At 73.4% G+C, this 56,446-nt stretch carries 45 protein-coding genes and 1 tRNA gene (1 of these 46 cut by a window edge); 19 read left to right on the forward strand and 27 right to left on the reverse strand.

All coding sequences use genetic code 11. From position 1 onward, the window contains the following. The first annotated feature begins 90 nt into the window (after window positions 1-90). From ACZ3YO_RS02480 to ACZ3YO_RS02495, 4 genes are all read left to right on the forward strand, one after another. The gene (locus ACZ3YO_RS02480; RefSeq protein ID WP_465563762.1) at window positions 91-2,886 is read left to right on the forward strand and encodes a penicillin acylase family protein; all 2,796 of its coding nucleotides are present in this window, start codon (window positions 91-93) and stop codon (window positions 2,884-2,886) included. 84 nt (window positions 2,887-2,970) lie between these two features. Further along, entirely contained in the window at window positions 2,971-3,522 is a 552-nt protein-coding gene (locus tag ACZ3YO_RS02485) for a VanZ family protein (RefSeq protein WP_465563765.1), read from the forward strand. A 186-nt stretch (window positions 3,523-3,708) separates the two neighbouring features. Continuing rightward, window positions 3,709-4,866 (forward strand): hypothetical protein, encoded by a 1,158-nt coding sequence (locus ACZ3YO_RS02490; RefSeq protein WP_465563768.1) that lies wholly within the window; start codon window positions 3,709-3,711, stop codon window positions 4,864-4,866. Between the two features lie 244 nt (window positions 4,867-5,110). Then, window positions 5,111-5,758 (forward strand): SCO2400 family protein, encoded by a 648-nt coding sequence (locus ACZ3YO_RS02495; RefSeq protein ID WP_465563771.1) that lies wholly within the window; start codon window positions 5,111-5,113, stop codon window positions 5,756-5,758. Window positions 5,759-5,804: 46 nt separating this feature from the next. Here the strand turns inward: ACZ3YO_RS02495 and ACZ3YO_RS02500 are convergent, their stop codons facing one another. Both ACZ3YO_RS02500 and ACZ3YO_RS02505 read right to left on the reverse strand, forming a co-directional pair. Beyond that, a complete protein-coding gene (locus ACZ3YO_RS02500) occupies window positions 5,805-6,542 on the reverse strand; it encodes an MBL fold metallo-hydrolase (protein ID WP_465563774.1) in 738 nt (245 codons plus the stop codon). Window positions 6,543-6,581: 39 nt separating this feature from the next. Beyond that, entirely contained in the window at window positions 6,582-7,472 is an 891-nt protein-coding gene (locus tag ACZ3YO_RS02505) for a phosphatidylinositol-specific phospholipase C (RefSeq protein ID WP_465563777.1), read from the reverse strand. A 191-nt stretch (window positions 7,473-7,663) separates the two neighbouring features. Between ACZ3YO_RS02505 and ACZ3YO_RS02510 the strand changes: the two genes are divergently transcribed. Next, on the forward strand, window positions 7,664-8,308 hold the full coding sequence (locus tag ACZ3YO_RS02510) for a hypothetical protein (RefSeq protein ID WP_465563780.1): 645 nt from the start codon (window positions 7,664-7,666) through the stop codon (window positions 8,306-8,308). A gap of 72 nt (window positions 8,309-8,380) precedes the next feature. Here the strand turns inward: ACZ3YO_RS02510 and ACZ3YO_RS02515 are convergent, their stop codons facing one another. Both ACZ3YO_RS02515 and ACZ3YO_RS02520 read right to left on the reverse strand, forming a co-directional pair. Then, window positions 8,381-9,862, reverse strand: a complete 1,482-nt coding sequence (locus ACZ3YO_RS02515; protein ID WP_465563782.1) for an SDR family oxidoreductase — start codon at window positions 9,860-9,862, stop codon at window positions 8,381-8,383. A gap of 115 nt (window positions 9,863-9,977) precedes the next feature. Beyond that, window positions 9,978-10,053, reverse strand: a tRNA-Glu gene (locus ACZ3YO_RS02520). A gap of 115 nt (window positions 10,054-10,168) precedes the next feature. Here ACZ3YO_RS02520 and ACZ3YO_RS02525 point away from each other — a divergent pair. Further along, window positions 10,169-10,819, forward strand: coding sequence for a LysE family translocator (locus ACZ3YO_RS02525; protein ID WP_465563783.1), 651 nt, complete (start codon window positions 10,169-10,171; stop codon window positions 10,817-10,819). Between the two features lie 32 nt (window positions 10,820-10,851). Here the strand turns inward: ACZ3YO_RS02525 and ACZ3YO_RS02530 are convergent, their stop codons facing one another. Then, window positions 10,852-12,381: a carbohydrate binding domain-containing protein gene (locus tag ACZ3YO_RS02530; RefSeq protein WP_465563785.1), complete on the reverse strand. Its 1,530-nt coding sequence runs from the start codon at window positions 12,379-12,381 to the stop codon at window positions 10,852-10,854. A 375-nt stretch (window positions 12,382-12,756) separates the two neighbouring features. Between ACZ3YO_RS02530 and ACZ3YO_RS02535 the strand changes: the two genes are divergently transcribed. After that, window positions 12,757-13,365, forward strand: coding sequence for a GDSL-type esterase/lipase family protein (locus ACZ3YO_RS02535; RefSeq protein WP_465563788.1), 609 nt, complete (start codon window positions 12,757-12,759; stop codon window positions 13,363-13,365). Window positions 13,366-13,431: 66 nt separating this feature from the next. Beyond that, the gene (locus tag ACZ3YO_RS02540; RefSeq protein ID WP_465563791.1) at window positions 13,432-14,388 is read left to right on the forward strand and encodes an aldo/keto reductase; all 957 of its coding nucleotides are present in this window, start codon (window positions 13,432-13,434) and stop codon (window positions 14,386-14,388) included. Window positions 14,389-14,431: 43 nt separating this feature from the next. Here ACZ3YO_RS02540 and ACZ3YO_RS02545 read toward each other — a convergent pair whose 3' ends face one another. From ACZ3YO_RS02545 to ACZ3YO_RS02560, 4 genes are all read right to left on the reverse strand, one after another. After that, entirely contained in the window at window positions 14,432-15,001 is a 570-nt protein-coding gene (locus ACZ3YO_RS02545; protein WP_465563794.1) for a GNAT family N-acetyltransferase, read from the reverse strand. 87 nt (window positions 15,002-15,088) lie between these two features. Beyond that, complete coding sequence (locus tag ACZ3YO_RS02550) at window positions 15,089-15,763, reverse strand: nitroreductase family protein (protein WP_465563796.1); 675 nt, start codon at window positions 15,761-15,763, stop codon at window positions 15,089-15,091. 76 nt (window positions 15,764-15,839) lie between these two features. Next, window positions 15,840-17,477 (reverse strand): ABC-F family ATP-binding cassette domain-containing protein, encoded by a 1,638-nt coding sequence (locus tag ACZ3YO_RS02555; RefSeq protein ID WP_396319157.1) that lies wholly within the window; start codon window positions 17,475-17,477, stop codon window positions 15,840-15,842. 132 nt (window positions 17,478-17,609) lie between these two features. After that, window positions 17,610-18,821, reverse strand: coding sequence for a hypothetical protein (locus ACZ3YO_RS02560; RefSeq protein ID WP_396319156.1), 1,212 nt, complete (start codon window positions 18,819-18,821; stop codon window positions 17,610-17,612). Window positions 18,822-19,256: 435 nt separating this feature from the next. Here ACZ3YO_RS02560 and ACZ3YO_RS02565 point away from each other — a divergent pair, with 435 nt between their 5' ends. Further along, window positions 19,257-20,864 carry an ABC-F family ATP-binding cassette domain-containing protein gene (locus tag ACZ3YO_RS02565; protein ID WP_465563799.1) on the forward strand — a complete coding sequence of 536 codons (1,608 nt, stop codon included), beginning with the start codon at window positions 19,257-19,259 and terminating at the stop codon, window positions 20,862-20,864. Window positions 20,865-20,995: 131 nt separating this feature from the next. On the opposite strand, the gene ACZ3YO_RS02570 is transcribed toward ACZ3YO_RS02565, so the two are convergent. The 7 genes from ACZ3YO_RS02570 to ACZ3YO_RS02600 form a co-directional block, all read right to left on the reverse strand. Further along, window positions 20,996-21,679, reverse strand: coding sequence for a Pr6Pr family membrane protein (locus tag ACZ3YO_RS02570; protein ID WP_465563801.1), 684 nt, complete (start codon window positions 21,677-21,679; stop codon window positions 20,996-20,998). Between the two features lie 125 nt (window positions 21,680-21,804). Beyond that, the gene (locus tag ACZ3YO_RS02575; protein WP_465563803.1) at window positions 21,805-22,503 is read right to left on the reverse strand and encodes a response regulator transcription factor; all 699 of its coding nucleotides are present in this window, start codon (window positions 22,501-22,503) and stop codon (window positions 21,805-21,807) included. Further along, entirely contained in the window at window positions 22,500-23,789 is a 1,290-nt protein-coding gene (locus ACZ3YO_RS02580; RefSeq protein ID WP_465563804.1) for a sensor histidine kinase, read from the reverse strand. Before ACZ3YO_RS02580 ends, ACZ3YO_RS02575 begins: the two co-directional genes overlap by 4 nt. Beyond that, entirely contained in the window at window positions 23,786-24,913 is a 1,128-nt protein-coding gene (locus ACZ3YO_RS02585; protein ID WP_465563806.1) for a hypothetical protein, read from the reverse strand. The genes ACZ3YO_RS02580 and ACZ3YO_RS02585 overlap by 4 nt, the downstream gene beginning before the upstream one ends. 152 nt (window positions 24,914-25,065) lie before the next feature. After that, window positions 25,066-26,097, reverse strand: a complete 1,032-nt coding sequence (locus tag ACZ3YO_RS02590; RefSeq protein WP_465563807.1) for a hypothetical protein — start codon at window positions 26,095-26,097, stop codon at window positions 25,066-25,068. Window positions 26,098-26,101: 4 nt separating this feature from the next. Further along, window positions 26,102-28,267, reverse strand: coding sequence for a hypothetical protein (locus tag ACZ3YO_RS02595; protein WP_465563809.1), 2,166 nt, complete (start codon window positions 28,265-28,267; stop codon window positions 26,102-26,104). 32 nt (window positions 28,268-28,299) lie between these two features. Next, on the reverse strand, window positions 28,300-28,770 hold the full coding sequence (locus ACZ3YO_RS02600; protein WP_465563811.1) for a hypothetical protein: 471 nt from the start codon (window positions 28,768-28,770) through the stop codon (window positions 28,300-28,302). Between the two features lie 260 nt (window positions 28,771-29,030). On the opposite strand from ACZ3YO_RS02600, the gene ACZ3YO_RS02605 reads away from it, so the two are divergent. From ACZ3YO_RS02605 to ACZ3YO_RS02620, 4 genes are all read left to right on the forward strand, one after another. Next, window positions 29,031-30,182 (forward strand): CaiB/BaiF CoA transferase family protein, encoded by a 1,152-nt coding sequence (locus ACZ3YO_RS02605; RefSeq protein WP_465563812.1) that lies wholly within the window; start codon window positions 29,031-29,033, stop codon window positions 30,180-30,182. Between the two features lie 10 nt (window positions 30,183-30,192). Then, window positions 30,193-31,335 carry an acyl-CoA dehydrogenase family protein gene (locus tag ACZ3YO_RS02610; RefSeq protein ID WP_465563814.1) on the forward strand — a complete coding sequence of 381 codons (1,143 nt, stop codon included), beginning with the start codon at window positions 30,193-30,195 and terminating at the stop codon, window positions 31,333-31,335. Window positions 31,336-31,558: 223 nt separating this feature from the next. Next, window positions 31,559-32,773 carry an acetyl-CoA C-acetyltransferase gene (locus tag ACZ3YO_RS02615; RefSeq protein ID WP_465548270.1) on the forward strand — a complete coding sequence of 405 codons (1,215 nt, stop codon included), beginning with the start codon at window positions 31,559-31,561 and terminating at the stop codon, window positions 32,771-32,773. Between the two features lie 35 nt (window positions 32,774-32,808). After that, on the forward strand, window positions 32,809-34,980 hold the full coding sequence (locus ACZ3YO_RS02620; protein WP_465563816.1) for a 3-hydroxyacyl-CoA dehydrogenase NAD-binding domain-containing protein: 2,172 nt from the start codon (window positions 32,809-32,811) through the stop codon (window positions 34,978-34,980). Between the two features lie 145 nt (window positions 34,981-35,125). Here ACZ3YO_RS02620 and ACZ3YO_RS02625 read toward each other — a convergent pair whose 3' ends face one another. Then, on the reverse strand, window positions 35,126-35,872 hold the full coding sequence (locus tag ACZ3YO_RS02625; RefSeq protein WP_465548268.1) for a MerR family transcriptional regulator: 747 nt from the start codon (window positions 35,870-35,872) through the stop codon (window positions 35,126-35,128). Between the two features lie 141 nt (window positions 35,873-36,013). Here ACZ3YO_RS02625 and ACZ3YO_RS02630 point away from each other — a divergent pair, with 141 nt between their 5' ends. Then, a complete protein-coding gene (locus ACZ3YO_RS02630) occupies window positions 36,014-38,206 on the forward strand; it encodes a hypothetical protein (protein ID WP_465563819.1) in 2,193 nt (730 codons plus the stop codon). Here ACZ3YO_RS02630 and ACZ3YO_RS02635 read toward each other — a convergent pair. From ACZ3YO_RS02635 to ACZ3YO_RS02650, 4 genes are all read right to left on the reverse strand, one after another. Beyond that, entirely contained in the window at window positions 38,171-40,057 is a 1,887-nt protein-coding gene (locus ACZ3YO_RS02635; protein ID WP_465563822.1) for a hypothetical protein, read from the reverse strand. The genes ACZ3YO_RS02630 and ACZ3YO_RS02635 overlap by 36 nt on opposite strands. A 223-nt stretch (window positions 40,058-40,280) precedes the next feature. Beyond that, a complete protein-coding gene (locus ACZ3YO_RS02640; RefSeq protein WP_465563825.1) occupies window positions 40,281-41,393 on the reverse strand; it encodes an isopenicillin N synthase family dioxygenase in 1,113 nt (370 codons plus the stop codon). 390 nt (window positions 41,394-41,783) lie between these two features. Continuing rightward, a complete protein-coding gene (locus tag ACZ3YO_RS02645; RefSeq protein WP_465563827.1) occupies window positions 41,784-42,443 on the reverse strand; it encodes a response regulator transcription factor in 660 nt (219 codons plus the stop codon). Next, complete coding sequence (locus ACZ3YO_RS02650; RefSeq protein WP_465563830.1) at window positions 42,395-43,864, reverse strand: sensor histidine kinase; 1,470 nt, start codon at window positions 43,862-43,864, stop codon at window positions 42,395-42,397. The genes ACZ3YO_RS02645 and ACZ3YO_RS02650 overlap by 49 nt, the downstream gene beginning before the upstream one ends. A gap of 408 nt (window positions 43,865-44,272) precedes the next feature. Here ACZ3YO_RS02650 and ACZ3YO_RS02655 point away from each other — a divergent pair, with 408 nt between their 5' ends. Continuing rightward, window positions 44,273-44,977 (forward strand): ABC transporter ATP-binding protein, encoded by a 705-nt coding sequence (locus tag ACZ3YO_RS02655; protein WP_465563833.1) that lies wholly within the window; start codon window positions 44,273-44,275, stop codon window positions 44,975-44,977. Continuing rightward, window positions 44,974-47,331 carry an ABC transporter permease gene (locus tag ACZ3YO_RS02660; protein ID WP_465563835.1) on the forward strand — a complete coding sequence of 786 codons (2,358 nt, stop codon included), beginning with the start codon at window positions 44,974-44,976 and terminating at the stop codon, window positions 47,329-47,331. Before ACZ3YO_RS02655 ends, ACZ3YO_RS02660 begins: the two co-directional genes overlap by 4 nt. A gap of 255 nt (window positions 47,332-47,586) precedes the next feature. Here ACZ3YO_RS02660 and ACZ3YO_RS02665 read toward each other — a convergent pair whose 3' ends face one another. Next, entirely contained in the window at window positions 47,587-48,348 is a 762-nt protein-coding gene (locus ACZ3YO_RS02665) for a MerR family transcriptional regulator (protein ID WP_465563838.1), read from the reverse strand. Window positions 48,349-49,060: 712 nt separating this feature from the next. Between ACZ3YO_RS02665 and ACZ3YO_RS02670 the strand changes: the two genes are divergently transcribed. Then, on the forward strand, window positions 49,061-50,398 hold the full coding sequence (locus ACZ3YO_RS02670; protein ID WP_465563841.1) for an MFS transporter: 1,338 nt from the start codon (window positions 49,061-49,063) through the stop codon (window positions 50,396-50,398). A gap of 34 nt (window positions 50,399-50,432) precedes the next feature. Here ACZ3YO_RS02670 and ACZ3YO_RS02675 read toward each other — a convergent pair whose 3' ends face one another. After that, on the reverse strand, window positions 50,433-51,386 hold the full coding sequence (locus ACZ3YO_RS02675; RefSeq protein ID WP_465563844.1) for an oxygenase MpaB family protein: 954 nt from the start codon (window positions 51,384-51,386) through the stop codon (window positions 50,433-50,435). A gap of 367 nt (window positions 51,387-51,753) precedes the next feature. Here ACZ3YO_RS02675 and ACZ3YO_RS02680 point away from each other — a divergent pair, with 367 nt between their 5' ends. Then, window positions 51,754-52,155: a YciI family protein gene (locus ACZ3YO_RS02680; RefSeq protein ID WP_465548257.1), complete on the forward strand. Its 402-nt coding sequence runs from the start codon at window positions 51,754-51,756 to the stop codon at window positions 52,153-52,155. After that, entirely contained in the window at window positions 52,152-53,498 is a 1,347-nt protein-coding gene (locus ACZ3YO_RS02685; RefSeq protein ID WP_465563846.1) for an RNA polymerase sigma factor, read from the forward strand. Before ACZ3YO_RS02680 ends, ACZ3YO_RS02685 begins: the two co-directional genes overlap by 4 nt. Window positions 53,499-53,524: 26 nt before the next feature. On the opposite strand, the gene ACZ3YO_RS02690 is transcribed toward ACZ3YO_RS02685, so the two are convergent. From ACZ3YO_RS02690 to ACZ3YO_RS02705, 4 genes are all read right to left on the reverse strand, one after another. Continuing rightward, window positions 53,525-53,881, reverse strand: a complete 357-nt coding sequence (locus tag ACZ3YO_RS02690) for a hypothetical protein (protein WP_465563849.1) — start codon at window positions 53,879-53,881, stop codon at window positions 53,525-53,527. A gap of 135 nt (window positions 53,882-54,016) precedes the next feature. Further along, entirely contained in the window at window positions 54,017-54,469 is a 453-nt protein-coding gene (locus ACZ3YO_RS02695; protein ID WP_465564175.1) for a DUF2199 domain-containing protein, read from the reverse strand. Window positions 54,470-54,620: 151 nt separating this feature from the next. Next, window positions 54,621-55,286, reverse strand: a complete 666-nt coding sequence (locus ACZ3YO_RS02700; RefSeq protein ID WP_465563852.1) for a response regulator — start codon at window positions 55,284-55,286, stop codon at window positions 54,621-54,623. Next, window positions 55,283-56,446, reverse strand: partial view of a sensor histidine kinase gene (locus ACZ3YO_RS02705; RefSeq protein ID WP_465563854.1) — the 3' portion only. Its footprint extends 186 nt past the window's final position; only the last 1,164 of its 1,350 coding nucleotides appear in the window; its start codon lies beyond the right edge, outside the window — the gene reads right to left on this strand; its stop codon occupies window positions 55,283-55,285. Before ACZ3YO_RS02705 ends, ACZ3YO_RS02700 begins: the two co-directional genes overlap by 4 nt.

Consider the following 56,446-nt stretch of genomic DNA (forward strand, 5'->3'; position numbering starts at 1 on the left):
GGCGGACCGGATATGGCATGCACGCCACTAGGCAACCGGCCGGTAACCGCCCTACCGTCGAAATCCCGCAGCTCTGACGGAGGAGCAGGTATGCACCGACGCCCCCACGCGCTCAGGCTCCTGGCCGCCGGCCTCTCGGCGGCCCTCCTCATCACCCCCGCCCTCACGGCCACCCCCGCCCCGGCCGCGCCCGTCGTGGCGGCCGCACCCGGCGACTACTGCGGCGGCCGCTGTCTCGACATCCTGCCGCCCGGCGAGAACGGCAACGCCACCCTCGCCGAGATCGTCCTCAACCGAATGTTCGGCAGCCGCCCCGCCCACACCGACGACCAGTTGGGCCCGTACGCCGACCTCGCGGCCGGCTACCAGGGCCTCACCGAGACGCAGTTGCGCTCCTTCTTCAACGACGCCTCCTTCGGCGTCCCCGCCGACCAGGTCGCGAGCACCAGCAAGCCGCGCTCCGACGTCACCATCGTCCGGGACAAGGCCGCCGGCATCCCGCACATCACCGGCACCACCCGCCAGGGAACCGAGTTCGGCGCGGGGTACGCCGCCGCACAGGACCGGCTCTGGGTGATGGACCTCTTCCGGCACGTCGGGCGGGGCGGGCTCTCCGGCTTCGCCGGCGGCGCCGCCGCCAACCGCCAACTGGAACAGAGCTTCTGGCAGGCCGCGCCCTACACCGAGGACGAACTCCAGCGCCAGATCGAAGCCCTGGCAGGCCGGGGCGGGCGGGCACAGCAGGCCCTCGACGACGCCAAGGCCTACCTCGACGGGATCAACCAGTACATCGGCGAGGCCTACGGCGGCCGGTACTTCCCCGGCGAGTACGACCTGACCGGCCACATCGACCCGATCACCAACCAGGGCTCGATCGAGTCCTTCAAACTGACCGACCTGGTCGCCCTGGCCTCCGTCGTCGGCGCGCTGTTCGGCTCCGGCGGCGGTGGTGAACTCGCCTCCGCCCAGGTGAAGTCGGCCGCCGAGGCCCGCTACGGCAAGGACGCCGGCGACGCGGTCTGGCGGTCCCTGCGCGAGGCCGACGACGCGGAGGCCGTCCAGACCCTGCACGAGGGGCAGAGCTTCCCGTACGCCCGGGTGCCGGACAGTCCACAGGGCGCCGCACTGCCGGATCCGGGCTCGGTGGTGCCCGAGCGGATGGTCTACGACGCCACCGGGTCGGCCGGACAGCGCACCACCGCTGCGCCGGGCGTGCTCCCGGGCGGCCTGCTCAGCGCCAGGCACGGCATGTCCAACGCGCTGCTGGTCTCGGGCGGCCGCACCGACGACGGGCACCCCGTCGCCGTCTTCGGCCCGCAGACCGGCTACTTCGCCCCGCAGCTGCTGATGCTGGAGGAGCTCCAGGGCCCCGGGATCAGCGCCCGCGGCGCCGCCTTCGCCGGCCTCAGCTTCTACGTCCAGCTCGGCCGGGGCCAGGACTACGCCTGGAGCGCCACCTCGGCGGGCCAGGACATCACCGACACCTACGCCGTCCCGCTCTGCACCACGGACGGCTCCCCGGCCACCACGGCCGCCGACTCCTACCTCTGGCACGGCCAGTGCGTGCCGTTCGACCGGCTGGAGCGGAAGAACGCGTGGAGCCCGACGACCGGCGACTCCACCCCGGCCGGCTCGTACACGCTGGTGATGTACCGCTCGAACTACGGCCTGGTCACCGCGCGCGGTACCGTCGGCGGAGCCCCGGTCGCCTTCACCTCGCTGCGCTCCACCTACCGGCACGAGGCCGACTCCATCATCGGCTTCCAGGAGCTGAACGACCCCGGCGCCGTGCACGACGCGGCGAGCTTCCAGAAGGCCGCGCAGGACATCAACTACACCTTCAACTGGTTCTACGCCGACTCCCGGGACATCGCGTACTACAACTCCGGCAGCAACCCCGTCCGCGCGCCCGGCGTCGACGCGGGCCTGCCCGTCCGCGCCGAACCGGCCTACGAGTGGGCCGACTTCCAGCCGGCCGGCAACACCGCCCGGTACACCCCGCCGGCCGAGCACCCGCAGGCGGTCAACCAGGACTACTACATCTCCTGGAACAACAAGCAGGCCACCTCGTACACCGCGGCCGGCTTCGGCAACGGCTCGGTGCACCGCGGCAACCTGCTCGACGACCGGGTGAAGGCCCTGCTGAAGAACGGCGGCAAGGCGAGCCGGGTCTCGCTCACCCAGGCCATGGAGAGCGCCGCCCTGGCCGACCTGCGGGCCGAGGACGTGCTGCCCGAGCTACTGCGGGTGATCCGCAGCGCCCCGGTGACCGACCCGGCCACGGCCACGGCGGTGCAGCAGCTGGAGGCCTGGCTCGCGCACGGCGCGCAGCGCCGGGAGACCTCGGCCGGCAGCCACGCCTACACCGACGCCACGGCGATCCGGACCATGGACGCCTGGTGGCCGCTGGTGGCGGAGGGCACGATGCGGCCCGGCCTGGGCGACCAGCTCTTCGCCGCGCTCACCGGCGCGCTGCAGGTCAACGAGTCGCCGTCCGGCGGGCAGACCGGCCCCGGCGGATCGGGATCCAGCGCCAACGAGTCCATCCCGCACCGGGGTTCGGCCTTCCAGTACGGCTGGTGGAGCTACCTGGACAAGGACCTGCGGACGGTGCTCGGGGAGCCGGTGGCGAGCCCGCTGGCCCGGCCGTTCTGCGGCGGGGGAGACCTGTCGGCCTGCCGCACCGTCCTGCTGGACACCCTGAAGCGGGCGGCCGCGCAGACCCCGGCCCAGGTCTACCCGGGCGACGGGGACTGCCCGGCCGGCGACCAGTGGTGTGCCGACAGCATCATCCAGCGACCGCTGGGCGGGGTGACCGACCCCAAGGCCACCTGGCAGAACCGCCCGACGTACCAGCAGGTGGTGCAGTTCTCCGCGCACCGCTGAGCGCGTGCCACGGCCGCCCGGTTCCCCGTCCTCTTTCATGGCGGACGGAGAACCGGGCGGGCGTTCGACGGCGTCCGTTCTGGCGTGATCAAAGCTGTCCTCGGCACGATGCCGATGTTCTGGCCCGGGCTGCTCTGCTCGCTGGTGCCGGCCGCGCTGCTCAACCGGCCGGTGGGGCGGCTGCTGCGGGCGCACTGGGCGGTGGCGTTCGTGCTGCTGCTCGCACTGGGCGGGCTGGTGACGCTCTCGCTGCTCCCCGACACACAGGGCCCGTTCTGGGAGTACTCCCGCTTCGCCGTCCGGCACTGCACCCTCGACGGCGTACGGCTGCGCCCGCCCGGCGAGTGGCTCTCGTCCCGCCAGGCCGACCTGGACATCATGGTGTTCCTGCCGATCGGATTCGCGGCCGCCCTCGCCGGGACGAAGCCCCGGGTGGTGGCCGTCCTGGTGGGCGCGGCGGCGCTGCCGTTCGCGGTCGAGTCCGTCCAGTACGCGGTGCCCGCGCTCGGGCGGGCCTGCGACCTGCAGGACGTCTGCGACAACCTGCTCGGCCTCGCCCTCGGCGCGGCGTTCGGCCTGCTCGCCGGTCCGTTGGCCCGCGCGGGCGCCCGTTCGCTGCGGGAGGGCCGGGCCTGACGCACCGACCCGCTGCACCGACCCGCTGACTCGACGCACTGACTCGACGCACTGACTCGACGCACCGACCCGCTGCACTGCTTCGGGTGGCACCACGACGGGAAACGCAGATCTGCCAGGGGAGAGGGGGTGGGGACGTTGGGCACGTTCGGTCAGGCCTTCCGCGTTCCCGAACTACGGAAGAGGATGCTGTTCACGCTCGGCGCGGTGGTCGTCTACCGGATGGCCCAGAGCCTGCCGCTGCCGGGCGCCTCCCCGGGGAGAACCGTCGGGAACGCGCACTTCCGCGGGCTGCTCGATCTGGTCGGCGGCGGCGGTCTGTCGCCGGTCTCGGTGCTCCCGCTGGGCGTACTGCCGATCTTCGTGGCACGGATCGTCGCCCCGGCCCTGACACTGCTGGTGCCCCGCCTCGCCGCGCTTCGTCCGGAGGACGCGGGCGGGCGCCGGGGCCTGATCCGGCTCTCGCACCGGGTGGCCGTCGTGCTGGGCGCCGTCCAGGGCGTGGCGGTGGCCCTGTGGGCGGGCGGCGAGCGGGCGGCGCCCGTGGTGGTCGCGATGGCGGCCTGCGTGACGGCGGGGACGGCACTGCTCGTCCGGTTCACCGGGGCGATGACCCGGTGGGGCGTGGGGGAGGGCGTCTCGGTCCTCCTGTTCGCCCAGGTGGTGGCCGTCTTCCCGGGCCAGCTGTGGGCGGTGCGGGAGCGCGAGGGGGTGGCGGCCTTCGCGGTGGTGGCGGGCATGGTGCTGCTGTCGCTCGTGGTGGTGCTTGCGGTGGTCGTCACGGCGCGGAAGGCGGAGCGGCACATCCCCGTGCAGTACGCGAAACGCATGATCGGCCGACGGTCGCACGGCGCGAGCCGCGCGTACATCCCGGTCCTGCTCAGCCATGCGGGGTTCAAGCCCGTGGCGACGGCGGGCCTGCTGTTGGCGCTGCCGTTCCTGCCGCAGCTGCGGCAGAGCGGTCCGGGGTACCTGGCGGCGCTGTTCACGGTGGCGGTCGCCGGTGCGGCGGTGGTCGCGAGGAATGCGCTGAACACCCCGGAGATCACCGACAGGCTGGTACGCGAGGGCGGCTTCGTCCCCGGTGTCCGCCCGGGCGCCCAGACGGCGGACTACCTGGGGTACGTGCGCTCGCGGGTCGGGATCTGGGAGGTGCTGACGGCGGGTGTGGTGGCACTGGTTCCGGCGGTCGCGCTCGCGGGGGTCGGGGCGGCGGACGCGTACGCGTTCAGCGGCGTGAGCGTGCTGGTCATCGCCGGAGTTGCGCTGGGGACCGTGGGCTCGGTGGGCGGGCAGCTGTACGAGGAGCTGTCGTTGCGCCGCTTCGAGCCGTACCTGAGGTAGGCGGCGCGCCCGTGGGCCCGCCGCGGGCCGGACGTGTCCGTGGAGCCACACAAGGACGTGCCGGCTGCGGCGTGGTCCACCGCGGGCACGGCGAGGGCGACGCAACCTTCGCAAAAGCATCACAGCCGCGTCTGGAACCCTCACAGTCGGGCTGCCTAGGCTCCGCATGCGCACGACGACGTGCGTGGAGCCGGCCGACGATGGCCGGTGTGTGCCGGCCGCCCCGGCAGCACGGGAAGATCACATGGACTACTGCGCACCCTGCCGCCGCCACCTGAACGGCGCCCTGGCCTGCCCCGGTTGCGGGGCCCCCGCGGAGAACCGGGAGACGCCACCGGAGGCCGCCGTACCCGGCCCCCTCCCCGCCGGGGCGTCGCCCCCGCAGGGCGGCCGTGCCACCGGGCCGGCCGCCTCCCGGCGCGGTGCCCGCCGGTCCGGGAGGCGGCCCGGCGTCCTGGTGCTCTCGGTCGTCGGCCTGGCCGTCGCGGGCCTCGGCGCGGCGGCGCTGGCCGCCAGCGGCACGGAGGGTGCCCCGCCCTCGCCCGGCGCGGGCGGGCCGGACACGGCGCAGTCGCAGAGCGCCTCCGCCCCGGCCACCGCCACCCCCACCGCCGCGCCGAGCGTGACCAAGGCTCCGGCCGCGCCGATCGCCCAGCGCACCGGCCCGAGCCCCACCGCATCTGCCTCCGCCTCCGCCAGGAGCAGCGCTTCGGCGGCGCCGACGGCCACCCGTGCCCCCGACCCGGTCCAGCCGGCCCCGCCGGTCCCACCGGCGCCGAGCACCGCCCCGTCCACCACCCCGCAGCCCTCGGCGACCGCCCCGCGCCCCTCGGCCACCACCACCCCGAAGCCGACGCCCAGCTGCACGCCGTTCCTGTTCTGGTGCACGTAGCGAGCCGACCGGCCGGCTGGCCGTCCGCGTCGCCGTCCGCGTCCGCCTAGAGCCTGACCACCAGCCCCTCGTCGGCCGCGAGGACCTCACCGGCGAAGGTGCTCCGGGCCTCGGCGACCGAGCGGTCGCGGTCGCTGCCCGGCCAGAAGTGCGTGAGCAGCAGGCGTTCGGCCCGCGCGCGGGCCGCCCAGGCGCCGGCCGTCGCGGCGCTCATCAGGTGGGGGTCGTCGCCCTCGGGTGCGGTGCCCTGCAGCGTGGCCCCGGCGATGAACAGGTCGGCGCCGGCCGCCAGCCGGGCGAGGGCCTCGCCCGCACCGGCGTCGCCGCTGTAGGCGAGGGTCAGGCCGGGGGCGGCCAGGCGGACGCCGGCGTGCGGGACATGGTGCGGCAGCAGGGCGGCGTCGAGGCCGAACGGGCCCACCCGGTGGCTCCCCGGGAGGTCGTGCACGTCGAAGACCTCGCGGAGGTCCTCGGTCGGCTCCATCGCCTGGACCCGCCGGACGACCCCCGGCGGGCAGTACAGCGGCAGGCGGGGCCAGCGCGGCTGGGCGAAGTAACGGGCGCGGCAGAGGGCGCTGAGGTCGGCGCAGTGGTCGGGGTGTTCGTGGGTGACGACCACCGCGCCGACGTCCCCGGCGGGGGCGTGCTCCAGCAGTCGGGGGAGCGTCGCGTAGCCGAGGTCCAGCACGAGGCGGAACCCGTCGTACTCCAGCAGGAAGCCGCTGGCACCTCGCCCGGCCTCCGGCCAGGCCCCGCACGTTCCCAGCACCGTCAGTCTGCGCATCAGGCGATGCTCTCATGCGGCCGGGCGGGGCCTGCCGGGTCAGGCGCCGAAGTTCAACGCGTACAGCGAGCGCACCAGTTCGGCGGTGACGAAGTCCATCGGGACGGTGCCCAGCACCGGCCGGGCGGAACGGTCGAGGCCGCCGAGGTAGCCGCGCAGTCTGGGGTTGATCGCGTCGGCGGCCTGGCGCGGCCAGAGGCCCCAGCCGGAGCTGGAGGTGAAGGTGAGGAAGAGCCGATGCGGGTCGGTGGCGGCCCGGGCGGCGTCGAGGTGGGTGGAGACCTCGGGCCACTTGCGGGAGTTGAGGTCGAAGATGGTGCCGATGTCGTAGTCGTCCTCGATGTCGGTGCGCGGGCCGCCCCATCGCAGGCCGGGCAGGCCGGAGTTGTCGGCGATCAGGACGACCCGGCCGCGGACCTCGCCCAGGCGCGGGATCCGGTCCTCGGCCCAGAACAGGCCCGGCCACCGCCGCTGGTAGTCGGCGAAGAGGGCGCCGAACTCGGCGTCGGAGACGGTGGAGTACTCCTGCTTGACCCGCATCACCAGGGTCTCGCCGGGGTGCGCGGCGAGGAAGGCCTGGCACTGGTTGAGTATGTCGCCGAAGAAGCTCTGCTGGAAGACCGGGCCGTGGTGGATCGCGAACACGCCGTCGATGAACCGGCAGCGGATGTCGAGGAAGCGGATGCCTGCCGCGAACTGGTCCGGTGCCGAAAGTGTTTGAGTCTGCGTCAGGGCGCCGCCGTAGAGCGAGCAGGTGTCATGGGTGCCGGGGAGGGTGAGCCGCGCGAGGGAGGCCTGCGGGTCGACGGCGCCCAGCCAGTCCGCCCCGCCCGGGACGGTGGCCGCGGAGGCCCGCGGCATGCCCGCCCCCAGCCCGGCGGAGGCGAGGGCGCCCAGCAGGGCGGTGCGGCCGAAGGTGCGCCTGCTCATCGGTGTACGGGTGCTCAAGGACATGGCGTGGTACCCCCGTTGGGTGTGTGGGGACGGGACGGGAGAGTGAGTGGCATGCTCATTGTCGGGATGCCGGCCCGCTTTGCCCAGGGGTGCGGACGGTGGAACCGGCACCCCGCGGGCACTCGTCCGGATGAATGCCGAGGCCGGGGCCGACCGAGGAGAGTGCGATGGACCGCAGAACGGTGGGCAGGATCCGGGTCGGAGCGGGTGTGCTCGGACTGACGGGGACCGCGGTCTGCCTGGCTGTCGGCGTCTGGCCGACCGCCGACGGCGCCAGCCCGCTCTCCCGGGACGGGTGGATCCTCTGCGGGATCTTCTTCACCGTCTCGGTGCTCGGTCATCCGAAGACGCGGTGGAGCGGCCCCGGCTGGCTCTACGGGACGGCCTACCTCGCACTGCTCGGCGTCGTGATCTGCGTCGGCAGCGTCCACGCGGGTCTGCGCCGGAGCGGCATCCAGGACCGCACCACCCGGCCGGTGACGGCCACCCTGAGCACGTGCGACCGGATCCACCGGAGCGGGGACGGCCCTGACACCGGCTCCTTCAGCTGCCTCTACAGCTGGACCCTCGACGGCCGGCCGTACCAGGAGACCCGGAGCACCATCGAGCCGCACCGGGACGGCGACCACGTCCGCCTCTGGGTCGACCCGGAGAACGGTCAGACGGACGAGCACGACGCGAAGCGGCCGGTCATGATGTTCGTCCTGGCCGCCGTCGCAGGCCTCGCCGTCCTCGGCTACCTCTACCTGGTCGCCCGCACCCTGCTCAGGTTGCGCCGCCGCCGGAGGCGACCGGTCCGGCGCCGCGGTTGAGCGTCCCGCCCCCGGCGGTGCACGCTGCGCACCGCGGCAACGGCCCGAGGATCCCGGCGACGTGGGCGGAGGTCACCACGCGGCCTCGCGGTAGTCCTTGAGGAAGACGCCCGACACCGGTGCGCCGGCCTCGCCGCGGACGATCGGGTCATAGACGCGGGCGGCGCCGTCGACGATGTCGAGCGGGGTGCGGAAGCCTTCGGCGGCGATCCGGGCCTTCTTGGGGGCCGGGTTCTCGTCGGTGATCCAGCCGGTGTCGACGGCGCACATGTGGACGCCCTGGGCGGCGAGTTCCTCGGCGCTGGTGCGGGTGAGCATGTTGAGGGCGGCCTTGGCCATGTTGGTGTGCGGGTGCCCGGCGGTCTTGTTGCGGACGGCGAACCGGCCCTCCACCGCGCTGACGTTGACGATGTAGCGGCGCGGGTACGGGGAGGCGAGCAGCAACGGGAGCAGGCGGTCGCAGAGCAGCGCGGGGGCGAGGGCGTTGACCAGCTGGGTCTCCAGCACCTCCCCCGGGTCGAGGCTGCCGAGCCGGGCGGACCAGGAGTTGGCGGGCGCGAGGTCGGGCAGCAGGCCGGCCTCGTCGGCCAGCTCGGGCAGCACGTCGGCCGTCAACGCCGAGGGGCCGACGTCGAGTTCGGCTGCGGGCCAGGCCGGGGAGAGCGCCGGCATCGGCCGGAAGCCGGGCGCGTGCGTCACCGCGGTGACGGAGCCGGCGGGCAGCGCGGCCCGCTCACCGGCGGCCAGCAGCGCGTAGGACTCGGGCGGGCGGCGCAGGGTCTGGGCGGCGTTGTTCACCAGGATGTCCAACGGGCGGCCGTCGGCGAGCAGTTGTCCGGCGAGGCCGAGTACCTGGCGGGGGTCGCGCAGGTCGATGCCGACGACGGTGAGGCGGCTCCACCAGTCGGCGGAGCCCGGCGCGGCGCGGAACCGGCGGACGGTGTCGTGCGGGAAGCGGCTGGTGACGATCAGCTCGGCGCCGTCGCGCAGCATCATCAGGGCGAGCTCGAAACCGATCTTCACCCGGCCGCCGGTGAGCAGCGCGCGGCGGCCGCGCAGGTCGGTGGCGAGGGCGCGGCGGGCGGTGTTGTCGGCGGCGCAGGCGGGGCAGAGCAGGTGGTAGAAGGCGTCCACCCGGCGGTAGCGCTGCTTGCAGACGTAGCACCGTCGGCCGAGCCGGAGTTCGCCGAGCGGGGCCGTGGCCGCGGCCCCGGCCAGCGGCGCGTCCTCGCGCCGGTCGCGGGCCCCGGTGGCGGTGGCGGCGAGCAGGTCGGCGTCGGCCCGGCGGGCCTCGTCCTTGACGCTCTGGCGGCGGCGCTTGCGGCTCTCGCGGACGAAGGATTCGAGCTGCCGCTCGGCGTGCAGCCGGATCCGGTTGCCGGCGGGGAGGGCACGCAGGCGTCCGAGGGTGCGGCTGAAGGCGGCCAGTTCTTCCGTGGTGACCTCGTCGGCCGTCGTGTACTCGTCGGTGGCCCGGCGCCCGTCGGCTGCGGTGGCCTCGTCGGCCGTGGCGCACTCGTCGACTGTGGTGTGCCCGTCGCTTCGGACCGCCATGTCCGTCCCCCTCGTGCGCTGTGCTGCAGAGCCCCGGTGGTCCCGACCGGGTTCCAACCGGCGTGCCCGGCAGGGCGGAGTGGTGCGCCTGACTCAGTACTCCGGGGCCGAGGCCTGCCCGGGAGGCCGGATTCGAACCGACGTCTCCGCCATGAGAAAGCGGCGCGCCTGCCTCTGCGCTACGCCCGGGCAGTGGGAGGGACTGTACCGGCTGCGCCAGAGAAGTGAGATCACATTATTCGTAGGATGAGGGCCTCGGCCGGGGCAGGACGCGCCGCGAGTACGACAGGGAACGGGGAGATCACGATGGTGAGTCTCAGCGCGATAGCCGGCATTGCGGTGGTGTCCACTGGGATGGTGCTGACCCCCGGGCCCAACATGATCTATCTGGTGTCCCGTTCGGTTGCTCAGGGTCGTCGGGCCGGGCTGATCTCGTTGGCGGGTGTGTTCGTCGGCTTCCTGACTTATCTGGTCGCGGCGACCGCTGGTATCGCGACGGTGTTCGCGTTGGTGCCGGAGATCTATCTGGCGGTCAAGTTCGCCGGTGCGGGTTACCTGCTGTGGCTGGCCTGGAAGGCGGTCCGTCCGGGTGGCAGTTCGGCGTTCGCGCCGAAGGAGCTGGCGGCGGACGGGCCGGGGCGGCTGTTCGGCATGGGTCTGCTGACCTGTCTGCTGAATCCCAAGATCGCGATTCTGTACGTCTCGTTGCTGCCGCAGTTCGTCCAGCCGGAGCGCGGCCATGTCGCCGTCCAGAGCCTCTTGTTGGGTCTGACGCAGATCGCGGTCGGGGTGGCCGGGAATGCGGTGTTCGTGCTGACGGCCGGTTCGGTGTCCTCGTTCTTCGCCCGGCGCCCGCTCTGGCAGCGGGTGCACCGCTACCTGATGGGTACCGCGCTGGCGGGCTTCGCGGTGCGGATCGCGGCCGACCGCTCGCGGGTGGTGCTGGCGGCTCCCTGACGCCTCCGGGCGGGGAGCCGCCGGCACCCGGCTCAGCCGCCGTACTGGGCGAAGATCTTCGCGAACTCGTACGGCTGCTGCGGGATGTTGGTGCACTTGAACAGTGCGCCGGTGCAGGCGTTGGCGTCCCGGGTGGCGTCCCAGAAGGCCAGCTCGCCGAGGTGGTGCTGCCTGGCGAAGGCCACCAGCTGCTGGGCGTCCGCCTGGTTGTAGATCTGGTGGTCGTCGTTCTCGCCGATCATCGGCGTGACCCCGACCATGGCCCACAGCTGCGCGTCGCTCCTCGCGGGGTAGAGCGCCTTCAGCTGGCCGTACAGCGCCTGCGCGGCCTGGACGGCGGCGTCGCCGTAGTCGGAGCCGGCGCGGTAGTAGTCCATCGCCATGATGTTCACCAGGTCGACGGCCACGCCCGCGTCCCGGGCGGACTTCACGATCGCGACGCCCTCGGTGGTCAGGCCCTCGGGCAGCACCGGCAGGGTGAAGGACACCTTCAGGCCGGGGTTGGCCTTCTGCAGCTTGGCGAGCGCGGCCGAGCGGCGGTCGTTGGCGGCGGTGTCGGCGATCGCGGCGCCCTCGATGTCGAAGTCGACGTAGCGCAGGTTGTACGCCTTCACCACGGCGTCGTACTCGGCGAACAGCGAGTCCACCGTGGTGCAGGCGGCGGCGAGTTCGGTGCCGCTGGCGCCGCCGAAGGAGACCTTGACGTCGCCGCCGGCCGCCCGCAGCGCGTCCACCTGGTCCTTGGCCCAGCCGGTGCGCGGGTCGTAGGCGTTGAACCAGCTGGCCTTGCAGCCGACGCCGGTGACGAAGCCCATGGTGAAGGACTTCAGGTTGCCGGCCTTGGCCATCGCGGGCAGGGACGGGGTGGGCCAGGCACCCATGTCGATGTAGGGGGCCACCGGGACGGCGACGATCGGCGGCGGCGTGGTGGGTGTCGCCGTGCCGGTGGGCGTGGGCGTCACCGTCGGCGTGGCCGAGGTCGGCGGCGGGGTGGACGGGTTGCCGCCGGGGCCGGTGAGCGCGACGTCGTCGGCCAGGTAGGCGCCCTGCCCGTACCAGCCGTGCAGGTAGACGGTGACGCTGGTGGTGGCCGGGCCGGTGGTGAAGGTGGTGGAGAGCTGCTGCCAGGCGGCGCCGCCGGGCGTCCAGACGGCCGGGTCGGTGACCCCGCTGCCGGTGGCGCCGAGGTAGACGTACTGACCCCGGACCCAGGCGCTCAGGGTGTACTTGGTGTTGGGCTGCACGGTGACGGTCTGGCCGCACTGGGCGGTGTCGCTGCCGCTCGCGGCCCCCTTGAGGGCGTAGGAGCCGGTGTGTGCACCGGAGTTGGCGATGCTTCCGGTGCCGCCGGAACAGCTCCAGGGGGCGGTCGCGCCGCTCTCGAAGCCGGCGTTGGCGAGCAGGTTGCCGTCGGCCGCGCCGGCGTTTCCGGCCAGGGTGGCGAGCCCGCCGGCGGCCAGTGCGGTGGCGGCTGCGAGGCCGAGCAGTGCGGCCCGGCCGGCGGGCCGGCGGTGCCGGGCCGTGGTGCCGGGTGCGGAGATGTCGTGGGGCGCGCGTGGCATGGGGGTGCCTCTCGGGACGGCGCCCGGCCGCCGCCCGCCGCGGTGGGGAGCGCGGGCGGGCGACCGTGGGCGGTGGGGTGGTGTCCGGTGCGGGGGAGGTGCGCGGTGCTGGGCACCAACGTGGACTAGACCAGCTGTGCACGTCAAGAACTTCCGGGGCATCAAAGGTCCGCCGGGGAAAGGCTTACGCGCGGTTTAAGGGAGGCCGGGGGCGGCCCCGTGCCGGGCGGGGCAGAGGAAGATCATCCCGCTCCGGCGCCTGGTACACCTGGACGGACAACGGCGACCTCTGATGGCCGCAAGGGAGTTCCGGCGCCGGTGTCCGTCTGTCGGAAAGCCGCCCGCACGCCGAGCACAGCTCCCTAGGGTGGCGCGATGATCAGGAATCTGCGCATCTGCTTCCTCGGGGACTCCTTCACCCAGGGCGTCGGCGACCCGGAGTACCGCGGCTGGGTCGGCCGGGTGCTCCAGGCGACCGGAGGGGACGTGACGGCGTTCAACCTGGGCGTCCGCAGGAACACCTCGGCGGACGTGCTGGCGCGGATCTGGCCGGAGGTGGCCGCGCGGACGGTGCCCGGGGCGGACAGCCGGCTCGTCCTCTCGGTCGGCAGCAACGACACCGTGCGGGAGGCGGGTCGCCCACGGGTGGCGCCGGAGCGCTGCGTGGCCCACCTCGCCGCCCTGCTGGACGGTGCCCGTGAGCGCGGCCTCGGCGTCCTGGTGGTCGGCCCGCCGCCGGTGGCCGACGCGGGCGCGGAACACCTGGACCGGCTGCTGGCGCTCGTCGGCGCGCTGGCCGCGCTCTGCGCCGCGCGCGGTGTGCCCTTCGTCGACGTGACGGCCGCGCTCGCCGCCGATCCGGTCTGGACGGCCGAGGCCCTCGCCGGCGACGGCGCCCATCCGGGGGCGGGCGGCTACCGGCGGCTCGCCGGCCTCGTGCTGGCGGGCGGTTGGCGGGAGTGGGTGCTCGGAGGAGGGGCTTGACCTCGAGTGCACTCGAAGGGAGAGGCTGAAGCCGTTGATCCGCAACACACGAAGGAGCACCGGAAGATGCGCACCTCCACGCTTGGTCAGCAGGGTCCCGAGGTCGGCGTGGTCGGCCTCGGCTGCATGGGGATGACCTGGGCCTACGACCTGCAGAACCGTGACGACGAGACGTCGGTCCGGGTGATCCGGGAGGCGCTCGACCTCGGCGTCACCCTGATCGACACCGCCGACTACTACGGCCCGTACACCAATGAGGAGGTGGTCGGCGCCGCCCTGGCCGGCTCGTACCGGGAGCGTGCGGTGCTGGCCACCAAGGTCGGCCTGGTGTCGGGCACCGGTGGCAGGATGGCGGGGAACAACGGGCGTCCGGAGCACGTGCGGCGCTCGATCGACGAGAGCCTGCGCCGCCTCGGCACCGACCACGTCGACCTCTACCAGCTGCACCGGGTGGACCCGGAGGTGCCGATCGAGGAGACCTGGGGCGCGCTCGCCGAGACCGTCGCGGCCGGCAAGGCGCGCCGGATCGGGCTCTCCGAGGTGAGCGTCGAGCAGATCAAGCGGGCGCAGGCGGTGCACCCGGTGGCGTCGGTCCAGTCCGAGCTGTCGCTCTGGACCCGGGACGCGCTGGCCGAGGTGGTGCCGTACACCGAGGCGGAGGGCATCGCCTTCCTGCCGTTCTCGCCGCTCGGCCGGGGCTTCCTGACCGGCAACATCTCCTCCGCCGACCAGTTGCAGGCCGGCGACTTCCGCCGCTCGCTGCCGCGGTTCCAGCAGGACGCGCTGGCGGCCAACCTCGCGCTGGTGGAGAAGGTGAAGGAGGTCGCCGCGCGGGTCGGTGTGACGCCGGCGCAGGTGGCGCTGGCCTGGGTGCTGGCGCAGGGCCGGTACGTCCTGCCGATCCCGGGCACCAAGACGCCCAAGTACCTGGTGGACAACGCGGGCGCGGCCGACGTGGTGCTCCCGGCGGCGGACCTCGCCGAGCTGGACGCGCTGCCGACGCCGACCGGCAGCCGCTACTGAGCGACCCCGGTGGCCGGGGGCCGGCCGGCCCCCGGCTCCCCGCTCAGCGCTCCTTGACCCAGATCAGCTGCCGCCCCGTCTCGCCGGGTGCCCGCACCGCCGTGTCGGCGATCCGGTCGAGCCGGTAGCCGAGCTTGCGCGGCACGGCGGCGCTGGCGGTGTTGGCCTGGTCGCAGCGGATCTCCACCCGCCCGATGCCGGGCAGGGCGAGCGCGGCCCCGGTGAGCGCCGCGGCGGCCGTCGTAGCGATGCCCCGGCCGACGTGCTCCGTGCCCACCCAGTAGCCGATCTCCAGCGCGCCCGGGCCGATCCGGCCGTGCAGGCCGAACGAGCCGATCACGCTGCCCGGCCGGGCGTCCAGGCCGATCAGGTAGATGAAGTCGGTGCCGGCGTCCCAGGCGGCGGCACCGGCTCTGGTCACCTCGGCGGTCTGCGCGCGGCTGGGCGCCTCCGCGGCCCACTCCAACCAGGGCCGCAGGTGGTCCAGGTTGGCCCGGACGGCGGCGTTGAGCGCAGCCGTGTGGCCGGTCGAGCGGCGGTGCAGCGAGACCCCGCCCGCCAGCCGCAGCAGCTCCGGCGGCCGGCCGGGGGAGACCTCAGGGGACCGTGACATGACAGGGCTCATGACCGCGATTATGGCCGTGGTCCAGACCTGCCACCACCAGGAGGGCGCGGGTGCGGGGCGCCGCCCGGGGGCGTGTCAGAGGCGCACCAGGACGTCGTCGAGCTCCTTGCGCCGCAGGTCGGGGACGCGCGCGCCGTCCGCCGGGTAGCCCACCGGGATGACGTAGGCGGCCCGTTCCTCGGCCGGCCGTTCGCACACCTCGTTGAGGAACCTCATCGGGCTCGGGGTGTGGGTGAGCGTGGCCAGCCCGGCCTGGTGCAGGGTGGCGAGCAGCAGGCCGACCGCGATGCCGACCGACTCCTTGGTGTAGTACGGGCGCGGCGACCGCGGGCCCTTGTGCACCTCGAACACCACGATCACGGCGGGCGCGTCCTCCAGGAACGGCTTCTGCCAGTCGGTGCCGATCGGCGCCAACGCGGCCAGCCACTCCTCGGAGGCCCGGTGCGCGTAGAACTCGCGCTCCTCCGCCTCGGCGGCCGCGCGCAGCCGCCGCTTGCGCTCCGGGTCGGTGATCACCACGAACCGCCACGGCTGGACGTGCGCGCCGCTGGGCGCGGTGTTCGCGGTGCGGACCGCCCACTCGACCACGCCGTCCGGGATCGGGCGGGTCGAGTAGTCGCGGACGGTCCGGCGCAGCGCCATCACGTCGTGGAAGGACCTGCTGCGTGCCTCGGCCTCGTGGGCGGGCACCGTCATCGGGCGGAGCGGGACGCTCGGGTAGGAGGGGCCGTCCGCCGTGCTGTCAACCATCTGGCTCTCAACCATGGCCGACAGCACAGCACATGACGGACCAGCCGGGAAGAGGTCGAGACCAATCGGCGGGCGGTCAGCTCTCGTGGACGCGCCCGCCCCCGACCTCGATCCGCCGGTTCACCGAGACCGTGTCCAGCATCCGCCGGTCGTGCGTGACCAGCAGCAGCGTGCCGGTGTACGAGGCCAGCGCGGCCTCCAACTGCTCGATGGCCGGCAGGTCCAGGTGGTTGGTGGGCTCGTCCAGGACCAGCAGGTTCACCCCGCGCGCCTGGAGCAGCGCCAGCGCCGCCCGGGTGCGCTCGCCGGGGGAGAGGGTGTCCGCCGCGCGCAGCACGTGCACCGCCTTCAGGCCGAACTTGGCCAGCAGCGTGCGCACCTCCTCCGGAGTCAACTCCGGTACGGCGGCGGCGAACGCCTCCGCCAGCGGCTCCCCGCCGAGGAACAGCCCGCGCGCCTGGTCCACCTCGCCGACCACCACGCCGGAGCCCAGCACGGCGCTGCCGCCGTCGAGTTCGAGCCGGCCGAGCAGCGCGGCCAGCAGGGTGGACTTGCCCGCGCCGTTGGCGCCGGTGATGGCGACCCGGTCGGCCCAGTCGATCTGGAGGTCCACCGGGCCGAGGGTGAAGTCGCCGCGGCGGGCGGTCGCCCCGCGCAGGGTGGCGACAACCGAGCCGGAGCGCGGCGCGGTGGCGATCTCCATCCGCAGCTCCCACTCCTTGCGCGGCTCATCGACCACGTCCAGCCGCTCGATCATCCGCTGGGTCTGCCGGGCCTTGGAGGCCTGCTTCTCGGTGGACTCGGACCGCATCGCCCGGCCGATCTTGTCGTTGTCGGAGGACTTGCGGCGTGCGTTGCGCACCCCGTGCTCCATCCAGCCGCGCTGCATCCGGGCCCGGGCCTCCAGGCCGGCCTTGGTGTCGGCGTACTCCTCGTACTCCTCGCGGGCGTGCCGGCGGGCCGTCGCGCGCTCCTCCAGGTACGCCTCGTAGCCGCCGCCGTACAGGTTGACCTGCTGCTGGGCGAGGTCCAGCTCCAGCACCTTGGTGACGGTGCGGGCCAGGAACTCGCGGTCGTGGCTGATCAGCACGGTGCCGGCGCGCAGGCCCTTGACGAAGGACTCCAGCCGCTCCAGGCCGTCCAGGTCGAGGTCGTTGGTGGGCTCGTCGAGCAGGAAGACGTCGTAGCGGGAGAGCAGCAGCGAGGCGAGGCCGGCCCGCGCGGCCTGGCCGCCGGAGAGCGCGGTCATCGGCAGGTCCAGCGAGACCTTCAGCCCGAGCGAGTCGGCGACCTCCTCGGCGCGCTCCTCCAGGTCGGCGCCGCCGAGGTCCAGCCAGCGGTCCAGGCTGGTCGCGTAGTCGTCGTCGGCACCCGGGCGGCTCTCGACCAGGCCCTCGGTGGCCGCGTCCAGCGCGGCCTGCGCCGCCGCCACACCCGTGCGCCGGGCCAGGAAGTCGCGGACCGACTCGCCCTCCCGCCGCTCCGGCTCCTGCGGCAGGTGGCCGACGTTGGCGGACGCCGGGCTGAGCCGCAGCGACCCGCCCTCGGGGGTGTCCAGCCCGGCCAGCAGCCGCAGCAGCGTCGACTTGCCGGCGCCGTTCACCCCGACCAGCCCGATCACGTCCCCGGGGGCGACGACCAGGTCCAGGCCGGAGAAGAGGGTGCGGTCGCCGTGACCGGCGCTGAGGTCCTTGACTACGAGTGTGGCGCTCATGATGCCCCCGATTCTAGAAGAGCCGGGGACCGGCCAGGAGCCGGCCCGCGGCGCCCGGGAGGGGACCGGGGAACGCGCCGGGGCCCGCGGCGGGAAGGCCGCGGGCCCCGGGTGCTCAGGACGTGCCCGAGGTCACTTCTTCTTGGAGATGTACTCCAGCGCGTGCTGGGCGACGTCGTCCAGGTACGGGCCGGCCTCCCAGGTGTTGTCGTTGCCGCCGATGGAGGTGTCCGACACCAGGACCTGCTTGCCGTCCTTGGTGGTGAACCAGCCGCCGCCGCTGTCGCCGCCGGTGCCGTTGCAGCCGATGGTCAGCATCGCCGGACGGCTCGCGTCGATGGTGTGGCGCACCGGCTTGCCGCTGTCGCAGTGCTCCAGCTCCATGCCGTCGAAGGGCTTGCCGGCGGGGTAGCCGTAGCTGCTGACCGCGGTGATCTGGTCGCGCGGGGCGTTGAACCAGACCGGCACCGAACCGCCGACGACCTCCTCCAGCGACTTGCCGCTGCCGTCCGGGTTGGCCACCTTGATGATGCCGAAGTCGTACTGGCTCCACGGGCCGCCGTACTCCGGGTCGGCCTCGCTCGACCAGGTCGGGGAGACGATGCCGGCGACCGCGCCCCACTCGCCGTACGGCTCGGCCTGCGTGAGCGAGGCCTGCTTGCCGCCGCTCACCACGCCGGTGCTGTTGAACGCCGGGGCGAAGGTGATGTTGGTGTGCGACTTGCCGCCCTTGCCGCCGTGCAGGCAGTGGCTGGCGGTCCAGACCAGGTTGCTCTTGCCGGGGTTGGCCGGGTCGGAGACGACCGTGCCGGAGCAGACGTAGTCCTGGTTGCCGTCCTGGAAGAACAGCTTGCCGTTGACGTGGAAGTTCTTGGCGAACGGGTGCGGGACGGGCTTCTCCTCGACCAGCTTCGGCAGCGGGTCGTTGCCGCCGTCCGACGGTGCCTGGGAGGTCGGCTGGGCCGGTGCCTGGGAGGTCGGCTGGGCGGTGGGCTGTGCCGTCGGCTGGGTGGTCGGCTGCGCCGTGGGCTGGCCGGGCTTGTACGGCTTGGCCTGGAGGATCTTCTGGAGGTCCCAGAAGCCCTTCACCGCCGGAGTGATCACGTTCTGCTGGGCGAACTTCTCCCAGTCCTCGTACTTCCACTTCTTCAGCTCGTCGAGGCTGGGCAGCTTGATCGGTGCCGCGCCCGGCTTGTCGGTGCTGGTGGCCGCGGTGGTGGGCGCCGCGGTCTCGGCCCCGGTCGTGTCGCTGTTGTCCGGCCCGCACGCCGTCGCGACCACCATCGTCAGCGCGACCACGGAGGCGCCCAGCGCAGCACGAGTCGTCCGGGATATGTGTGACATGAGTTCAGTTCCCCCTGTGGATGAACGCCATACGGCCCAGGACGGCACGGTCCGCAGGTATGGCCGGTGAGGAGTCTGCCATGTGGATAAAGGCGTTCTTACATCCGCCCCTGACCGGGACAGAGCTGTCACGGGATCGGCACGTCATCGGCACGGGAAAAACCTGTTGCGGCCCCCGGTGGGCCTCCGTAGCGTGATCCGTGCCACCCGTCAGAACAGGAGAAGGCCGTTGCTCTACTGAGGTCCCGAGACACCGCCCCCGCCGCGTTGCAGCCCTGCTGCCCGCGGAGCGTGAGTGTGCGAGTGCGCGACCTCAGTGGTGAGCCGGTCCGTGGCCCTTGACGGCCCTTGGTCCCTTCCCGCTCCCTGCGTGCACTCCCGCGGTGTCTCCCGTGTCGCTCCCCAAGACCGCAGGCAACCACCGGGAGGCCACTCATGGCACAACCCAGCACCTCCGTCCTCTGCACCGACCTCGCCTTCGAATGGCCCGACGGCAAGACCGTCCTGGACGGCTTCCACCTCGCCGTCGGCCCCGGCCGGACGGGCCTCATCGGGCTCAACGGCTCCGGCAAGTCCACCCTGCTGCGCCTCGTCGCCGGCGAGCTCACCCCGACCGCGGGCACCGTCAAGGTCGGTGGCGAGCTCGGGTACCTGCCGCAGGGCCTCACCCTCGACACCGGCCTGCGGGTCGACGAGGCGCTCGGTGTCCGGGCCGCCCGCGAGGCCCTGCACGCCATCGAGTCCGGCGACACCGACCAGCGGCACTTCGACGCCGTCGGCGACGACTGGGACGTCGAGGAGCGCGCCCGCGCCACCCTCGACCGGCTCGGCCTGCACCGGTTGGGCCTCGACCGGACCACCGGCGAGCTCTCCGGCGGCGAGGCCGTCCTGCTCCGGCTCGCGGCCCTGCTGCTGAGCCGCCCCGACGTCCTGCTGCTGGACGAACCCACCAACAACCTCGACCGGGCCGCCCGCGAGCGGCTCTACGAGACGGTGGCCGGCTGGAGCGGCGTGATGCTGATCGTCAGCCACGACCGCGAGCTGCTCCAGCACGTCGACCAGATCGCCGACCTCCGGGACGGTCAGGTCACCTGGTACGGGGGGAACTTCGCCGAGTACGAGCGTACCCTCGCCGCCCAGCAGGAGACGGCCGAGCGGCTGTTGCGCAACGCCGAGGCCGACGTCCAGCGCCAGAAACGCGACCTGTCCGAGGCCCGCGTCCGGCTGGAGCGCAGCGCCAGCTACGGCAAGAAGCGTTCGGTCACCCGCAACGACCCGCACATCTTCCGCGGCATGCTGAAGCGCCAGGGCCAGGAGACGGCCGGCCGGCTCCAGGGCATGCACACCGAGCGGCTGGAGGAGGCGAAGCAGCGGCTCACCGCCGCCGAGGAGGCGGTGCGCGACGACGCCGAGATCCGGATCGACCTGCCCCGCACCGCCGTCCCGGCCGGCCGCACCGTCCTCACCCTGCAGAAGGTCCGGCTGCCCTACGGAGCCACCGCCGACCTCGACCTGCGCGGCCCCGAGCGGATCGCCCTGGTCGGCCGCAACGGTTCCGGCAAGTCCACCCTGCTGCGCACCATCGCCGGCGAACTCTCCCCGCTGGAGGGCGAGATCACCACCCCGGTACCGGTGCGCCACCTGCCCCAGCGGCTCGACCTGCTGGACGACGGGCTCACCGTCGTGGGGAACGTCAAGCGGTTCGCGCCGAACGCGGGGGACAACGCGATCCGGGCCAGGCTGGCCCGCTTCCTGTTCCGCGGGGGCCGGGCCGACCAGCCGGCCGCCACCCTCTCCGGCGGCGAGCGGTTCCGCGCCACGCTGGCCGCCCTGCTGCTGGCCGACCCGCCGCCGCAGCTTCTCCTGCTCGACGAGCCGACCAACAACCTCGACCTGGCGAGCGTCCGCCAGCTCACCGAGGCGCTCGCCGCCTACCAGGGCGCGCTGATCGTGGTCAGCCACGACCTGCCGTTCCTGCGCGGCCTCGGGCTCACCCGCTGGCTGGAGCTGGACGGCGAACTGCGGGCGGTGGAGCCGATGTAGTCCGTCACCGGGGCGCGCCACCGAGGTGCTGACGGGCCGACATGCTCGCGGCGGCCGACCGGATCCGCTCCTGGCGGATCCGAGCCGGCCGCCGCGTGGGTCGGGTCGGTGCGGGTCGGTGCGGGTCGGGATCAGACCTCGGAGACCTCGGAGGCCGGCTCCGACGCGGATGCGGCACCCGGCCGGAGCTTGCCCGCGACCAGGGTGCCCAGCCGGTCCAGCCCGATCACGGTCGCCGCGAGGACGATGAACTCCACCGTCAGCAGGGCTATCTGGCCCCACACGTAGCCGTAGCCCTCGGTCGTCGGGTCGAAGAAGAAGTACGGGTACGGCATCGGGTAGTTGGAGAACAGCGCGTTGCGGACCAGGACGATCGCCGCGTAGCCGAGCGGGAAGGCCAGCCAGAGCGGGACGTCCCGCCAGGCGGCGGCGTTGCGCGGCTTCAGCGTCAGCCAGTCGATGATCACCATCACCGGCGTGACGTAGTGCAGGAAGAACGACGACCAGTGCTGCAGCTTGTCCGGGCCGTCGAAGAGCCCGGGCAGCGGGTTGGCGCCGTGCTCCAGCAGGATGTGCGAGACCAGCCCGGTGATCAGGATGTACAGCGTGGCGGCGCCGCGCAGCCGGGGCGCGGGCGCGTCCACCGTGCCGCGCTTGACCATCCAGTAGACGGCGCCGATGAAGTAGCCGAGCACGATCACGTTGCTCTGGATGGTGAAGTACACCAGCGGCGCGGTCTGGAGGGTCAGGCCGAGGCCCGCCGAGAGCACGATGCCCATGCGCCACCAGAGCGCGGGACGGGTCCGGACTGACATACGGCCACCAGTTCGTTTCAGGCGATACGGGAGGTATCGGGCGGTAGAGGGAGGGAAGGCCGCACTCTACTCGCTGGTAGGGCCGGGACGGAAGAAACTCGGAGCAGGTGCTCCCTGCCCGGGAGCTACCCCGGCAGGACGAAGCCCGACTCGTACGCGGCGATGACCGCCTGGGTGCGGTCCCGGGCGCCCAGCTTGGCCAGCACGCTGCCGACGTGCGTCTTCACCGTCTCCTGGCTGACCACCAGCCGCCCGGCGATCTCGCCGTTGTTCAGCCCGGCGGCCATCAGCCGCAGCACCTGGCCCTCCCGCTCGGTGAGCCGCCCGATCGGCCCCTGTACGGGCGCGGCCGCGCGCTGCCCGGCCCGGGCGTGGCGCAGGGCCAGCTCGCGCACCGCGGCCGGGAAGAGCAGCGAGTCCCCGCGCGCGACCAGCCGCACCGCCTGGACCATCTCCTCCGCGCTGGCCCGCTTCAGCAGGAAGCCGGCGGCGCCGGCCCGCAGCGCGTCGTACACGTGGTCGTCGTGCTCGAAGGTGGTGACCACCATGATCTTCGGCGGGTCGGCCATGCCGCCGACCAGCTGCTCGGTGGCCCGGATGCCGTCGATGCCGGGCATCCGGACGTCCATCAGCACCACGTCCGGCCGCAGCTCGCGCACCAGCGACACCGCCTCGGCGCCGTCGGAGGCCTCGCCGACCACGGTCAGGTCCGGTTCGGCGTCGATCACCACCCGCAGGCCCATCCGCACCAGCCGTTCGTCGTCGGCGATCACCACCCGGACCGCGGCACCCAGCCCATCCGTCACGTTCGTCGTCCCGCTCATCGTGTCCCTCCCACCGGCAGCCAGACGGCCAGCCGCCACGTCGTTCCGTCGTCCGCCGGACCGGCCTCGCAGCCGCCGTGCAGCACCGCCGCCCGCTCGCCGATGCCGCGCAGCCCGCGGCCGCCGCCGGGGCGGCTGGGGCGGGCGGGGCCCAGCGGGTTGGTCATTTCGATCTCCAGCCGGCCCGCGGCCAGCCCCAGCCGCAGCCCGGCGGGCGCGGCCGGGCCGGCGTGCCGCAGGACGTTGGTGAGGCCCTCCTGGACGATCCGGTACGCCTCGCGGGAGGACGCGGCCGGCAGCCGGTCCAGGCCGGGCGGCAGCTCGGCGTCGACGTTCAGCCCGGTGCGGGCGAGCTGTCGCAGCAGGTCGTCCAGCTCGGCCAGGGTCGGCCCGGCGGGCTCGGCGTCGGCCCGGTCCTCCTCCCGCAGCAGGCCGATCACGGCGTCCAGCTCGGCGACTGCGGCCCGCGCCGTCTCGCCGATCGCCTGGAGCGCCTCCTCGGCGAAGTCCGGGTCGCTCCGCAGCACCCGGGCAGCCGCCGAGGCCTGGATGCCGACCGCGCTGAGCGCATGGCCGACCGAGTCGTGCAGCTCGCGCGCCAGCCGGTTGCGCTGGGCGAGCACGGTGGCCCGCCGTTCGGCGGCGGCCACCCGCTCGTCCGGGGTCGGGCCGAGCAGGACGGGTGCCCAGCGGGCCAGCAGCGTGCCCAGGCCGGCGCTGGTCGAGAGGATCAGCAGCGTCAGCGCGAGGCCCATGAGCGGTCCGGGCAGCCAGGACGGGACCCCGCGGTCCTGCCAGAACTGCAGTAGCTCGGCCACCGGCGGCCCGCCCAGTGGCGAGATCATCAGGAAGACCGCGAACGGCACCCCGGCCAGCGTCATCCCGCTGACCACCCCGCCGAAGAGCAGGTGCAGGACGTACCAGGCGACGGTCTGCCGCCGGGCCGCCCAGGACTGGGCCGGGCCGGTGGCGACCTCGTCCGGCCGGCTCGGTGCGCAGAGTGCCCGCGCGGCGGCCCCTTCCAGCGCGCGGACCGTCGGCACCAGCGCGGTGACGGCGGCCATCGGCAGCGACAACCCGAGCGCGGTGAAGTAGAGAAGCAGCTGGACCATCGGGTCGCGCTGCGGGTCGAGTGCTCCGATCAGCACGGTCGAGAGCATCCAGTAGGGCATCAGCAGCGCGCCGCCGAGCACCAGGTGCACCCAGCGCAGCCGGGCCCGCCGACCGAGCAGCGCGCCCCCGGCCCGCCGCAGCCCCCACCGGTCCGTGCCCGCCCCCGTGTTCATCCGGCCGACTCTACGTCAGTGACCGTCGGCCCGGCGGCGGTCGTCCTGTCGGTGACCGCGTGCGCGCCAGTGGTCGTACCGGCGGTGGTCGGCGCGGCGGTGATCGTCCCGGCGGTGGTGGTTCCGGCGATGGTCGTCCCGTCGGTGATCGCGTGCGCGGCCGTCCGCTCGACGAGGGCGATCGTGCCGACCACCAGGATCAGCAGGCCCGTCACCAACTGCCCGGCCTCCACCAGCGGCATCAGCCCCGGCACGGCCTTGCGCAGGTCGGTCACCTCGTCGGTCGTCCCGAGTGCGACCAGCTGGTAGCCGCCCCAGCCGAACAGCGAGCCGCCCGCGGTCCACACCACCGCGACCGGCAGCCGCAGCCGCCGTTCCGGCCGGGCGCGGAACACCAGAACCAGCAGCGCCGCGACGGCGGCCACCGCCATCACCGCGGTCACGCCGTCCAGCACGGCCGAGGCCCGGGTGCGCTGCTCGGTGAACAGCACCGGGAGCCCCGTCGAGCCACCCGCCGCCCAGTACGTGCGGGCCGCCGCCACACCGAGCGCGAGCAGCGCGGCGACGCCGGCGAGGGCACGCTGCACGGTGAGGGTGGGGGAGTCCGGCAGGTCGCCGATCCGGCTGCTCAGCAGGCCCGCCCAGCGCCGCCGCGCGTACAGCAGGAAGGCGGTGATCAGCGCGACGCCCTGGACGGAGAATCCGCCGTAGACGACGGCGAACACCCAGCCGGCGAGCCCTTCCGGGCCCCCGCCGTCCGAGCTCTCGCCCGCCGGGCTCTGCTCCGGTCCGAGCAGCACCGAGGCGAGCGCGCTGAGCGGCAGCGCCACCAGGACGGTGCCGAGCAGCCCGGTCGCCACCCACATCGGGAACGCGACCAGTCCGGCCGGCGCCCGCCGCCCCCACGGCCGGACGAAGGCGAGCGCCAGCAGGACGGCGATGACGTCCATGCCGAAGGTCAGCAGGTTCACCAACCAGAGCTTGTCCATCCCGGCCCGGTCGGCGACCCCGACCGGGTGGCCGGTGAGCCAGAGCACCTTGATCGTCAGATACGGCACCGTTGCGGCGACGGCGGTCCAGGCGGCCGTCACCCGTACCCGGTCGACGGAGGTCCTTGTGGTCATGCCGCCACGCTCCCGCACCGGCGCCCGCCAGGACCTCCCCCCGGCTCATGATCCGCCTCCCCCTCCGGGGGGATCCGTACCGCCGGGCCTCCTACCGCGGACGCGCGGGCCCGCCCGGGCGAAGAGCTCGGACGGGCCCGGGGCGCGTACCGCTACGGGATGATCGGCTCGCAGCCGATCGCCTTGCCACCGGCGGTGAGGAACTGCTTCCACAGGTCCGTGACGTCGGGGAAGGGATCCGAGGTGCCCAGCAGCCTCATCTTGAAATAGGTGGGCCTGCCCTGACAGGCCGTGACCACCTCGTCGGTGTTCGGGGACGAGAAGCCCATGGTCCAGCGTGCGCGGCCGAAGGCCTCCGGAGTGTCCTTGTCGGCGTCCGGCGCCCTGAGCCGGGGTTCGGTCCCGATGGCGAAGGTGGCGGCCGCGCTGCTGGTCCCGACGTCGCAGGACCAGAGCGGGGCGAACGCGGTGGTGGCCTGCTGCTTCAGTCCGCGGGCGGCGGACGGCCCGCCGGGGAGAGTCAGCCCGGGCAGGCCGCAGACGTTGCCGCTGTCCAGGTCCTGCTTCGCGCCCGGGGCCGACAGGCTCCTGGGCGCCGGGAGCTTCGGCTGGGTGCAGGTGTGCTGCGCCGCGATCCCGTTGGCGGCCGCCACCGCGAGCCGGGCGAGCTCGGCGTCGTCGACGGAACCGCCCTTGGTCGCGTCGACCCGCGCACGCAGTCCTCCGGTGCCGCAGCCTTCCGGCAGCAACGCCCACGCCACGGGGCCCGTGACGCCGCCGGCCGAACCGCCGTTGGCCGAGGCGGCGAACAGGCGCGCGCCGGCCTCGGCCTCGAAGACGGCGGTGTTCCGGTCCGAGCGGACCCCCACCAGGACCGACCTGTGCCCGCCGAACGCCCCGGTGCTCACCACGGCCGTGCACGAGGACCCGCTGTCGCGCAGTGGCGCCGGCTCGCCGGTGTCCTCCTCGCTGATCCGTCCGGGCCCCAGCGCGTCGTGCAGGGCGTCGGCGCTCACCACGCCGTTGCACACGGTGCCCGGACCGAGGACGTTGGTGAGGCTGTACAGCAGCACCCCTGAGACGCCGGCCGTGATCGCCACGATCACGGCCGCCGCCCGCAGGCGCAGCCGCCGGGTGGTGAAGCCGCGCCGGGTGAGGGTCCGGTCGAGTTTCTCCGTCGTCATGCGGTCACGGGTTGCCGAGCGCGTTGTGGTAGGCCCGGTCGATGGACGAGCGGTAGTGCACCCCGGCGCTGTCGGCCAGCTGCTTCGTCACGCTGCCGGTCGCGTCGATGTCCTGGTCCGAGACGCCGGACCGGCGGGCCTTCTCCTGGATCATGGTCATCAGCTGGGACTCGCCGGCCGTGTAGTTCTTGCTGACCTCGCCCTGGGTCCTGACGTCGAGTTCGGCGTTGGCCTTGTTCGCCCAGTCGGAGGTGCCGATGTCGACCAGACGCTGGGCGACGTCACCCAGGGGGAACCAGGAGGCGCCCGGGATCTTCAGCATGTTCGCCGCGGTGCCGTAGACGTGGTAGTCCATCTTGGCTTTCCAGTTGTTCTTGAACTGCTCGTCCGACTTGTGGTCGATGAAGGTGTCCGCGCGCACGGCGTCGAGCGCTCCGAGCGCCTTCCCGGACTCGTCGAGGAAGCCGGCGAACTTCGGGTTCGGGCGGCCGGTCACGTCGGGCTTGAAGTTCTCCGGACCGAACTCGTCCATCCGGCGGCCGACTTCCCGGCTCTCGGACAGGTGGATGACGGCGAACGCCTCCGGGTCCTCGGTCACGCCGCGGATGACGCGCAGCAGTTGTTCCCGGCTGGCATGGAGCCCCTCCGGGTGGGAGGGACCGGAGAGGTCCTTGCTGAGGATGTCGTGCGTGTCCGCCGGGAACTCGGAGATCATGTTCGCCAGCGGGCGGCGCAGGACGGGTGAGAGGTCGTTCTCGTGGCCGGCCCGGTCCCCGCCGAGGGTCGTGAGCGTCTTGTCCATGATGCGCACCATCCCCTCGTCGTGGGGGCGTACGGGCTTCTCGTTGCCGTGTGGATCACGGCCGGTGGTGGCGGCTTCCAGGACGTCGGCGAAGGCCGCGTGCGAGCTCGCCTTGAGGTCGGCGGGGAACAGCTTGCCCTCGTTGTCCTGGTTGGGCCACTTGCGGTCCTTGAGCAGGTAGTCCAGGTTGCCGTTGGTGGCCGGGTCGAGGAACGCCTTCGACGCCTCCGGGTTGTGGCTCATCGCCCGCATGAGGCCGCCCATCGGGTCGGTCGACTTGTCGCCCGTCACGGTGTAGAAGGGCCCCCAGAGGTCCTCGCCCTTGTGCTTGCTGGACTTCTCGTAGTCGACCAGGTCGTTGCCGACCCTGTCCAGGAATCCCTTGTCGTAGCTCCCGCCGGCGCCCATCAGCTGGGTGAGTGCCGGGTAGCCCTCGTTGTACCCGGCGGCCGAACCGCCGGGCCTGCGGGCGGCCTTGAGCAGGTTGTCCTCCCACTCCCGGCCCATGCCGCCGTCCTTGGTGGCGGTGGCGAGCACCTTCGACAGGCTGCCGTAGATGTCCTGGTAGTCCTTGGCACCGTGATCGCCGTGGGCGAAGCCGTTGTAGAGCTTGGAGTACTCCAGGAGCGCCTCCGGGCCGGTCTTGTCGCCCGCCCTGAGGCCACCCAGCAGCGTGGTGGAGAACTCCTTGGAGCCGGAGTCGGCGGCCATCAGGTCCTGCAGCCGCTTGCGCTCCTCGTCGGAGAGGCTCCCGCCCTTGCCCAGCAGGTCGGTGGCCCGCCTGGCGTCGGCCGCGTCGCCGCCGCCGTACGGGCGGGCGTTGAAGGCGGTGGTGCTGGTGCCGACGTCGCTCTGCAGGGAGGCCGAGGCGCGTTGGTCGGCGGAGGTGGCCTTCGCGACGGCCTGGGCGATCCGCGTGGTCATCGCCTCGGCCTTGCCCTTCATGTCGGCCTGGTACGTGCGCAGGGTGTCCTGGTAGTCGGGGTCGTTGTGGCCGTTGCCGGACATCGGCGGCCAGCTGACCGACCCGTCGTCGGCGACGGTGAGCTTCTGCTCGTTCGCGTCGTGGAGCGCGGTGTCGAGGTCCTTGCGGGCCGCGGTGAGGTCTTCGCCCGCGTCCCGGATGATCGCGGCGAGGGCCGTGGCGACACCGGAGGCCTGGGTGAAGTCGGTGTCGATGCCCTGGAGCGCCCGGCTCGCGTCGTCGGCGGCCGGGCCCTGCCAGCCGGCCCGCTGCGGGGTGTTGGTGAGTTCCCGGCCCACCCGGCCGTCCAGTGATTCCAGCGCCTTGGCCATGTTGGTCCATGCCTCGGCGGTCTCCGTGACGCCGGAGAAGTCGGCCTCGCGCAGTTCCTTGAAGGACACCATGTCTCTGGGGGCTCCTTTCTGTTCTCTGGGTCTCAGGCGCCGAAACCGGCGGCGGTGGCGTGCTCGTTGGACCGGTAGTTGCGCTGGGTGTCCTCGAGCTTCTCGGCGGTGCCGGTCAGCTTGTCGTGCAGGCTCTTGCACTGCTGCAGCCAGCGCTCGGTGGAGCCGGTGAGCGCGCCGCCGAAGGAGAAGCCGCGGATCCTCGTGGCCGCCGTGGAGGCGTGTTCGGCGAGGTTGTTGCCGCCCTTGCCGTTGGCGTTGTCGAGGTCGGTGGCGATCTGGCGGGCGATGCCGGCCGAGGCGCCCAGCTCGGTCGGGTGGTCCAGCCGGGTGGTCGGAGCGGACGGTGCCGGGCCGGGGGAGGGGCTCGGGGTGGGGCCGGCCGCGAACGGGGAGGTGCCCGGTGCGGAGATCGGAATGATGGTGCCCGGTGCCGGGTTGCGCGGCGCGCCCGGCGGGGATGCCGGTGTGACCGGCCCGGTGGTGAACCCTGGGTTACCCATGTGCGTCTGCTCTCTTCCTCCGGCCGGTGGCCGGAACCCCTCCGAACAAGCAGGACGGCCCTGTCGGCCCTTCCGTCGGTATACCGACGCGGTTCACGTCGCCGTAGTTGCGGCGTGCGCGTCAACGATTCGCCAAGATCGTCGCGCGGGCGGGCGTACGACGCCGGCGCCCCCGACCGAGGTCTTGTTACCGGCGGGTCGCTTCCCTATCATCGCGAGTGTGACAGCTTTACTGTCAAACCCCGGAAGGTCTGTAGCCAGTGCATGACACCAGCAGTCCCGGCCCGCTGGCCGGCGTCCGGGTGGTCGAGCTCGCGGGGATCGGGCCCGGCCCCTTCGCCGCCATGCTGCTGGCCGACCTCGGCGCAGACGTCGTGCGCGTCGACCGGCCGAACGCCTCGCCGCTCGGCATCGACCCGGCGTACGACGTCACCAACCGCAACAAGCGCTCGGTGCTGGTCGACCTCAAGTCCCCCGAGGGGGCCGGTCAGGTCCTCGACCTGGTCGAGCGGGCCCACCTGCTGATCGAGGGCTACCGCCCCGGCGTCGCCGAGCGTCTCGGCGTCGGCCCGGAGGTCTGCCTGGCCCGCAACCCCGCCCTGGTCTACGGCCGGATGACCGGCTGGGGCCAGCAGGGCCCGCTCGCCGCCCGGGCCGGCCACGACATCGGCTACTCGGCGGTGGCCGGCGTCCTCGGCATGATCGGCCCGGCCGACGGACCGCCCGCCATCCCGGTCAACCTGCTCGGCGACTTCGCCGGCGGCTCGCTCTACCTGGTCGTGGGCCTGCTCGCCGCACTCCACCACGCCCGCGGGACCGGCACCGGCCAGGTCGTCGACGCCGCCATCGTGGACGGCGCCGCCCACCTCACCTCCGTGCTCTGGGGCCTGCTCGCGTCGGGCCAGTGGCAGGACCGCCGGGGCGTCAACCTGCTCGACGGCGGCGCCCCCTGCTACGCCGTCTACCAGGCCGAGGACGGCGGCCACCTCGCCGTCGGCGCGCTGGAGCCACAGTTCTACGCCGAGTTCGTCCGGCTTCTGGAGCTCGGTCCCGACGCGCCCGGCCAGTGGGACACGGCCCGCTGGCCCGAGCTCCGCGCCCTGATCGCCGCCCGCTTCGCCACCCGGACCAGGGCCGAATGGGAGGACGTCTTCGCGGGCTCCGACGCCTGTGTCGAGCCGGTCCTGACGATGCGCCAGGCCGCCGCGTCCGAACACCTGGTGGCCCGCCGGACGTACGTCGAGGCGGACGGCTTCACCCAGCCCGCCCCCGCGCCCCGGTTCTCCGCCACCCCCGGCGCGCTGCGCCGCCCGCCGGCGCGGCCGGGCGCGGACGCCGCCGAGGTCGCCCGGGACTGGGGTGTGCCCGGGCTCCCGGCCGCCAAGAACTCCGCCGACTCCGAGGCCCGATAAGGAGCTTGCCGTGCAACGCGACATCTACACCGAGGAGCACGAGGACTACCGGACGACCGTCCGCTCCTTCCTCGCCAAGGAGGTGCTGCCGCACTACGACCGCTGGGAGCAGGCCGGCATCGTGGACCGCTCCGCCTGGCTCGCTGCCGGCCGGCAGGGCCTGCTCGGCCTCGCCGTGCCCGAGGAGTACGGCGGCGGGGGCAGCACGGACTTCCGCTACGCCGCCGTGCTGGCCGAGGAGTTCGCCCGGGCCGGCGCCTCCGGCCTCGCGCTCGGCCTGCACAACGACATCATCGGCCCGTACCTCACCTCGCTCGCCACCGACGAGCAGAAGCGCCGCTGGCTGCCCGGGTTCTGCACCGGCGAGCTGATCACCGCCATCGCGATGACCGAACCGGGCGCCGGCTCCGACCTCCAGGGCATCCGCACCCACGCCGTCGACCAGGGTGACCACTACCTGCTGAACGGCGCCAAGACCTTCATCTCCAACGGCATCCTCGCCGACCTGGTGGTGGTGGTCGCCCGCACCACCCCCGAGGGCGGCGCGCACGGCCTCAGCCTGCTGGTGGTCGAGCGCGGCATGCCCGGCTTCGAGCGCGGCCGCAACCTCGACAAGATCGGCCAGAAGTCCCAGGACACCGCCGAGTTGTTCTTCGAGGACGTCCGCGTCCCGAAGGAGAACCTGCTCGGCGAGGAGAACCAGGGCTTCGTCCACCTGATGCAGAACCTCGCCCAGGAGCGGCTCACCATCGCCGCCGCCGCGATCGCCGGCGCCGAGTACCTGGTCGAGATCACCACCGCGTACGTGAAGCAGCGCGAGGCCTTCGGCCGGCCGCTCGCCAAGCTCCAGCACGTCCGCTTCGAGATCGCCGAACTCGCCACCGAGTGCGCCGTCACCCGCGCCTTCGTGGACCGCTGCATCACCGAGCACAACCGGTACGCGCTCACCCCGGCGGACGCCTCGATGGCCAAGTGGTGGGCCACCGAACTGCAGAAGCGAACCGCCGACCGCTGCCTCCAACTCCACGGCGGGTACGGGTACATGAGCGAGTTCCCGGTCGCCCGCGCGTTCACCGACGGGCGGATCCAGACCATCTACGGGGGGACCACCGAGATCATGAAGGAGATCGTCGGCCGCTCCCTCCTCGGCTAGCCCTGCTCCCGGCCGCCTCCCCCGGCCGGCCGCCTCCCCGGGCCGTCCTCCCCGGACGGCTCGGACCCCCTCCTCGGACCACCCCTCCTCGGACCACCCCTCCGCCCTCCGCGGAACAGCCCTCCCCGGACCACCCGTCCCCGGAGTCCTCCCCGGATCACCCCTCCGTGGAGCACCCTCCCCGGACCACCGGACCACCCATTTGCCCGAAAGGCTCTCCACCGTGACCACCGAAGCGTACGTCTACGACGCGATCCGCACCCCGCGCGGCCGGGGCAAGGCCAACGGCTCGCTGCACGGCACCAAGCCGATCGACCTGGTCGTCGGCCTGATCCACGAACTGCGCCGCCGCTTCCCGGACCTGGACCCGGCGGCGGTCGACGACATCGTGCTCGGCGTGGTCAGCCCGATCGGCGACCAGGGCTCCGACATCGCCCGGATCGCCGCCGTCACCGCCGGCCTGCCCGACACCGTGGCGGGAGTCCAGGAGAACCGCTTCTGCGCCTCCGGCCTGGAAGCCGTCAACCTGGCCGCCGCCAAGGTCCGTTCGGGCTGGGAGGACCTCATCCTGGCCGGCGGCGTCGAGTCGATGTCCCGGGTGCGGATGGGCTCCGACGGCGGCGCCTGGGCGATGGACCCGATGACCAACTACGAGAACCACTTCGTCCCGCAGGGCATCGGCGCCGACCTCATCGCCACCATCGAGGGCTTCTCCCGCACCGACGTGGACGCCTTCGCCGCCGAGTCCCAGGCGCGTGCCGCCAAGGCCCAGGCCGACGGCCTCTTCGACCGCTCGGTCGTCCCGGTCCGCGACCGCAACGGCCTGGTCGTGCTGGACCGCGACGAGTTCATCCGCCCCGGCACCACCGTGGAGAGCCTCGCCGGCCTCAAGCCGTCCTTCGCCGGCATCGGCGATGCCGGCGGCTTCGACGCCGTCGCCCTGCAGAAGTACCACTGGGTGGAGGGCATCGACCACGTCCACCACGCCGGCAACTCCTCCGGCATCGTGGACGGCGCCGCCCTGGTCGCCATCGGCAACCGGGAGATCGGCGAGCGGTACGGGCTGCGCCCGCGCGCCCGGATCGTCTCCGCCGCCGTCTCCGGCTCCGAGCCCACCATCATGCTCACCGGCCCGGCCCCCGCCACCCGCAAGGCGCTCGCCAAGGCCGGGCTGACCGCCGCCGACATCGACCTGGTCGAGATCAACGAGGCCTTCGCCGCCGTCGCCCTGCGGTTCGTCCGGGAGATGGGGTTCCGGCACGACCAGGTCAACGTCAACGGCGGTGCGATCGCCCTCGGCCACCCGCTGGGCGCCACCGGCGCGATGATCCTCGGCACCCTGATCGACGAGCTGGAGCGGCGCGACCTGCGCTACGGCCTGGCCACCCTCTGCGTCGGCGGCGGCATGGGCATCGCCACCGTCGTCGAGCGCATCTGACCTCCCGACTCCTCTTTCCCCCCGGAGACCCGAACATGAGCGACACCACCACCATCCGCTGGGAGCAGGACCAGGACGGCGTGGTCACCCTCGTCCTCGACGACCCCACCCAGTCCGTCAACACCATGAACGAGGCCTTCACGGCCGACTTCGACGCCACCGTCGAGCGGCTGGCCGGCCTCGGCGACGAACTGCGCGGCGTCGTCATCACCTCCGCGAAGAAGACCTTCTTCGCCGGCGGCGACCTCAAGATGCTCTCCGCCGCCCGCCCCGAGGACGCCGCCGCCGTCTTCGAGAAGTCGATGCGGATCAAGCGCGCCCTGCGCCGGCTGGAGACGCTCGGCAAGCCGGTCGTCGCCGCCGTCAACGGCAGCGCCCTCGGCGGCGGACTGGAGATCGCCCTCGCCTGCCACCACCGCATCGCCCTGAACGCCTCCGCCAGCCGGATCGGCCTGCCCGAGGTCACCCTCGGCCTGCTCCCGGGCGGCGGCGGGGTCGTCCGCACGGTCCGCCTCTTCGGCATCACCGACGCCCTGCTGAAGGTGCTCCTCCAGGGTCGCCAGTACCGGCCGGCGCAGGCGCTCCAGCATGGCCTGGTCCACGAACTGGTCGACACTCCCGAGGAGTTGGCCGATCGGGCGCGCGCCTGGATCGAGGCCAACCCGACCGCCGTCCAGCCCTGGGACGTCAAGGGCTACAAGATCCCCGGCGGCACCCCCAACACCCCGGCGCTCGCCGCCAACCTGCCCGCCTTCCCCTCCAACCTGCGCAAGCAGCTGGCCGGCGCCCCTTACCCGGCCCCGCGCAACGTGCTGGCGGCGGCGGTGGAGAGCTCCCAGGTGGACGTCGACACCGCCATGGTGATCGAGGCCCGCTACTTCACCGAGCTGGCCTGCGGGCAGACCAGCAAGAACATGATCCAGGCGCTCTTCTTCGACATGCAGGCGGTCAACTCCGGTGCCGGACGACCGAGTTCCTTCGAGAAGCGGACGGTCCGAAAGGTCGCCGTGCTCGGCGCCGGGATGATGGGCGCGGGCATCGCCTACACCTGTGCCAGGGCCGGCATCGAGGTGCTGCTCAAGGACGTGACGGTCGAGGCCGCCGAGCGCGGCAAGGCCTACTCCGCCGGGCTGCTGGAGAAGGCGATCGCGCGCGGCCGCTCCACCGAGGCGAAGCGCGACGAGCTGCTCGCCCGGATCACCCCCACCGCCGAGGCCGCCGACCTGGCCGGCTGCGACGCGGTGATCGAGGCCGTCTTCGAGAACCCCGAGCTGAAGCACAAGGTGTTCCAGGAGATCGAGGGCATGGTCGCGCCGGACGCGCTGCTCTGTTCCAACACCTCCACGCTGCCGATCGGCCTGCTCGCCGAGGGCGTCCAGCGCACCGCCGACTTCATCGGCCTGCACTTCTTCTCGCCGGTCGACAAGATGCGGCTGGTGGAGATCATCCGCGGCCCGCAGACCGGTGACGAGGCCCTGGCCCGCGCCTTCGACCTGGTCCGGCAGATCGACCGGACCCCGATCGTGGTCAACGACTCGCGCGGCTTCTTCACCTCCCGGGTGATCGGCCAGTTCATCAACGAGGGCGTCGCCATGGTCGGCGAGGGCGTCGACCCGTCCTCCGTCGAGCAGGCGGCGGCCCAGGCCGGCTACCCCGCCAAGGTGCTCTCGCTGCTCGACGAGCTGACGCTCACCCTGCCCCGCAAGATCCGCAACGAGTACCGGCGCGCGGCCGAGGCGGCCGGCGGCGAGTGGACCGCCCACCCGGCCGACGCCGTGGTGGACCGGATGGTCGACGAGTTCGGCCGTCCCGGCCGCAGCGGCGGCGCCGGCTTCTACGAGTACGGCGAGGACGGCGGTCGCGGGCGGCTCTGGCCGGGGCTGCGCGAGCACTTCACGCGCGCCGACGTCGCCGTGCCGTTCGAGGACCTCAAGGAGCGGATGCTCTTCAGCGAGGCGCTGGACTCGGTCCGCTGCCTGGAGGAGGGTGTGCTCACCTCGGTCGCCGACGGCAACGTGGGTTCCATCCTCGGCATCGGCTTCCCGGCCTGGACCGGCGGCGTCTTCCAGTACATCAACGGCTACGAGGGCGGCCCGGCCGGTTTCGCGGCCCGGGCCCGCGAACTGGCCGCCGCCTACGGCGAGAGGTTCGCGCCGCCCGCCCTGCTGGAGCGGATCGCGGCGGAGGGGCGGACGTTCACGGACTGAGGTCCGTGCCTGAGGCTCGTCGCCCGGGGTCGGTCGCCCGGGGACGGTGCCTGAGGTGGGTTGTCCGACGTCCGACGTCCGACGTCCGAGGTCCGTTGCCCGAGGTCCGTTGCCTGGTGTCCTGGGTGCGGCGGGCCTGTGTCGGTCAGCTGGGCGGGTCCGCGTCGCCGCGCGCGGCCTCGCCCAGCTCCTCCCTGAGGGAGCGCTGGAACGCCGTCACCAGCGCCTGCGCCACCATCGGCTGGATGTGGTCGGTCAGCGCCTTCATCCGCTCCAGCTCCGCCGGGGCCGGCTCGCTCTCCCGGTACGGCCTCCACACCGTCTCGCGGAACAGCCGGTGCAACTCGTGCGCCGTCGCCCGGCTGTGCTCCAGTACCACGGCGCGCGCCGCCAGCAGCGTCTCCAACGGGATCGGCACGTCCAGGATCCGCACCCCGAGCGGCAGCAGCCCCGGATCCACCCGGAACACCTCGGCATCCGCCGTCCGCTCCAGCGCCCCCATCGCGCCCAGCCGGTCCAGCTGCGCCTCCGACAGCGCCCGGCCGGCCCGCCGCTCCAACTGCCCCCGGCTGACCTCCTCCGGCGCCTCCGGCGTCCACGACGCCACCAGTGCGCGGTGGATCGCCAGGTCCAGCGACGTACTGTCCTGCGGCAGCCGCGCCAGGTACCGCTCGATCGCCGCCAGCGTCAGCCCCTGGCGCTGCAACTCCTCGATCAGCCCCAGCCGGTCCAGGTGCTCCGCCCCGTACAGGCCCACCCGCCGCGGCCCCAGCTCCGGTGGCGGCAGCAGCCCCTTCGTCCCGTAGAACCGCACCGTCCGCACCGTCACCCCCGCGCGCGCCGCCAGCTCGTCCACCGTCAGCCGCACCTCGACACCCTCGCGCGCGCTCATCCGTGCAGCCTCCCGTAGCACTTCCGCTGTAACAGCAGCAGTGTGACAGTGGCCGTCAACGCAGGTCCACCCCGTGCTTGAGCCGGCCCGCCGATGCCGCCAGGATGGGGACGGCAGAGCGGGCGGGGGAGAGGCGGGGGAGTGCACAACTCGATCAGCGGCGGCGAGTTCCAGAACGTCTTCATGGCACACACCATCAATGTCGCGGAGCCCCCTGCCCCGGCGGAGCGGGTCATCCTGATGGACGTTCCGGTGATACGGCACTACGTGAACAACCACGAGCTGTTCACGCGGATGGACACCATCCGGGCCGGCTGCCGGGCGGAGGACGTGGCCACCCGGATCCTGCTGTGGGGCATGCCCGGAATCGGCGTGACGGCCGCCGCGGACCGCTGGGTACGCGAACACCAGGCGGACCTGCCGACCATCCAGCTGCGGGCGGAACTCTCCCCGAACGGTCAGCACGCGGACGCCACCGCCGTCCTGGAGGACTGGCTCGACCAGCTCGGCGTGCCGAAGCAGGACCGGCCGGGCGACCAGGCCGCGCTGGCGCGTTGCTTCCAACGCCGCACCGCCGGCCTGCCGGTGCTGGTCCTCATCGACGGCGCGCGGACGGCCGCTCAGGTCAGGCCACTGCTGCCCGGCTCACGCAGGAGCATCGCCCTGATCACCAGCCACGACCGCCTCGGCGGACTGCGCGGCTCCCACGACGTCGAACAGCTGAGGGTCGGACCGCTGGACGACGAGCACAGCGACGCCCTCCTCGCCCGCGTCGCCGACCTCGGCGACGAGACCAAGGCCGCCCGGCTGCCCCTCGTCCGCGCCTGCGCAGGCATCCCGTTGGCCCTGCGGATCCTCGCCGCCCGGCTGGTCTCGCTCGGGCCGGCGGCGCTGCGGGAGCTCGTCGTCCAACTCGACAGCGGCACATCGCGCCTGGAGGCACTGGCCGTGGACGACATCTCCTTCCCCCGCCTGCTCGACGAGATGTACCGGAGCCTGGACGCGGACAGTGCCCGCGCCTACCGGCTGCTCGGCCTGCACCCCACCCTGCTGCTGGACGAAGGGGCGATCCGGGCGCTCCTCGGAGCCGCCGGACCTCTCGGGCCGACCCTGGACGCCCTGCGCATCGCCAACCTGCTGGAGCACCGGGAGGACGGCCGCCACCTTCTCAACGGCGTCGTCCACGAGCACGCCGGGCTCGCCGCCCGGCTGCCCGCGCACGCGCAGGAGCGCGAGGCCGCGTTGGACCGCATCCTGGCGTACTACACCGACCTCGCGGAGGCGGGGGAGGCGGCGCAGTCCAAGCGCTGGCGCCACGACCCGGCGGACGCCTACCGGCGGCGGGCCCGGGCGACCGGCGGAGTGGCGGTCGACGGTCGGGTGGTCGACGGTGTGGCGCTCGGGGGTCGGGCGGCCGACGGCGCCGTGGCTGATGGCCCGGTGGTCGACGGTTTGGCGCTCGACGGGTACCGGACCAATCTGGTCGCCGCCGTCGAGACGGCCAACCGGGCCGGGCGGCACGATCACGCCTGGCGGATCTGCCAGGGCCTGTGGACGTACTGCCTCCGCGGCGGCCACCACACCGACTGGATCCGGGCCCTGCGGGTCGGCGTCGCGTCCGCGCTGGAGACCGGCGATCTGCTGGCACTCGCCCGGATGCACTACGAACTGGGCTTCGCGCTGCTCGACCGCTTCGATGCGGGGGAGGACGATCCGCGCCTCGCCCGGGAACACCTCGCCGAGGCGCTGCGCATCGCGCGCGGGCGTACGGGGGGCGAAGGTCACCGTCGGACGGCGTCCTCGGCCCTGGAGGCGCTCGGTCTGCTGAGCCTGCGCGAGGGGGATCCCGGTACGGCGCTCGGTCTGCTGGACGAGGCGCTCGGCGCGCTCGACGGCGTCGACCACCGGCGCGGCCTGGCGCTGCTCGGCTACCACCGGGGGCGCGTGCTGACCGCGCTCGGCCGGCACGCGGACGCCGAGGCCGTCCTCCGGGGCGCCGCCGAGGAGTTCGCCCGGCTCGGCGACGGCTACAACGTGGCCCGCAGCCTCACCCGCCTCGCCGAGGACCGACTGGCCGCCGGCCTGCCCGACGCGGCCCTGGCCCTGATGACGGAGGCGCTGGAGGAGATCCCCGACCGCCCCGGCACCGCCTACCAGCGGGCCGAGATCCTGCGGCAACGCGGTGACCTGCACCGGACGTCGGGTGCCGAGGCCGAGGCGGCCGCGGACTGGACGCGCGCCCGCGCGTTCTACGCCCAGGCCGGCAGTACCAAGGTCGCCGAGGTCGAGCGCCTGCTGTCACCGGGGAGCTCGGCAGGGGCTGACCAGGAGTAGCCCGGCCGGCTGCCCGGCGCCCGCTGCCACCCGCACCACCCCGGGCGCCGACTCGCCGGACAACTGCTCATGGACGACGGACGCCGCGACCGCGAACGACGCCCACGCCGGACGCTCCTGCCACACGGCCGTCAGACGGCGCCCGTCGGGAAGCAGCGCCAGGCAGCCGCCGTCCGGCCGCTCCACCGCGATCAGCGCACAGCCGGCCAGCCCCCGCCCGAGCTCCCGCCAGGTGAACCGGGCGGCGGGGTCGGTGGCGGACTCGAATGCGGACTCGGTGGTGGACTCGAAGGCGGACTCGGCCCGTTCGGCGGGTACCAGCAGCACATCCGCCGACCGCCGGACCCCGCTGTCGGGCTCCGCGAGGTCCGCGACCAGATGGGTGCCAGCGCCGAGATGGCTGAGCCGGGATCGCTGCAACCCGGCCGGATACCTGCGCAGCCTCATGCTTCGCCCGCCCTCGGAGGCCCCGGCCGGCACCTCGGCCGGCGTCTCGGTCGGCAGCTCGGCCGACGTCCGCGTCGGTGTCTCCGCCGAATCCACGACCGACACTGCGACGACCGTCGGCGGCAGCACCGCCGTATGGGCGGTGGGCAGTGACGGCACCGGGACGACCCGGGTAACCGCAGGTCCGGCGGGCTCGTCCAGCCCGAGGTGGCGGTAGAAGACGGTGCGCAGCCGGGCGGCGGACTCTCCCGGCACCGAGCTGACGAGGCCGCCGACCTCGGTGACCGCCGGGTCCGCACGCTGGGTGACCGCCGCGCCCAGCAACTGCGGCAGGACGCCCTCCCACCCGGACAACCGGGGGGCGAGCTTCCCGAGCTGCTCCATCGGCGAACCGGGTGCCACGGCGTCCTCCGCGAAGGCACCCAGGACGGTCGGAATTCCCAGCGCGGCGCCGTACAGCGTCACCGAACCGTGGTCGCCCACCAGGAAATCGGCGGCGACCAGCGCCGCCTTCCAGATCTCCGTCTCGGGGCCCGGAAGTATCAGACCGGCCTCGACGAATTCGCCCAACCAGCGTTGGATCTGCCACAGCCCGTGGGCGTACCAGGCATTCGGGTGGACGGCCGCGACCACCCGGAATTCATCGGCCGGCAATTCCGCCAGGACGCGGCGCAGCGGATCCGCGTCGGCATGTCCGAGCAGCGAATGCGGGCCCCAGGTGGACGACACCACCACCAGTTTCTGCCCCGGCCGAACCCCGAACGAACCCCGGTACGCCGAACGCAGGGGCATGCTCGCCCGCAACTGGTCCAGGCACGGATCGCCGACCACGGCACTCACCGGGACGGCCTCGGGGCACCCCGCTCGGAGCCGGTCGAGCTGCTCCTGATGGGACAGCAGGACGGCGGACGGAACGACCCGGCCGTCGTGCATCAACCACTCGGCCGTCAGGCCGAAGGCTCCCGGCTCCCGGCTCCCGGCTCCCGGCTCCCGGCTCCCGGCTCCCGGCTCCCGGCTGAGAATTTTATTGTATCCGGCGCCGTGCGGGGCTCCGATCAGCGGTGCGCGCAGTGCATGCAAATCCCCGCCCCGGTTCGTGGCTATCGCGAGGTCGAACGGGAATTCCTTGGCCGATTCCCAGGGTATTTCGATCATCCCGCGCTCCCGGAGGAAATCCGAGGTGCCGGAATCCAGCGCCGAAGAGCCGGTGCAGCTGAACAGCACCTCCACCCGCCGGTCCGCCCCGAACACGGCGAGCAGGTCCAGCAGCCGGGTCGCGGCGGTGATGTTGTGCACCACGCCGAGGACGCGCCGCTCGGGCCGGACGGTCGACCAGCGCGCGCGGTCGTCGGCGATCGCCGGGTGCACCCGCTGCGCCCCCACGGTGTTCGTCGTCAACGCCACGCCCCCGTCTTTCGCCAAGTCGACCCATTCTGCCAGCCCGGGGGCGGCGGACGGGGTCCGGCGGGGGCAGCGGAACGGCACGGGCGGGGCGGCCGGGTGCGAGCCGGCCTGCGCTTCTCTGGGTCGGGCGGTGGATTCCAGAGGGCGCAGGCCGGTGGTGGTGGGCCGGGTTCGGCGGCGCACTGGCGGACCGGCGGACCGGCGGATCGGCGCGCCGGTGGGCTCAGGAGCGGGTCGGTTCCGCCGGGGTGGTGTCGACCAGGTCGGGGTGGTGGCGGCGGGTGACCTCGGGGTGGGCGCGGGTGTAGCCCTTCCACTCGTTGAGGCCGAACTCGGCGAAGAGGGGGTTGGCCGGGTCCTGGGTGGCCCCGGGGGCGTGGTGGGCCAGGGGGAAGTCGAGCGGCTCGATGTGGGCGTCGAGGCGCGGGTTGTAGAAGAACGGGACGGAGAAGCGCTCCCGGGCGCCGGGCGGGCTGACCACGCGGTGACTGGTGGCCTTGAGGTAACCGTCGGTCGCGACCTCCAGCAGCTCGCCCAGGTTGACCACGAAGGCGCCCTCCATCGGCGGGACCTCCAGGAAGCTGCCGTCCGGACGCTCCACCTGGAGGCCGCCGACGGTGTCCTGGAGGAGGAGGGTGATGAAGCCGTAGTCCTTGTGCGCGCCGACGCCCTGGCCGGCCCCGTCGGGCGCCGTCCCGGGGTAGCGGACCAGCTTCAGGCGCAGGTGCGGGTGCCCGGCGAAGGCGTAGTCGTAGAAGTCCGGGCGGGCGCCGATCGCGGTGAGCAGCTCGTGCAGCAGCCGCTTGGCGACGTCACCGAGGCGGTCGATCCAGCCGAGTGCGGCGGACCGCAGCTCGGGGAGCGCCGTGGGCCACTGGTTCGGGCCCTCCAGCCACCAGTACGGCGGCTCGCCGCGGCCCGGGACGTGCGGGGGCAGTTCGGCGCCGATGTCCAGCTGGTCGCGCCAGTCCTGGCTGCCGCCGGTGCGCTCGTCGCCGGTGCGGGTGTACCCGCGGAAGTGCGGGGAGTTGAGGTTGCTCACGCCGAGCCGGTCGGTTTCGGGGAGGTCGAAGAAGGCCCGCATCGCCCCGGTGAGGGCGGCCGTCTCGGTACGGGTGACACCGTGGCCGACGAGCTGGAAGAAGCCGACGCCGGTGGCTGCGGCCCGCAGCTCGTCGTGCAGCCGGAGCCGGTCCTCGGGGCTGCCGCCGGCGAGCGAGAGGTCGATCACCGGGAGGGCGTCGGTGAGGGCGCCTGCGGCTGCGTCCGCGAGGGCGTTCGAGCGGGCGTCCGCCAGGGCGGACGGGGTGGTGGAGGGGTGCTGCTGCTGCGTCATGGGTGACATCCGCTGGGTCTCGTCCCGACCGTTCCCGGTGGTCGACCGGGGGCGCCGGGGCCACGCCTGGTGCGGCGGGTGCCCGGGGGCCGGGAAGGGGGACGCGGCCTGGTGAGGACCGCGCATGAGGGTGGGAGGCGCGAGGTTCAGCCGGAGCGTCGACAGGACATGCTCGTCACGCGGAGCAGGTCCACGTGGCGGCGGCGAACAAGTATGAGCACGTCACCAGCCTAAATGACGGTCGCACCGACGAGGAGGCCCCGGGTCGAATTTGTTGTCGTGTACGTGCTAAGTGGCGGGAGTTGGCCGGATGCGGAGGCCGTCGCGGCGGCTGCGGTTGCCGGGTCTGTTGGGTCCGTTGTCGTCATTGGGTCTGTTGTGGTCACTGGATCAGCTGCGGTCGTTGTGGTCGTTGAGGTAGGCCAGCACCGCGAGGACCCGCCTGTTGTCGTCGTCCGAGGGCAGGAGGTCCAGCCGGACGAAGATCGACGCTGTGTGCTTGGCGACCGCCCGCTCGGTGATCACCAGCTGCTGGGCGATGGCCGCGTTCGACCGGCCCTCCGCCATCAGCGCGAGCACCTGCCGCTCGCGCGGACTGAGCGCAGCCACCGGGCCGGAGGCCGAGTTGTGGGTGAGCAGCCGGCCGATCACCTCCGGGTCCATCGCCGTGCCGCCCTGCGCGACCCGGCGTACCGCATCCAGGAACTGGGTGCCGTCCATGACGCGGTCCTTCAGCAGGTAGCCGATCCCGCCGCTGCCGTCCGCCAGCAGCTCGCGCGCGTAGAGCTGTTCGACGTACTGCGACAGCACCAGTACCGGTAGCCCGGGCTGGTTCTGACGGGCGGCCAGGGCGGCGCGCAGGCCCTCGTCGGTGAACGAGGGCGGCAGCCGGACATCCACCACGGCGATGTCCGGCCGGTCCGCGGCCACCGCCGCCAGCAGCTCGTCACCGGTCTCGACGGCCGAGGTGACCGTCATGCCGTTCGCCTCCAGCAGCCGGGTCAGGCCGTCCCGGAGGAGGAAGAGGTCTTCGGCGATGACAACGCGCACGGGATCTCCAGCTGTGCGATGGTAGGGCCGCCCGGCGGGCTGCTGACGGCAAGCACCCCGTCGAACGCGGCCAGCCGGCGCTCTGTTCCGCGCAGACCGGTGCCCTTCGACGGGTCTGCGCCGCCGCGCCCGTCGTCGGTCACCGATATCCGCAGCAGCCCCTCGGCGCCGTCATGGCCGATCTCGATCCAGACCCGGCCGGCCCCGGCGTGCTTGACCACATTGGCCAGCAGCTCGCTCACCGCGAAGTAGGCCGCGGATTCGACCGGTGCGGGCGGTCGGCCCGGAAGCCCGCCGGCGAACCGGACCGGTAGCGGCAGGTCGAGGGCCATGGCGTGCACCGCGTCGGCCAGACCGCGGTCGGCGAGCACCGGCGGATGGATGCCCCGGACCAGGCCGCGCAGCTCACCCAGCGCCTTGGCCGAGGACGTCCGGGCCTCCGCGAGCAGCGGTCGCAGGGCCTGCGGGTCGTGGTCGAGCAGCTGCTCGGCCACGCTCAGCAACATCCCCAGCGCCACGAGCCGGGCCTGCGCCCCGTCGTGCAGGTCCCGCTCGATCCGGCGCAGCTCAGCCGCCCCGGCGTCGATGGTGTCCGCCCTCGTCCGGGCCAGATGGCTGACCTGGAGGGCCAGCTCCGTTCGCCGGGACGGCCCCAGCAGGGCCCGGGCGGCCCGCTCGTGCAGTGCCAGCACGGGCCGGGCGGCCCAGAGGGCGACGGGGCCCGCCAGCCAGAGGGCCATCGTGTAGAGCACCAGCAGGGAGATGAACGGACCGCCCCTGCCGAACACCTGCACCAGTACCGGGACCAGGATCAGCAGCATGGCTGTGAGCAGGACGGTGACGCCGGAGAACACCGACCAGGCCGTGTCCCGCCAGGTCGCCGGGTCACCCGGCCAGCCGCCCGCCTGCCGCCACAGCTGCCGCCACCGCGGACCCCCGTCGGCCGTCGGCCGGTACGGCGGCTCGATCGCCCTGCCGCTCCAATGCCCGACCAGCCGCCTCGTCTCCACCGCCACCCAGCGGGAGCCGATCACGCCGAGCATCAGCAGCGGAAGTGCCAGCAGCAGTGCCCCGGAACGGCCGCTCGGTGCCGCGCCTCCGTAGATGACCGTGGCCGTCACAGCCAGGGTCCCCGGCGCGAGCAGAGCGGCCCCCGCCGCCCGGCCGGCCGCCCCGGTGGCCCAGCTCAGCGCCCAGACGGCGACCGGCAGCGTCGCCAGCAGGAGCCCCGTCATCGCGCGGATCCGGTTGGGCGCGGACGAGTCGTCAGGGCCCAGCAGGGCGGCGAGCACCAGAACGGGAGCGGCCGCGGCGGCGACCGCGCCCGCCACCGCCAGGGTGACCGCGTACAAGGCGCGCACGCTGTCCACGAGCGCCCGGCCCACCCGTGTAGCGGCCCTGGCCACGACAACCGTGCTCATCACGCACCTCCTGCCCGTTGCTGCGTCGTCCTGCAGCGTTCCTCGCGGCACCCGGACCGGGCCCCGTCGATCATGCGGTGGCCAGTCTGCCGGGCGGCCCACAGGCGGCGCACGGGGTCTGAACCCCGAATCCGAGGTGTACCTGAATACACCTCAGGAGGCCGCCCAGCCGTGTATCGAGGCCCTGCCGCCGGTCCGTAGCGTCGTTCCCGTCAGACGGCCCCGGGCCCTCCGGGGCCGGGTCCGCTCCGGGCGCGCCAACCTGCTCGATCTGCCCGATCCGCCCGAGTGCCGGCCCGGGGCCGCGCTGCTCCGGCCGTCCCCGATCCGTCTCCCGATCCCGTCCCCGATCCCTCTTTCCGCTCCTGGACCCCTTTCCGCCCCTTGTTCCCGCCCCCTGGAGGGCCCGTGACCGCGCCGATCATCCAGCTCAGCGATGTCAGCAAGACTTACGACACATCCGGCACCGCCCGCCCGGCCCTGGCCGGGCTGGACCTGGAGGTGCGGGCCGGCGAGGCACTGGCCGTGCTCGGCCGCTCCGGCAGCGGCAAATCCACCCTGCTCAACCTGATCGCCGGCCTGGATCTCCCCAGCACCGGCAGCGTGGTGGTGGACGGAGTCGCCGTCCACGAGCTCGGCGAGGCCGCGCTGGCCGGGTACCGGCGGGCGCGGATCGGCATGGTGTTCCAGTTCTTCAACCTGCTGGACGACCTCAGCGTCGAGGACAACGTGCTGCTCCCCGCCCAGCTGTCCGGGATGCGCCGGGACGTGGCGCGGGGCCGTGCCACCGAGCTGCTGGACCGGCTCGGCGTGGCCCGGCACGCCCGGACGTTTCCCGGCCTGCTCTCCGGCGGCGAGCGCCAGCGCGTCGCGGTGGCCCGGGCTCTGATGAACCGGCCGCCGCTGCTGCTCGCCGACGAGCCGACCGGCGCCCTGGACACCACCTCCGCCGCCGATGTCCGCGCGCTGCTCTGCGAGTTGAACGCGGAGGGCCAGACGATCCTGCTGGTCACCCACGACACCGCGCTCGCCGAGGCTTGCGCCACCCGGACGATCGAGCTGCTCGACGGCCGCCTGCACCGCGACACGCTCCATGCGGAGGCCACCCGATGAGCGCACTCGGCAATGTGGTCCGGGCCGGCGTCGGCCGCAAGCGGGTGCAGGCGCTGGCCATGGTGCTCACCACGATGCTGGCCGTCACGGCCTGCGTGCTCGCCACCGGGCTGCTGGCCGCCGCCCACGGCCCGTTCGACCACGCCTTCGCCCAGCAGCGCGGCGCCCACCTGAACGCCCTGGTCGACCCGGCGAAGGCCGACCCGGCGCGACTCGCCGCCACCTCCCGCGCCCCGGGGGTGACGGCGATGGCCGGCCCGTACCCGGCTCTGCCCCTGCGGCCGCACGCGGGCGATGGCTCCGGCACACTCCCCGAGGGCGCCGCGCTGGCCCCGATGACCTTCGTCGCGCGCGCCTTGGACGAGCCGCTGGACGGCCTGCGGGTGACGCTCGGCCGCTGGCTCGCCGGGCCGGGCGAGGTCGTCCTCCCGGACGGCCGCTCCCCGCTGGCACTGGGCGACCGGATGACCTTCCCCGACCTGCCCGGCAGTCCGACGCTGACCGTGGTCGGGTTGGCCGCCTCGGTCTCCTGGAGCGCGGACGGCTGGGTCGCCCCCGAGCAGGCCGCCGCGCTGACCGCACCCGGCAGCTCACCGCCGGTCCAGCTGCTCTACCGCTTCGCCCACGCCGGTACCGACGCCGAGGTGGGCGCCGACCGCGCGGCGCTCGCCACCGCCCTGCCGCCGGGCGCCCTGACCGGCGCCACCTCCTACCTTCCGGCCAAGCGGCACGCCGACCGGACGGCCGCGACCTTCGTCCCGTTCGTTGTCGCCTTCGGCCTGCTCGGCCTCGCCATGGCCGTGCTGACCATCGGGGTGGTGGTCAGCGGCGCGGTCACCGCCGCCACCCGGCGGATCGGCATCCTCAAGTCCCTGGGCTTCACCCCGGCACAGGTGGTCCGTGCCTATGTCGGTCAGGCACTCGTCCCGGCGTCGGCCGGGACGGCACTCGGCGTCCTCGGCGGGAACCTGCTGGCCGTCCCCGTCCTCGGCCTGGCCGACAAGGCGCTGCGCAGCGGACTGCTCGGCATCCCGCCCTGGGTCGACCTGGCCGTTCCGGTGGTCGCGCTCGCCGCGGTGGCCGGAACGGCCCTGGTGCCCGCGCTGCGGGCCGGTCGCTTGCGCACCGTCGAGGCGCTCGCGGTCGGTCGGACGGCGCCGGGGACGCGGTCCGGGGCCTCCCGGAACGTCGCGGCGGCCCAGCGCCTGCTGGCCCGGCTGCCGGTGCCACGCGCGCTGAGCCTGGGACTGGCCGGCCCGCTCACCCGGCCGGTGCGCACAGCCACCACGACGGCGGCGGTGTTGCTCGGCACGGTCGGTGTGACGCTCGGTGCGGGCCTGGCGGTCTCCCTGAACGGGATCCAGGACGGCCTCAACGCCGACCATGTGGGCGCGGTCATCGTGGAACCGCCGATGGACCGCTCGGCCAAACCCGTCGACCGCCTGGACGAGGCCGCCGTCGTGGCCGCGATCACCGCCCGCCCGGGCACCCGGGCCTGGTTCAGTACGGTCCTCACCCCGGTCACCGTCGCGGACCACACCGGGCGGGTCGTCGCCTACGGCGGGGACTCCTCCTGGAGCGGGTACCAGATGGTCTCCGGCCGGTGGTTCCACGGCGGGGGAGAGGCGGTGGTGGGGTCCGGGTTTCTGAGCACCAATCAGGTCCGGATCGGCGACACGATCGCCCTCACCGACCACGGCCGCAGCACCCCGGTCCGGATCGTCGGCGAGGCGCTCTCCACGGAGGACGTGGTGCTGACCGACCGATCCACGCTGGTACCCCTCGCCACCGCCGTCGTGCCGGCCTCCGTGCGGTTCCACGTCGACCTCGCGCCCGGTACCGACCGGCAGGCCTACGCGGACACGCTGGACGACGCGGTGCGGCCGCTCGGCCTCGAAGCAGAGCGGGGCGGGGCGGGGCTGAACATCACCGTCCTGGCGATGAACTCACTGGCCACCGTCCTCACCCTGCTGCTGGTCGCGGTGGCGGGCCTCGGGGTGCTCAACACCGTCCTGCTGGACACCCGGGAGCGGGTCCACGACCTCGGGGTGCTCAAGGCACTCGGGATGTCACCGCGCCAGACCGTGGGGATGGTGCTCACCTCGGTCTGTGGCAGCGGCCTCCTCGCCGGAGTGGTGGGCGTCCCGGTCGGGGTCGCCGTCCACCACTGGATAGTCCCGGCGATGGCCCGCGCCGCGGGGACGGGCGTACCGGAGGCGGACCTCGCGGTCTTCGAACCGGGAGTGGTCCTGCCACTGGTGCTCGGCGGGCTGGTGATGGCCCTGCTCGGCGCCCTCCCGCCGGCCACCTGGGCGGCACGCACCCGGACGGTGACGGCGCTGCGCACCGAGTAGCGGCCCGACAGCCCGTCGGATGTCGGGCCGCTGCCCCGGAACCCGTCCTTCCGGGGCAGCGGCCCGGCTCGGGTTCGCCCGAGCCGGCCGAGCCGCCCGCCCACGCCGGCTTCCCCAGGCCGGGCGGGGCGTTCGAGCAGGGCCGAGTCGAGCACGGGCGAACCCGGCCCGGGGGGCCGTCCGCTTCAGACCGACCGACGCGGCTCGTTCGGTTCAGGTCGTCCGCTTCAGGTCGTCCGCTTCAGGTCGTTCGGTTCAGGCCGGCAGGGTGGCGGCGTACACCTCGATGGCGTCCCGCTGGTACGCGGCGAGGCCCGGCGCGATGGCCTCGTACACGGCGCGCCACCGCTCGTTCTCCACGCACGAGCGGCCGATCGCTCGGTACTCCTCGGCGGTGACCGGCTGGATCGCGCTGACGGCCCGGTACTGTCCGTCGACCTCGGCCTGTACGGCGTCGGCGTCGACGGGCGTGCCGGCGGCCATCAGTTCGGCCAGCCGGATCATGAGCGCGGTGCGCTCGCGCTGGCCGGCCTCGATCTCGGCCTCGGTCATCGTCGCGGTCGCCCGCCCGATCCCCTCGGCCAGCTCAGGGAAGTCGCGCAGACTCTCCCCGTACTCGGCGGGCTGGATGCCCTCGAAGAGGTTCTCCGGTCGGTTGATGCTGGTCATCGGACTACCGTCCTTCCTGGACTGCTCCAGTTCGGTGATCGTGCGGGAGACGGTGGCGGCCAGGGCGGTGAGCCGGTCGCGCTCGGCGAGCAGCCGGCGGTGGTGACCGTGCAGGGCCTCCAGCTCGTCCACCTGCGAGGCCAGGATCCTGCCGACCTCGGACAGGCTCACTCCGAGCGCCCGCAGCACGAGGATCTGCTGCAGCCGCAGCAACTGGCGCTCCTCGTAGTAGCGGTGGCCGTTGGAGCCGATCCACGCGGGTGGCAGCAGCTCGATCTCGTCGTAGTGCCGGAGGGTCCGGGCGGTCACGCCCGACATCCGTGCCACTTCCGCGATCGGCCAGGCCATCGCCGTCTCCTCTCACTGCGTGAAGCCGCCTGCCACCGGCCGGTCCGATCCCGGGGTCGCGCCCTGGGGGGTCGTCACCGGTCGGGCTCCCGGGGCCCTTTCAGGCTTCCGGGCACCGATCGGGCTCCGGTCGCCGACTGCCGTCGGTCTCACGCTTGCTCACCGGGCCGGTCGTTCCGGCCCTGATCAGGACGATAGAAGCTGCCGTTGCGGCAACTTCAAGTCCTGACCCCCGCCCTGCCCCCGGATCCGGGGGCGAACCCGAAACGAACCCGAAACCCGATCCCTGAGCCCCGGTTTCACTCCACGGGAGCCGCGCTGCTCGTAGAGCCGGTCCAGCGACTGCCCGTGCCGTCCGGTCAGCGCCACCGCGGACGGGCTCAACTCCCGGCGCCGGCCGCCCTCGCCGTCTTCGGGGTGTTCTGCACCGGACTCGCCTTCCGCCACGACCACCGGCTCAACGCCATCGAGGGGCGCCACGGGTACGGCCACCGTCGGTCACCTGCTGCCGGTCGTCTCGCCGGCGGTCGGCGCGCGTCCTCGACGAGTCGTTGAGCGTGCCGACCGTCGCGGGAATGATCGTGGTGCCGGCCGGGGTTGTCCTGACCCGGCAGCATCGTGAACGACCCACCCGCCCCACCGCCTCCACCGCCGCGACCACCACGGCCACCGCCCCTGCCACCACCACCACTCGCGACCGAACGAACGGACCATGAGCCCCGAATCGCCCTGGCGGATACGCGACTTCCGCACCCTCTTCACCGCCACCGCGCTCGCCCAGCTCGGTACCAACATCGGTTACGTCGTCCTCCCGCTGATCGCCGTCACCGCGCTGGACGCGAGCGCCGGGCAGGTCGGGGCACTGGCCACGCTGAGCACGCTCGCGTTCCTGCTGATCGGCCTGCCCGCCGGAGCCTGGGTGGACCGGATGCGCCACCGCCGCGTCCTCATCGTCGCGGACCTGGTGAAGGCCGCGCTGTACGCGTCCGTCCCGCTCGCCTGGTGGCTGGGCGGGCTCACCCTCTGGCAGCTGTACGCCGTCGCCCTGCTGAGCGGGTGCGCGACCGTCTTCTTCGACGTCGCGTCGCAGAGTGTGCTGCCGCAACTGGTCGGCCGCGGCCACCTGGTGCAGGCGAACGCGGCCGTGGTGAGTCTGATGGCCGTCGGGAACATCGCCGGGCGCAGCGCGGGCGGCGCGCTCGTCCAACTGCTCACCGCACCGGCCGCCATCGCCGCGACGGCCGCCAGTCACCTCGGTTCGGCGCTGCGCCTCATCGCCCTGCGCCGTACCCCCGCACCCGCGCCGCCGCCGGTGCGTGGCGGCGGGCCCGGCCTGGGCGCGCAGATCGGGGAGGGTGTGCGTCACGTCCTCGGCAACGCCGAACTGCGGGCGCTCGCGCTCACCGCCTCCCTCACCAACCTCGGCTTCCAGGTCGTCAACACCCTGCTTCCAGTGCTGTTCGTGCGGGAGCTCCACCTCCCCGCCGGCGCGCTGGGCCTGTACTGGGCGGTCGGCGGCCTGGGCATCCTGCTCGGGTCCCGCTGTGCCCGCCCGATCGCGGCCCGCGTCGGCTACGGCCGGGCGCTCGGCCTGGCCGGTCTCTGCGCGGCACCGGCGGGTCTGCTGATCCCGCTGAACGGTGCCGGCGTCTGGTTGTACGTGGCGGGGTTCGGCTCGTTGGTGTTGTCCTTCAAGACCGGGATGGACAACGTGCTCGGGGTCAGCCTGCGGCAGCGGATGACCCCGGACGCCCTGCTCGGCCGGATGAACGCCACCTTTCGTTTCCTGCTCACCGGTTCACTGGCGATCGGTGCCGCCCTGGCAGGCCTGCTCGGCGAGCTGGCGGGGCTCCAGGCCACTCTCTGGCTCGGGGGTGTGCTTCTCGCCTCGGCCTTCCTCCCCGTCTACCTCTCGCCGATCCGCACCCGTCGCCTCCTCCCCGACCAGCCCACCGCCACGGAGGCCGAGGCCGAGGCGGCGGCCCCGATCGGGGCCGGCGACGATGTTCCCCAGGGCGTGAGGCCGGCCCTTGGCCTCAAGCGCACCTGACCGCCACCTACGAGGTGGTGCAGCCCTCCGCCGTTCAGCCTTCGGCAATCGGGGCCCGGACCGTAGGGGACTCGTCAGCCGGGGTCCGAGCCGCCCCGGCCTGGGCGGTGTGCGGGAACGGGCAGCCGCCGGCCGTCGCGGGCCCGTCCTCGAAGGTGCCCAGCTCGCTCACCCGGTAGCCGCCGGCGTAGCCGCGCACCTGGTGGCCGTCGCGGGCCAGGTGCGGCTTGCGGCGGGGCGGGAGGAGGCGGACGAAGCGGCCGCGCAGCCACATGCCGGTCCGGACGGCGCGCCGCAGGGCGGCCGGCGGCGCCGGGTAGCCGAAGGCCTCGCGCAGCGGGTCGTCCAGGAGGCAGAGGGAGGAGGTGCGCATCGAGGGGCGCATCGGGGCCGGGTACCAGGAGGCCATCAGCCCGAGCGTGGCGTCCGAGACGTCGCGGCCGCCCTGGTCGTAGCCGAAGTGGGCGCGCTCGTAGTCGTCGAGCAGCCGCTCGAACTCCTCGTACGTCTCCGGGATGCCGCTCAGGCCCATGTGGCGGCCGAGTTCCCGGTAGTAGTTGGTGGTGGCCCGGATCTCGTGCGGCGAGTACGGGCGCCAGCCGTAGTCGTCCAGCCAGCGCTTGGGCACCACGACGAAGGTGGCGAGCACGTACACGAAGTCTTCGTCGGAGATGTCGTACCGGCGGTGCATCTGGTTCATCCGCCGGATCGCCTCGCGCCCCTGCTCGGAGGCGAAACCGTGCTCGACGACGGCCTCCAGGATCAGCACGGTGTCGTCGTACCGCTTCTGCGCCCGGCGGGTGAACTCACCGGTCTGCGCGAGCAGCCGGCCGATGCTGGGCACGGCGTAGGTGCGGTAGAGGGCGAAGCTGAGCGACTGGGTGGTGTCCCAGGGGAACTCGTACCAGCTGCTGATCCGGTAGATCTCGGTGAACTCGGTCTCCGGATCCATGCGCTGAATCTTCTTCAGCCAGTCGTATCGCTGCACAGGCCGACCTTAGGGGCCGGCCAGGGGCGGGTCAACGCGGCCCGGTCGCGCCGCCTGCCGGCTCAACGAGGCCCGGTCGCCCCAGGTCGCCGCCGCGCCGCCGCGCCTCCGCCGCGCCTCCGCTGCGCCTCCGCTGCGCCTCCGCTGCGCCTCCGCCGCGCCGCCGCGCCTCCGCCGAGCCGCCGCGCCGCTGCGCCGCCGCCGAGCCGCCGGCCGCCGCCGGGTGTCGCTGCGCCGCCGCCGTCGGTGGCTCCCGCTAACTTTTCTCGCAGATTCCCGCCGAGGATGTCGAAAACGCCGGGCGTGCTTCTACCTACCCGTGAGAGCCCCCACCCCGGGGCGGACACGACGAACGAGGAGCAGGACCATGAAGTACATGCTGCTGATGCAGTTCAGCGAGAAGAACGCCGACTTCCCGAAGATCGACGAGTGGAAGCCCGAGGAGATCCAGGCGCACATCCGGTTCATGAAGGACACCAACACCCGGCTCGCCGAGGCCGGGGAACTGGTCGACGCCCAGGGACTGGCCATGCCGGAGACCGCCCGGATCGTGCGCTCGCACAGCGGCGGCGCGCCGGTGGTCACCGAGGGGCCGTTCCCGGAGACCAAGGAGTGGGTGGCCGGCTGGTGGATCGTGGACTGCGACGGCGAGGAGCGGGCGGTCGAGATCGCGGCGGCCGTCTCCGCGGCGCCTGGCCCCGGCGGGGAGCCGCTGAACATGCCGATCGAGGTGCGCCAGGTGATGTCGGCGCCGCCCACCGAGCTGTGACCGCTCCCTCCGGGAGCATCGACGACCTGCTGCGCACCCTCGCGCCGCAGGTCGTCGGCGTGCTCACCCGCCGCTACGGGGACTTCGCCACCGCCGAGGACGCCGTCCAGGAGGCCCTGCTGGACGCCGCCACCCAGTGGCCCGCGGAAGGGCTGCCGCGCAACCCGCGCGGGTGGCTGGTCCAGGTCGCCAACCGCCGGATGACCGAGCAGGTCCGCAGCGAGCAGGCCCGCCGACGGCGCGAGGACCTGGTGGCCGGGCAGCAGCCGGCCGACCGGCTCACCGCGCCGCCCGCGGACACCGAGGACGAGGCCGCCCACGACGACACCCTCACCCTCCTCTTCCTCTGCTGCCACCCCGCCCTCTCGCCCGCCTCGGCGATCGCGCTCACCCTGCGTTCGGTCGGCGGCCTGACCACCGGCGAGATCGCCCGCGCGTTCCTGGTCCCCGAGGCGACGATGGGCCAGCGGATCAGCCGGGCCAAGCAGCGGATCAAGGCCTCCGGCGTGCCGTTCCGGATGCCCGACGCCGCCGAGTGGCCGGCCCGGCTGGACGCGGTGCTGCACGTGCTCTACCTGATCTTCAACGAGGGCTACGCCAGCAGTGCCGGGCCCGACCTGCAACGCGTCGAACTCGCCCGCGAGGCGATCCGTCTGACCCGGGCCGTCCATGCGCTGCTCCCGGAGGACGGCGAGGTGACCGGGCTGCTGGCGCTGATGCTGCTCAACGACGCCCGCGGACCGGCCCGCACCGGCCCGGACGGCGAGCTGGTCCCGCTCGCCGAGCAGGACCGCACCCGCTGGGACGCCGCGGCGATCTCCGAGGGCGTCGCGCTGATCACGGCCGCCCTGCCGCGCGGGCCGGTCGGGCCGTACCAGGTGCAGGCGGCGATCGCGGCCGTCCACGACGAGGCCCCGACCGCCGAGGAGACCGACTGGCCGCAGATCCTCGCCCTCTACGGGGTCCTGGGCCGGATCTCCGACAATCCGCTGATCACCCTGAACCGCGCGGTGGCCACCGCCATGGTCGACAGCCCGGCCGCCGGGCTCGCCCTCCTCGCCGACGCACCGGTCGGACTCGCCGAGCACCACGGGCTGTACGCGGTCCGCGCCCACCTGCACGAGCTGGCGGGGGAGCGGGACGCCGCCGTCGCCGACTACCGGACCGCCGCGCGCCGGACGGCCAGCCTGCCCGAACGCCACCACCTCAGCCTGCGCGCCGCCCGGCTGGCGGCGGGCGCCCCGGCTGCCGCCCCGGCTTCCGTCCCACCTGCCGGGCCCGTTTCCGCCGACGGCGATCAGGCGCCTGGGCCGGCCGGGGGCGGGGGAGCCCGTCGAGCATGACGACAGGTGGGCCGGGTGGGCCGGGCTCAGTCCGTGGTGTCCTCGACGGCCACCGGGACTCCGGCCTCGTGGAGTCGCACTCGCCAGTACTCCATCTCCGCCAACGTCCCTGTCAGGCCGGTGCGTTGCAGCTCGGAGACCAGCGTCCGGGCCTGTGTGAGGGAGACGGCCGCGCCCTCCCGGAAGACCTTGAGCGCCGCCACCGAACCGGTCATCGGCCCGGTGGGCCGCAGCCGGGCCGCTCCGTGCGCGGCGAGCAGGGCCACCCGCACGGATTCCGGAGCCGGCTCCGGCCCGGCGTGCTCACACCAGGTGCTGCCGCAGCCCGCGCAGGAGCCCTCGGCGTCCCACCAGAGCTCCCGCCCCCGGAGAAACTGGTTCACCTGCCGCACGCTGACGCCCCCGCAGGTGCCACAGCGCCCCGCCATCTCCACCGTCTGTCCGGTCATCGCACCCTCCGCGTCAGGTGATTCTCCCGTCGCGGCCGCCCCGTCGCGAACCGTTTCGTGGCGCGCCGCTCATGCTCCCGGGTGGAGGACGGCTTCGGCGATCTCGCGGACCCGTTCCGGGGTGATGCCGGTGCGCTGTTCGACGGCGAGCGGGTGGTCGGTGGGCTCCAGCTCGACGGTGGGGCGTTCGCCGACGGGGCGGGTGTGGACGTTGGTCTTGAGGTTGAGGGTGCCGACGGGGTAGAGGGCGAGGTCGGTGGTCAGCCAGCCGAAGTAGGGCGGCTCGCTCTCCCGGCCGGGGGTGGTCCACAGGTCGAGCGTGCGGGTGAAGTTGGGCTCGCTGAGGGAGACCCAGACGCCCCACGAGAAGATGTCGGGGGTACCGATCACCGGTATCTCGATCATGCCCTTGACGAAGAAGTGCCGTCCTTTGACGACGCACTGGTCCTCGGAGAGCATGCTGTCGCGCCGTTTCCCGTACTTCTCCTTCCAGACGTCGGGCGCCGCGGCGGAGTAGCCCATGGGCAGCTCCGCGTGGTACTCGCCGCAGCAGGAACAGGTATAACCGGGGACATCAGCCATGGCAGGGAGCCTATGACCGGCGGCTGCACCGCTCTGACCTGGGGTGCTACCGGCCGAAGCCCCCGCGGCCGCTCGGTCCCCGCCCACACCGTCACCGGGTCGGGTGGGCCAGCCCCGTCTCGTACGCGGTGATCACCAGCTGGACCCGGTCGCGGGCGCCCAGTTTGCTGAGCAGCCGGGCCACGTGGGACTTGGCGGTGGCGACCGAGATGAACAGCTCCTCGGCGATCTCGGCGTTCGAGCGGCCCCGGCCGACCAGGGTGAGGACCTCCCGCTCGCGTTCGGTGATGCCCTCGATCGCCCGGGCGGGAGCGGGGTCGCTCACCGGCCCGGGGCGGTCGAGGAAGTCGGCGATCAGGCGCCGGGTGACACCCGGGGCGATCAGGGCGTCCCCTGCGGCGACCACGCGGATGGCCGCCAGGATGTCGTCGACCGCCATGTCCTTGACCGCGAACCCGCTGGCGCCGGCCCGGAGCGCGCCGTAGACGTGTGCGTCCTCGTCGAAGGTGGTCAGGACCAGGACGCGGGTGCTGCCGGAGGCGGCGGTGATCAGGCGGGTGGCCTCGATGCCGTCCATGCCGGGCATCCGGATGTCCATCACGACCACGTCGGGGCTGACCTCCCGGGCCAGCCGGACCGCCTCGGTGCCCGATCCGGCCTCGCCGACGACGTCCAGGTCGGGGTGGTCGGCCATGATCACGCGCAGGCCGGAGCGGACCAGTGGCTGGTCGTCGACGAGGACGACGCGGATGCTCATCGGACGCCCTCCCGACCGGTTCCGGCCCGCTGGGAGGCACGCTGCGCTATCGGCTGCGAGACCCGCTGCGCTGCCGGCTGCGAGGCGGGCAGCGGCAGGCTGGCCGCCACCCGGAAGCCGCCCTCCGGACGCGGGCCGGCGCTGAACCGGCCGTGCAACAGGTTGACGCGCTCCCGCATGCCGGTGATTCCGAAACCGGATCCCACCGTGCTCGGCATCCCCCGCCCGTCGTCGAGCACCTCCACGGACAACTCCTCCGCCCCGTAGTCGATGACCACCCGGCAGTGCCCGGTGTTCGCGTGGCGGGCCACGTTCGTCACCGCCTCCTGAACGATACGGTAGGCGGACAGGTCGAGGTCGGCCGGCAGTCGCCGCCGCTCGCCGGCCCAGTGCACCTCGACCCGGACCCCCGCGTCCGCGGTCGCCGCCACCAGCTGCTCGACGTCCGCGAGCCCCGGTGCCGGAGCAAGGGGTGCGGACGCCGAGCCGGTGTCCGGGTCGGCCTGACGGAGTGCCACCAGTGTGCGCCGAAGGCCCGCCAGGGTTTCCCGGCTGGTGGACTCGATCGCCCGCAGAGCCTCGCGGGCCTCCGCCGGCTGTGTCTCGATGACCCGGCTGCCGACGCCGGCCTGGATGGCGATGATGCCGATGCTGTGCGCGACCATGTCATGCAACTCGCGGGCGATCCGCAGCCGTTCGGCGGTCACCGCCTCGGCCACCTCCTGCGAGCGCAGGGCCACGGCGTGTTCGCGGCGTTCGCGGAGCAGCAGGCCGGTCATGCAGCAGATGACCAGCACCAGGAGGGCGACCAGGCCGACGCCCACCATGTTGTCCGCGTGCGTGAACAGGCCGACGGCGAAGAACTGCAACAGGAACGACACCGCGACGGCGGCGATCGAGGCGCGCCGCGACCGGGTGGCGACCACGAAGCCCAGCACGAGGTCCACCGTCAGGAACGGCACGAACCGGATCGAGCCCTGGCCGTGACCCAACTCCACGACGCTGAGTGCGCCGAACAGGGCCAGCGCCAGGGTCGGCAGCGGGCGGCGGCGCAGCAGCCCGAGGAGCAGGCCGCCGGCGAGCAGTCCTCCGACGGCGTGCAGGCCGGCTTCGGCTCGCGGCGAGCCGGTCAGCAGCAGCAACACCACGAAGGGGTAGAG

Source organism: Kitasatospora sp. NPDC022785 (assembly GCF_055561295.1).

What these genes read in the sequence shown, in the direction of transcription:
- ACZ3YO_RS02510 (WP_465563780.1), top strand. Translation starts at nt 7,664, where the DNA reads ATGGACCGCAGAACGGTGGGCAGGATCCGGGTCGGAGCGGGTGTGCTC.
- ACZ3YO_RS02595 (WP_465563809.1), bottom strand. Translation starts at nt 28,267, where the DNA reads ATGGTGTCCTTCAAGGAACTGCGCGAGGCCGACTTCTCCGGCGTCACG.
- ACZ3YO_RS02550 (WP_465563796.1), bottom strand. Translation starts at nt 15,763, where the DNA reads ATGGTTGACAGCACGGCGGACGGCCCCTCCTACCCGAGCGTCCCGCTC.
- ACZ3YO_RS02535 (WP_465563788.1), top strand. Translation starts at nt 12,757, where the DNA reads ATGATCAGGAATCTGCGCATCTGCTTCCTCGGGGACTCCTTCACCCAG.
- ACZ3YO_RS02600 (WP_465563811.1), bottom strand. Translation starts at nt 28,770, where the DNA reads ATGGGTAACCCAGGGTTCACCACCGGGCCGGTCACACCGGCATCCCCG.
- ACZ3YO_RS02565 (WP_465563799.1), top strand. Translation starts at nt 19,257, where the DNA reads ATGGCACAACCCAGCACCTCCGTCCTCTGCACCGACCTCGCCTTCGAA.
- ACZ3YO_RS02660 (WP_465563835.1), top strand. Translation starts at nt 44,974, where the DNA reads ATGAGCGCACTCGGCAATGTGGTCCGGGCCGGCGTCGGCCGCAAGCGG.
- ACZ3YO_RS02695 (WP_465564175.1), bottom strand. Translation starts at nt 54,469, where the DNA reads ATGGGCTACTCCGCCGCGGCGCCCGACGTCTGGAAGGAGAAGTACGGG.
- ACZ3YO_RS02540 (WP_465563791.1), top strand. Translation starts at nt 13,432, where the DNA reads ATGCGCACCTCCACGCTTGGTCAGCAGGGTCCCGAGGTCGGCGTGGTC.
- ACZ3YO_RS02680 (WP_465548257.1), top strand. Translation starts at nt 51,754, where the DNA reads ATGAAGTACATGCTGCTGATGCAGTTCAGCGAGAAGAACGCCGACTTC.
- ACZ3YO_RS02700 (WP_465563852.1), bottom strand. Translation starts at nt 55,286, where the DNA reads ATGAGCATCCGCGTCGTCCTCGTCGACGACCAGCCACTGGTCCGCTCC.
- ACZ3YO_RS02570 (WP_465563801.1), bottom strand. Translation starts at nt 21,679, where the DNA reads ATGTCAGTCCGGACCCGTCCCGCGCTCTGGTGGCGCATGGGCATCGTG.
- ACZ3YO_RS02580 (WP_465563804.1), bottom strand. Translation starts at nt 23,789, where the DNA reads ATGAACACGGGGGCGGGCACGGACCGGTGGGGGCTGCGGCGGGCCGGG.
- ACZ3YO_RS02495 (WP_465563771.1), top strand. Translation starts at nt 5,111, where the DNA reads ATGGACTACTGCGCACCCTGCCGCCGCCACCTGAACGGCGCCCTGGCC.
- ACZ3YO_RS02480 (WP_465563762.1), top strand. Translation starts at nt 91, where the DNA reads ATGCACCGACGCCCCCACGCGCTCAGGCTCCTGGCCGCCGGCCTCTCG.
- ACZ3YO_RS02590 (WP_465563807.1), bottom strand. Translation starts at nt 26,097, where the DNA reads ATGACGACGGAGAAACTCGACCGGACCCTCACCCGGCGCGGCTTCACC.
- ACZ3YO_RS02625 (WP_465548268.1), bottom strand. Translation starts at nt 35,872, where the DNA reads ATGAGCGCGCGCGAGGGTGTCGAGGTGCGGCTGACGGTGGACGAGCTG.
- ACZ3YO_RS02555 (WP_396319157.1), bottom strand. Translation starts at nt 17,477, where the DNA reads ATGAGCGCCACACTCGTAGTCAAGGACCTCAGCGCCGGTCACGGCGAC.
- ACZ3YO_RS02545 (WP_465563794.1), bottom strand. Translation starts at nt 15,001, where the DNA reads ATGTCACGGTCCCCTGAGGTCTCCCCCGGCCGGCCGCCGGAGCTGCTG.
- ACZ3YO_RS02575 (WP_465563803.1), bottom strand. Translation starts at nt 22,503, where the DNA reads ATGAGCGGGACGACGAACGTGACGGATGGGCTGGGTGCCGCGGTCCGG.
- ACZ3YO_RS02650 (WP_465563830.1), bottom strand. Translation starts at nt 43,864, where the DNA reads ATGAGCACGGTTGTCGTGGCCAGGGCCGCTACACGGGTGGGCCGGGCG.
- ACZ3YO_RS02665 (WP_465563838.1), bottom strand. Translation starts at nt 48,348, where the DNA reads ATGGCCTGGCCGATCGCGGAAGTGGCACGGATGTCGGGCGTGACCGCC.
- ACZ3YO_RS02505 (WP_465563777.1), bottom strand. Translation starts at nt 7,472, where the DNA reads ATGAGCAGGCGCACCTTCGGCCGCACCGCCCTGCTGGGCGCCCTCGCC.
- ACZ3YO_RS02560 (WP_396319156.1), bottom strand. Translation starts at nt 18,821, where the DNA reads ATGTCACACATATCCCGGACGACTCGTGCTGCGCTGGGCGCCTCCGTG.
- ACZ3YO_RS02490 (WP_465563768.1), top strand. Translation starts at nt 3,709, where the DNA reads ATGCTGTTCACGCTCGGCGCGGTGGTCGTCTACCGGATGGCCCAGAGC.
- ACZ3YO_RS02515 (WP_465563782.1), bottom strand. Translation starts at nt 9,862, where the DNA reads ATGGCGGTCCGAAGCGACGGGCACACCACAGTCGACGAGTGCGCCACG.
- ACZ3YO_RS02530 (WP_465563785.1), bottom strand. Translation starts at nt 12,381, where the DNA reads ATGCCACGCGCGCCCCACGACATCTCCGCACCCGGCACCACGGCCCGG.
- ACZ3YO_RS02525 (WP_465563783.1), top strand. Translation starts at nt 10,169, where the DNA reads ATGGTGAGTCTCAGCGCGATAGCCGGCATTGCGGTGGTGTCCACTGGG.
- ACZ3YO_RS02585 (WP_465563806.1), bottom strand. Translation starts at nt 24,913, where the DNA reads ATGACCACAAGGACCTCCGTCGACCGGGTACGGGTGACGGCCGCCTGG.
- ACZ3YO_RS02620 (WP_465563816.1), top strand. Translation starts at nt 32,809, where the DNA reads ATGAGCGACACCACCACCATCCGCTGGGAGCAGGACCAGGACGGCGTG.
- ACZ3YO_RS02500 (WP_465563774.1), bottom strand. Translation starts at nt 6,542, where the DNA reads ATGCGCAGACTGACGGTGCTGGGAACGTGCGGGGCCTGGCCGGAGGCC.
- ACZ3YO_RS02640 (WP_465563825.1), bottom strand. Translation starts at nt 41,393, where the DNA reads ATGACGCAGCAGCAGCACCCCTCCACCACCCCGTCCGCCCTGGCGGAC.
- ACZ3YO_RS02670 (WP_465563841.1), top strand. Translation starts at nt 49,061, where the DNA reads ATGAGCCCCGAATCGCCCTGGCGGATACGCGACTTCCGCACCCTCTTC.